At 36.9% G+C, this 57671-nt stretch carries 42 protein-coding genes; 26 read left to right on the top strand and 16 right to left on the bottom strand.

Annotation, left to right across the window (positions count from 1 at the left end; translation table 11 throughout):
- Positions 1 to 947: 947 nt before the first annotated feature.
- Positions 948 to 1256, bottom strand: coding sequence for a TMEM14 family protein (locus tag BC008_RS18120; RefSeq protein WP_027840961.1), 309 nt, complete (start codon positions 1254 to 1256; stop codon positions 948 to 950).
- Positions 1257 to 1344: 88 nt separating this feature from the next.
- Here BC008_RS18120 and BC008_RS18115 point away from each other — a divergent pair, with 88 nt between their 5' ends.
- The 3 genes from BC008_RS18115 to BC008_RS18105 all read left to right on the top strand — a co-directional run bounded on the left by BC008_RS18115 (position 1345) and on the right by BC008_RS18105 (position 5723).
- Positions 1345 to 2712, top strand: a complete 1368-nt coding sequence (locus BC008_RS18115) for an ATP-binding protein (RefSeq protein ID WP_036264502.1) — start codon at positions 1345 to 1347, stop codon at positions 2710 to 2712.
- Between the two features lie 177 nt (positions 2713 to 2889).
- Positions 2890 to 4212, top strand: coding sequence for a tellurite resistance TerB C-terminal domain-containing protein (locus BC008_RS18110; RefSeq protein WP_027840963.1), 1323 nt, complete (start codon positions 2890 to 2892; stop codon positions 4210 to 4212).
- Positions 4213 to 4391: 179 nt separating this feature from the next.
- Entirely contained in the window at positions 4392 to 5723 is a 1332-nt protein-coding gene (locus tag BC008_RS18105) for an ATP-binding protein (RefSeq protein ID WP_027840964.1), read from the top strand.
- A 245-nt stretch (positions 5724 to 5968) separates the two neighbouring features.
- Here BC008_RS18105 and BC008_RS49545 read toward each other — a convergent pair whose 3' ends face one another.
- Positions 5969 to 6106: a hypothetical protein gene (locus BC008_RS49545; RefSeq protein WP_161938131.1), complete on the bottom strand. Its 138-nt coding sequence runs from the start codon at positions 6104 to 6106 to the stop codon at positions 5969 to 5971.
- A 157-nt stretch (positions 6107 to 6263) separates the two neighbouring features.
- Between BC008_RS49545 and BC008_RS18100 the strand changes: the two genes are divergently transcribed.
- The gene (locus tag BC008_RS18100; RefSeq protein ID WP_027840965.1) at positions 6264 to 6569 is read left to right on the top strand and encodes a small RNA NsiR4-regulated ssr1528 family protein; all 306 of its coding nucleotides are present in this window, start codon (positions 6264 to 6266) and stop codon (positions 6567 to 6569) included.
- Positions 6570 to 6835: 266 nt separating this feature from the next.
- Here BC008_RS18100 and BC008_RS18095 read toward each other — a convergent pair whose 3' ends face one another.
- Together BC008_RS18095 and psbP are read right to left on the bottom strand one after the other, a co-directional pair.
- Entirely contained in the window at positions 6836 to 7429 is a 594-nt protein-coding gene (locus BC008_RS18095) for a Maf family protein (protein ID WP_027840966.1), read from the bottom strand.
- 59 nt (positions 7430 to 7488) lie between these two features.
- Positions 7489 to 8034: a photosystem II reaction center PsbP gene (psbP, locus tag BC008_RS18090; protein WP_027840967.1), complete on the bottom strand. Its 546-nt coding sequence runs from the start codon at positions 8032 to 8034 to the stop codon at positions 7489 to 7491.
- Between the two features lie 677 nt (positions 8035 to 8711).
- Here psbP and hpsJ-B point away from each other — a divergent pair.
- The 8 genes from hpsJ-B to ctpC all read left to right on the top strand — a co-directional run bounded on the left by hpsJ-B (position 8712) and on the right by ctpC (position 20993).
- Positions 8712 to 9557 (top strand): hormogonium polysaccharide biosynthesis protein HpsJ, encoded by an 846-nt coding sequence (hpsJ-B, locus tag BC008_RS18085; RefSeq protein WP_036264505.1) that lies wholly within the window; start codon positions 8712 to 8714, stop codon positions 9555 to 9557.
- A gap of 171 nt (positions 9558 to 9728) precedes the next feature.
- Positions 9729 to 10673, top strand: coding sequence for a glycosyltransferase family 2 protein (locus BC008_RS18080; protein WP_027840969.1), 945 nt, complete (start codon positions 9729 to 9731; stop codon positions 10671 to 10673).
- 597 nt (positions 10674 to 11270) lie between these two features.
- On the top strand, positions 11271 to 11993 hold the full coding sequence (locus tag BC008_RS18075) for a DUF502 domain-containing protein (protein WP_027840970.1): 723 nt from the start codon (positions 11271 to 11273) through the stop codon (positions 11991 to 11993).
- Between the two features lie 112 nt (positions 11994 to 12105).
- Positions 12106 to 12756, top strand: a complete 651-nt coding sequence (gene nusB / locus BC008_RS18070; RefSeq protein WP_027840971.1) for a transcription antitermination factor NusB — start codon at positions 12106 to 12108, stop codon at positions 12754 to 12756.
- Between the two features lie 298 nt (positions 12757 to 13054).
- Complete coding sequence (ftsY, locus tag BC008_RS18065; protein WP_027840972.1) at positions 13055 to 14980, top strand: signal recognition particle-docking protein FtsY; 1926 nt, start codon at positions 13055 to 13057, stop codon at positions 14978 to 14980.
- Positions 14981 to 15957: 977 nt separating this feature from the next.
- Positions 15958 to 17352: a PP2C family protein-serine/threonine phosphatase gene (locus BC008_RS18060; protein WP_027840973.1), complete on the top strand. Its 1395-nt coding sequence runs from the start codon at positions 15958 to 15960 to the stop codon at positions 17350 to 17352.
- A gap of 889 nt (positions 17353 to 18241) precedes the next feature.
- Positions 18242 to 19471, top strand: a complete 1230-nt coding sequence (gene ispG, locus BC008_RS18055; protein WP_027840974.1) for a (E)-4-hydroxy-3-methylbut-2-enyl-diphosphate synthase — start codon at positions 18242 to 18244, stop codon at positions 19469 to 19471.
- A 235-nt stretch (positions 19472 to 19706) separates the two neighbouring features.
- Complete coding sequence (gene ctpC / locus BC008_RS18050; RefSeq protein ID WP_027840975.1) at positions 19707 to 20993, top strand: carboxyl-terminal processing protease CtpC; 1287 nt, start codon at positions 19707 to 19709, stop codon at positions 20991 to 20993.
- A gap of 456 nt (positions 20994 to 21449) precedes the next feature.
- Here the strand turns inward: ctpC and BC008_RS18045 are convergent, their stop codons facing one another.
- Positions 21450 to 21641, bottom strand: coding sequence for a hypothetical protein (locus tag BC008_RS18045; protein WP_058183749.1), 192 nt, complete (start codon positions 21639 to 21641; stop codon positions 21450 to 21452).
- A gap of 653 nt (positions 21642 to 22294) precedes the next feature.
- On the bottom strand, positions 22295 to 23383 hold the full coding sequence (gene aroC / locus BC008_RS18040) for a chorismate synthase (protein WP_027840976.1): 1089 nt from the start codon (positions 23381 to 23383) through the stop codon (positions 22295 to 22297).
- Positions 23384 to 23617: 234 nt separating this feature from the next.
- Here aroC and BC008_RS51395 point away from each other — a divergent pair, with 234 nt between their 5' ends.
- On the top strand, positions 23618 to 24079 hold the full coding sequence (locus BC008_RS51395) for a GNAT family N-acetyltransferase (protein WP_027840977.1): 462 nt from the start codon (positions 23618 to 23620) through the stop codon (positions 24077 to 24079).
- A 1-nt stretch (position 24080) separates the two neighbouring features.
- On the opposite strand, the gene BC008_RS18030 is transcribed toward BC008_RS51395, so the two are convergent.
- The 3 genes from BC008_RS18030 to BC008_RS18020 form a co-directional block, all read right to left on the bottom strand.
- Positions 24081 to 24971, bottom strand: a complete 891-nt coding sequence (locus tag BC008_RS18030) for an NAD-dependent epimerase/dehydratase family protein (RefSeq protein WP_027840978.1) — start codon at positions 24969 to 24971, stop codon at positions 24081 to 24083.
- A 744-nt stretch (positions 24972 to 25715) separates the two neighbouring features.
- The gene (gene psbA, locus BC008_RS18025; RefSeq protein ID WP_058183748.1) at positions 25716 to 26798 is read right to left on the bottom strand and encodes a photosystem II q(b) protein; all 1083 of its coding nucleotides are present in this window, start codon (positions 26796 to 26798) and stop codon (positions 25716 to 25718) included.
- Between the two features lie 433 nt (positions 26799 to 27231).
- The gene (locus BC008_RS18020) at positions 27232 to 28257 is read right to left on the bottom strand and encodes a hypothetical protein (RefSeq protein WP_027841029.1); all 1026 of its coding nucleotides are present in this window, start codon (positions 28255 to 28257) and stop codon (positions 27232 to 27234) included.
- 463 nt (positions 28258 to 28720) lie between these two features.
- Between BC008_RS18020 and BC008_RS18015 the strand changes: the two genes are divergently transcribed.
- Complete coding sequence (locus BC008_RS18015; protein ID WP_058183747.1) at positions 28721 to 28912, top strand: hypothetical protein; 192 nt, start codon at positions 28721 to 28723, stop codon at positions 28910 to 28912.
- On the opposite strand, the gene BC008_RS52110 is transcribed toward BC008_RS18015, so the two are convergent.
- The gene (locus BC008_RS52110) at positions 28898 to 29023 is read right to left on the bottom strand and encodes a hypothetical protein (protein ID WP_268768228.1); all 126 of its coding nucleotides are present in this window, start codon (positions 29021 to 29023) and stop codon (positions 28898 to 28900) included. The genes BC008_RS18015 and BC008_RS52110 overlap by 15 nt on opposite strands.
- 23 nt (positions 29024 to 29046) lie before the next feature.
- On the opposite strand from BC008_RS52110, the gene cofG reads away from it, so the two are divergent.
- The 3 genes from cofG to BC008_RS18000 all read left to right on the top strand — a co-directional run bounded on the left by cofG (position 29047) and on the right by BC008_RS18000 (position 33656).
- On the top strand, positions 29047 to 30045 hold the full coding sequence (gene cofG / locus BC008_RS18010) for a 7,8-didemethyl-8-hydroxy-5-deazariboflavin synthase subunit CofG (RefSeq protein ID WP_036264574.1): 999 nt from the start codon (positions 29047 to 29049) through the stop codon (positions 30043 to 30045).
- Between the two features lie 93 nt (positions 30046 to 30138).
- Entirely contained in the window at positions 30139 to 31473 is a 1335-nt protein-coding gene (locus tag BC008_RS18005) for an AAA family ATPase (protein ID WP_027841030.1), read from the top strand.
- Positions 31470 to 33656, top strand: a complete 2187-nt coding sequence (locus BC008_RS18000; protein WP_027841031.1) for a tetratricopeptide repeat protein — start codon at positions 31470 to 31472, stop codon at positions 33654 to 33656. Before BC008_RS18005 ends, BC008_RS18000 begins: the two co-directional genes overlap by 4 nt.
- A gap of 59 nt (positions 33657 to 33715) precedes the next feature.
- Here BC008_RS18000 and BC008_RS17995 read toward each other — a convergent pair whose 3' ends face one another.
- Positions 33716 to 34183, bottom strand: coding sequence for a hypothetical protein (locus BC008_RS17995; RefSeq protein WP_027841032.1), 468 nt, complete (start codon positions 34181 to 34183; stop codon positions 33716 to 33718).
- Between the two features lie 588 nt (positions 34184 to 34771).
- Between BC008_RS17995 and hflX the strand changes: the two genes are divergently transcribed.
- The 3 genes from hflX (at position 34772) to gshB (ending at position 38304) form a co-directional block, all read left to right on the top strand.
- Positions 34772 to 36523, top strand: coding sequence for a GTPase HflX (gene hflX, locus BC008_RS17990; RefSeq protein ID WP_058183746.1), 1752 nt, complete (start codon positions 34772 to 34774; stop codon positions 36521 to 36523).
- Between the two features lie 411 nt (positions 36524 to 36934).
- The gene (gene grxC / locus BC008_RS17985) at positions 36935 to 37195 is read left to right on the top strand and encodes a glutaredoxin 3 (RefSeq protein ID WP_027841034.1); all 261 of its coding nucleotides are present in this window, start codon (positions 36935 to 36937) and stop codon (positions 37193 to 37195) included.
- Positions 37196 to 37332: 137 nt separating this feature from the next.
- Positions 37333 to 38304, top strand: coding sequence for a glutathione synthase (gene gshB, locus BC008_RS17980; RefSeq protein WP_027841035.1), 972 nt, complete (start codon positions 37333 to 37335; stop codon positions 38302 to 38304).
- A 616-nt stretch (positions 38305 to 38920) separates the two neighbouring features.
- Here the strand turns inward: gshB and ftsZ are convergent.
- Complete coding sequence (ftsZ, locus tag BC008_RS17975) at positions 38921 to 40201, bottom strand: cell division protein FtsZ (protein ID WP_027841036.1); 1281 nt, start codon at positions 40199 to 40201, stop codon at positions 38921 to 38923.
- A 1401-nt stretch (positions 40202 to 41602) separates the two neighbouring features.
- On the bottom strand, positions 41603 to 42418 hold the full coding sequence (locus tag BC008_RS17970; protein ID WP_027841037.1) for a cell division protein FtsQ/DivIB: 816 nt from the start codon (positions 42416 to 42418) through the stop codon (positions 41603 to 41605).
- Positions 42419 to 43835: 1417 nt separating this feature from the next.
- Between BC008_RS17970 and BC008_RS17965 the strand changes: the two genes are divergently transcribed.
- On the top strand, positions 43836 to 45185 hold the full coding sequence (locus BC008_RS17965; RefSeq protein WP_027841038.1) for an ATP-binding protein: 1350 nt from the start codon (positions 43836 to 43838) through the stop codon (positions 45183 to 45185).
- 214 nt (positions 45186 to 45399) lie between these two features.
- Complete coding sequence (locus BC008_RS17960; protein WP_027841039.1) at positions 45400 to 50544, top strand: WD40 domain-containing protein; 5145 nt, start codon at positions 45400 to 45402, stop codon at positions 50542 to 50544.
- A gap of 52 nt (positions 50545 to 50596) precedes the next feature.
- Here BC008_RS17960 and BC008_RS17955 read toward each other — a convergent pair whose 3' ends face one another.
- Positions 50597 to 50902, bottom strand: coding sequence for a hypothetical protein (locus BC008_RS17955; RefSeq protein WP_027841040.1), 306 nt, complete (start codon positions 50900 to 50902; stop codon positions 50597 to 50599).
- An 883-nt stretch (positions 50903 to 51785) separates the two neighbouring features.
- On the opposite strand from BC008_RS17955, the gene psbO reads away from it, so the two are divergent.
- Together psbO and pth are read left to right on the top strand one after the other, a co-directional pair.
- Entirely contained in the window at positions 51786 to 52619 is an 834-nt protein-coding gene (gene psbO / locus BC008_RS17950; RefSeq protein WP_027841041.1) for a photosystem II manganese-stabilizing polypeptide, read from the top strand.
- A 449-nt stretch (positions 52620 to 53068) separates the two neighbouring features.
- Complete coding sequence (pth, locus tag BC008_RS17945; protein ID WP_063800779.1) at positions 53069 to 53731, top strand: aminoacyl-tRNA hydrolase; 663 nt, start codon at positions 53069 to 53071, stop codon at positions 53729 to 53731.
- A gap of 151 nt (positions 53732 to 53882) precedes the next feature.
- Here the strand turns inward: pth and rpsU are convergent, their stop codons facing one another.
- The gene (rpsU, locus tag BC008_RS17935; RefSeq protein ID WP_027841043.1) at positions 53883 to 54062 is read right to left on the bottom strand and encodes a 30S ribosomal protein S21; all 180 of its coding nucleotides are present in this window, start codon (positions 54060 to 54062) and stop codon (positions 53883 to 53885) included.
- A gap of 348 nt (positions 54063 to 54410) precedes the next feature.
- Positions 54411 to 55265, bottom strand: a complete 855-nt coding sequence (rsmI, locus tag BC008_RS17930) for a 16S rRNA (cytidine(1402)-2'-O)-methyltransferase (protein WP_027841044.1) — start codon at positions 55263 to 55265, stop codon at positions 54411 to 54413.
- Between the two features lie 119 nt (positions 55266 to 55384).
- Here rsmI and BC008_RS17925 point away from each other — a divergent pair, with 119 nt between their 5' ends.
- Together BC008_RS17925 and BC008_RS17920 are read left to right on the top strand one after the other, a co-directional pair.
- Complete coding sequence (locus tag BC008_RS17925; protein ID WP_027841045.1) at positions 55385 to 56275, top strand: sugar kinase; 891 nt, start codon at positions 55385 to 55387, stop codon at positions 56273 to 56275.
- A 375-nt stretch (positions 56276 to 56650) separates the two neighbouring features.
- Positions 56651 to 57508 (top strand): 3'(2'),5'-bisphosphate nucleotidase CysQ family protein, encoded by an 858-nt coding sequence (locus BC008_RS17920; protein ID WP_027841046.1) that lies wholly within the window; start codon positions 56651 to 56653, stop codon positions 57506 to 57508.
- Positions 57509 to 57671: the final 163 nt, after the last annotated feature.

Here is a 57671-nt window from a genome sequence, read left to right as displayed (position 1 = left end):
GATTCAGAGTACTTGTGGAAACAAATATAAACAATAATCAAAATCGATACATGTATCGCAAGGAACATATTTTGTGCTACCACGCATCTAAAAAAAATATCTAATATTTTTTTATCGTTTCAGAGAATTATATTTATAGACTAAATATACAGTAAAAAAATAGAATATTAGCAATAAATATTTACTGCTAAGTACTCCCCAAACAAATCAATATAAATTTATGTTGTTCAAAATCACATTCTGATGATTGGGGAAATATTACTTGCGAATGATCTTAATTGATGGAAAGACATTCTAAATATTTAGTCAAATCTCATCAATTTATTACTTGGTTTATAGCTAAGTTATAAAGTCGATATTACACTTAGCAGTGGTTTGCAACTGAGGTCAGATTTCTCTCTGCGGAAGCAGTACAAATAGTGTACACCTACAAAGGTGACAAACTTGAGACGTCGCAAAAACAAAATTTAGTATTGTGTATTTTTAAGCTCTGGTATAAACATCAGGTTGTTTAGAATACGAACTTCAAAAGCATTGAGAACTCTATTTGTCAACAAGAATGTTTCTCAAGCGTAATTCTATCGATGGGCTTTAAAACTCGTGTTACATCATGATTTTGGTTTTAGGTCGCTGTCAGGCGTGTAAAGTGAATCCTTCATTCCCTTCAGGATTGGGTTGTACCATTTACAAGTAAAATTTGAACGTCATCAATACATTGACGATTTACCCAGATGACCTTACTGAGCTCATATAAATTCGGATTTTTCTAAAAACCTGTCGAAGGAGAAGATAAAATCAATTTTGTTTGTTACGAAAAATACAACTTGCTCTAGGCAGCATAGATGATTTAGTATTTTTTGTGCAGTACAAAAATACCATTAAGTAACCAGTAAAGAACTAAGTAGTGAAAAGTCTTAGTTTGATGAGCGATCGCACATCTTAAGACGTCAAAAATTCTTAAGGATTGAAAAGATTACCACCAAGCCTAATATACTCATTAAACCTGCAGGCATAAACTTACGTGTTTTTACGAATCTCACAGCAAATACAATTACTAGTATACCTGCTACTGCAATGCCCAAAATCAAACCCCATTTTTGACCTTGTAATGCCACTAAACCCGACACAATCAATAGAATCCCGCTAACGACACCACTTATAAGTGAGATCTTGCTGCCTGCTTTTTGATAACCAACAATACCTCCTATTATTCCTAGAATGCCATATAAAATTGTACTTACGACACTGATAGTCATTGTTAAAACCTATGTAGAAGATGAAGTGTAAGCCCGACTTAGACAGAAAATTTAGGATAGTGCAGTCACTTGAGTGCCAAGTCTACTGATGAATAATGAAACAATGTCTACTCCCACAGAAGGGAAATTAAAAATAGATAGAATAAAAAATTCAATCAATGGGAGAATTCAATTTATTCAACGCCAAGCTGCTTCTCTTTTAATTTACCAATCAGTCTTACAAGGTAAACTGGGTGAGGCTTTTCTTGACCTGTTACAGGCGATACGTTACACTGATGCGGATGCGCGAGTTTGTTTGCAAGCTTACGGCAATTTCTTTCAATTATTAGCTGCCAGGCATCAAAACTGGGAAGAGTATCTAATTACACAAATTCTCAGAAATGAAAATCCCTTTAGTCAATTAGCGCAACAAAAAGATATGGAGAGTTTAACTCCGGCTTTAATTGCGGCTGTGGGACGAGATTTACAAGCATTACAAAGTTTACATGAATGTAGTTGTGCCGTTTTAAGTGAATGGGTTCAAGTTGTAGCTCATCTCCCAGTTTCACTAACGGTATGGTACTCCTCTGAAGATGGGGTAGCAACAGCTAATGAATTGGCAACGATAGCAAAAATATCTTCCCTAGATAACTGGGAAAATGCTGTATCGATTTTAGCCAATTACTACCAAAGATTTGGTGTTGGTTTATTCGCTAAATATCAAGCATTACGATGGCAGAATGGTCAGTTTATTGGTGTCACATATCCGGATACGATTACACTCAAAGAATTGTTTGGTTATGAAACCCAAAGAGATGCTTTGCTCAAGAATACAGAATTTTTACTGTCAGGGCATTTCGCATTGAATGTCTTACTATATGGTAGTCGTGGCTCTGGGAAATCTTCCCTAGTGAAAGCTCTTTTAAACGAGTACGCTCATCGCAGTTTACGTTTATTAGAAGTTAGTAAATTAGATTTAAAAAACTTACCTGAGATTGTAGAAAAATTAAGAGGTTTATCTCAGAAGTTCATTATTTTTGTTGATGACCTTTCTTTTGAAGAAGATGACGATGCTTTTAAAGCTCTAAAAGTTGTTTTAGAGGGTAACATTACTGCTAAACCAAAAAATGTTGTAGTTTATGCTACTTCTAATCGTCGTCATTTAATTCGTGAATTTTTTGCTGATAGACCAGCTCCGAGAAATAATGATGAGATACATGCCTGGGATACTCTACAAGAAAAGCTTTCATTTAGCGATCGCTTTGGTTTAACCTTAACTTTTGAGCCTGCCGATCGCGATAGATATCTCGAAATTGTTCGCCAGTTAGCTTTGCAAGCTAGCATAAATCTTACTCAAGAAGACTTGGATGCTCGCGCTTTGCAATGGGCTACTCGCCATAATGGTCGTTCCGGACGCACAGCCAAACAATTCGTAAACTATCTAAGTGCTGATTTGACTGTATCTGTGAGTGAATAAAATTACTAGCACTTTGTTAGTGAATTTGTCATAACTGGGTATTGTGGTCTATTTAAATTAGTACAAGACCCAAAATTTACAGTTCTCAGTACCAATGATTTAGGAATAATAATGTAATATCGAGCTACATAAAAAATTATATAGTGACTGATTTAGTCATGCTCCTTCATTAGTATCATGCAAGTAGCAATGGTAAGTAATCGATTCATCATAAATATCGTTGCCTTCGGTATAAGTTTTGGTTTGAGTCTCGCATTAACTGGTAGTTTTAAACGTGCAGCTATCATTGCACTACTTTATATTCCAACCACTTATATAGCGGTATTATTCGCCCATCAACGCCGAAAACAACACGATACAATAATCTTAAAATCTTTGAAATCCCTAAACGGACAAATTAGGGAAATGGAAGATATAAAATCCCACATGGTTGTTGAAATTAATAGTTTAGAAAAACATCGTTCGCTCCTATACTCTGAATCCAAGCAATTACAAAATCAAGTAACGGAATATCGCCATCAACGAGATAGCATCGATCGCGAACTAAGTACCTATGCTGGGCAAAAAAAACAAGCAGAAACAGGAATACTGCAACTAAAAACAGAACTTGAGAACCTGGAAAGAACTAAAGACGAATTAGAAAAATATTTTTCAAAAATAACTACAGAAAGTCGTCGTTTGGAAATCAACTGTAATGTATCGCGTTCAGAATTTACTAAAATAAAAAATCAAATCGAGCAACTCGAACAGGACAAAAAAGAATTAGAGAATAATTTAACTTTGCTCAATCGAGTAAAGCCACAATTAGAAGAGAAGTTATACGATCTGCGTATCAATTTGCAGGAATTAGAAGTCGTAGAGTGCAAAAAAAACGAAACGATACGTGCAAAGGTTGCCGAACAGCAAAGTATTGAAGATAAACTGAGCACTTTAAGAGAACAGGTTGATACCAAGCAAGTAGAATTATCACAGTTGAAGGGACAGGTATCCCTTTTACAAGATGAGCATGATATTTTACAGGATCAAATTTACGACTTGTTGCAGCAAATGGAAAATCTCAACTCGAATCATTTGCTCGAGCAAGACTTAGAAGAACAAGACTTAAAAGAAGCAGAAGACTTAGAACCTTTTCCCTTTGCTGACCTGTTAGATCCATTAGAAACTACAGACGAAGAAAAAGAAACTGATATTTCCACTAAGCTTCCACAAGAATGGGAAATTCTGTTAGAACAACTTCCCGAGCATGAGGTTCAAGTATTACAAGCATTAGTAGAAGAAGAAAATCCAAATCCCGTTGTCAAAAATATTGCGCAGAGCAATATTACTATGCCAAATTTGCTGATTGATTCAATAAATGAGCGCGCAAGCGATACTCTTGGTGAGTTAATTATCGATCCAGGGAACGAATTTCCAGGAATATGTGAAGAACATTTGGCAAAAGTTCAAAAAATGATTGAAATTTACTCTCATAAGCTAGCCAAACAAGGATATTCTAATTGAGTAAAATCTATTTGCTTATTCTCACTAAATTATTCCCACTAAATTATTCCCACTAAATTATTCCCATTAAAAATAACCCTCCATAATATTGGCTATACTTATCAATATTTATAGTATGGGGCAATATTAGTATTATGGGCTGCGCGCCTCTGCATCTTTTCTTAACTGAGGTGAACTAAATGGCAAAGTTGAAACTCTCAAAGAAAGTATCTGCGAGTTTGATTAACTCTCTGGCTGCTGGAGTAGTACCCAGAGTAGGTATCGAAAAAATTGCAGTAGGAAGAGAACAAGAACTCAAAAGCCTTTTACAAAATCTCGATGATGTTGCAGAAGGTATTGCAGCATTCCGCTTTATTATTGGCAATTATGGTTCTGGTAAAAGCTTCATGCTCCAGTTGGTACGCAATAAAGCGATGGAGCAAGGATTTGTAGTAGCCGATGCTGACTTATCTTCAGAGCGTCGACTTGCTGGAACTAATAATCAGGGTTTAGCAACATATCGTGAATTAATGAGTCATCTAGCAACCAAAACTCGTCCTGACGGTGGTGCTTTAGTCTCGATTTTGGAAGGTTGGATTAATAAAATTCAACAAGAAGTAGTTAAAGAAACAGGAATGCAACCTAATGATGAAGATTTCGACCGTCAAATAGAAATTAAAATTAGAGAAGTAATCAGTTATATTGAAGACTTAGTTCACGGATTTGATTTCGGAAATGTTATTATCGCTTATTGGCGAGGATATTGTAATGATGACGAAGATCTAAAAAATGCTTCACTTCGCTGGTTAAGGGGTGAATTTTCTACAAAAATAGAAGCGAAAGCAGCTTTGGGGGTAAGAGTAATTATTGATGATAACAGTTGGTATGACTATATAAAATTATTAGCTAAGTTTGTTGCTGAAATTGGTTATAAAGGGCTTATTGTTTTGCTAGACGAGGCAGTCCATTTATCTCAAATATCCACAACGGTTACTAGAGAAAAGAATTATAATCGGTTGTTGGCAATGTTTAACGATACTGTGCAATGCAAAGCCGAAAACCTGGGTATCATGATCGGTGGTACTACCAAATTTTTAGAAGATCGCAACCGGGGACTATTTGCTGACTCTGCTTGGCGCAGGCGCACTAAAGAAAGTCGTTTTGCAACGCAAGCTGGTGTAGGTGAGTATTTTGGACCCGTTATTCGCCTCAATCCTCTCAAAGAGGAAGAAATACTAACGCTTCTACAAAGATTAACAGATATTCACTCTACTAATTTTAATTATCAGAGTCCTTTAAAAAATAAGGATTTACAAGAATTTATTCAAGAAATTATTAGTCGCCTGGGTGCCGATGCATTACTTACACCAGGTGAAATTGTCAGAGATTTTATCGCCATACTGCACATAATTTATCAAAATCCCCAAATTTCTTTTAACCAATTAATTCATGCTTCTGATTTTAAACCAACAGTGGCGCAGGGAAATATTATTTCAGACACAGAAGACGATGTAGCTGAGTTTAGTTTGTAAACAAAATTTATCTACAAACAAAATATGTATTGACGGTTGTAATTTTTGGTATTTATTCCATTCATGCAGCATCCTTTAAATACATTCAATACTGCATTAATCTTACTTAAAGATTTATGTTTGTAGGTAAATATGTAAAATATCCTCCAAAAATAAATAATTAAATTGAATATGAATAAATACCAACTTTACCTGCATCAAATCTGGATAATTTTTCACAGATATAGCGCTACGCGCAAGTCAATTTAGCTTCCTAGTTCCATCTGATTTATAAATTGGACTTCATTGACTACAGCCACACTAAGAATCATACCCATAAATACCGTATTAGCTATAACTGCAACTGCAACTAAACCATAGAGTCGGAATGTAGGATTTTTCATCCCTTCAACCTCCTAAGTGTTTCGTAGTTTTAACATAGAAGATAAATGTCAAGAACTTTGCAATTTGGCGAACAAGTAAAGCTAGTATATGTTTACTTGTTTATTCTGTGCTCCTTGGGCTGGTAAAATTTAGTTGAGAAAACTATTTTTGAGATCTATGACTGCGGAAACAGATCGGATAGATTCAAATACTCAGGGTGCGGATGCTGTAGATAATGCAATTGCCAAAGGAGTTGATTTAGACGGTTCTCCAATTCCTCCAGCTAAATTAGAATTGTATCACCAAGTTATGGGATTGGAGGCAAATAGGCAACGTAGCGGGGTATCCAATACTATGCGCTCGCGTATTGTAAGAATTGGCGCAAAGCATATTCCTCAAGCAGAACTAGATCGAATGTTACTCGAAGCTGGTTTTACAGCCCTCAAGGAAAAGGAAATAGCTTTTTTCTATGGTGGAAAGTAAGTTTTGAAGTAAGTTTTATTTCCCCGTAGGGGAATAGATATTGATACTCCCCGCAGGGGAATAGATATTGATACTCCCCGTAGGGGAATGGATATTGATACTTCCCGTATGAAAACAGATTTTAATCTTTCCGTAGGGGAATAAAGTTACATTCCTTCAAAAAAATTAAGTTTGTATGTCTTCTACAAAAAAATAAGTTTTGTATTGTTTCCATGGAGAAACAAATACTCATACTTCTATTTTAGGAAAATAGAGAAATCAAAAAATTAATGCCAAAAGTCTTTGACTTGGTATCCTAATTCGAGAATCATTTGCCGCAGTAAAGGTAAACTCAAACCAATCACATTACTGTGGCAACCTTCAATTTTTTCTACAAATAATCCCCCCTTACCTTCAAGGGCAAAACTTCCAGCACATTTGAGAGGCTCACCAGTAGTAACATATGCCTTAATGGCATCATTACTCATTGGCGCAAAGTAAACTTTTGTCACTTGACACTTTACCAAAGAGCAATTTTGAAGATTATCAATCAAAGCATGACCGGTAAATAAATCACCAACATTTCCTTGCATTTCTTGCCAACGATCGCATGCTTCTGCTTCGTCTTTTGGTTTTCCGTGAATATGACCATTAATTAGTAAAACAGAGTCACAACCCATAACTAAAGCAGATGGGAATTGATGACTTACTATTTTTGCTTTACTGAAAGCTAAAGTCTGCACTAATTCTGATGGGTCTTCAAGTTTGATTTGTGACTCATCAAAATCACTAGGTACCACCTTCGGTTCTATACCGACAGTTTGTAGCAATCGACGGCGTGCTGGGGAAGCTGAAGCCAATACAAATTTGGGAATTTCCATGAGACTTTGCTTGTGGCAGAAAAATCAAGTTAACAAAAGAACATTAACTTAAGTTTTGGTTAGTAAACAGAAAAAGATGAAACTGTATCTTCAATCAGTCTTTTGACTCTTGGCCAACGTCTTTGAGAAACTGACGCGTTTAGAGTAAACACCTTACCACGGCGAAGTGCCACACTGGCAAGATTATGTCTTTTTCTATTGTTTGGCAGCTTTACAACATATTCCAACATATAGTAAGTTTTATCTTCGACTTGCCGCTCGCGAGCATCAACTAATTCTGCCTTTCGTCCACTACCTTCAGGGGCTAAAGCATTTTTACCCAATTTATATCCTACTTCCGTAGGAGTACCTAATTCAGCAAGAGTCTTATTGGAAGGAGCAGGGCTAACAATAACTGAAACATTTTCCGTTGTTTCAATTATGTCGTGGAAAACAACATCTGGTCCACCGGACACTTTTACTTGTACCCAGCCATTAGGATATAAAAACTGATATCCTTTGTCGGTATTTACGTAACTTTTCAGACCAGCTGCTGCTGCAATATCAACATTTGTAATAAGAAAACTCAGTGTTATCAAAAATAAGAGTAATATTTTTTTCCACATTTCTATAACTTCCTTTGGGTCTGGAGCAAGCGTTCTACCAGAGTATTCACATTTCTTATTGTCCCATCAAGAAGTAATTTTCGGTGAATACAAACTGTATAAGACTGAATTTTAGTCATATTTGCTAATTTCAGGATCTATCTATTCCGTAAATTCGAGCAAACCCGTATTAAATCAACCAGAAATACAATTCTCATAAGCGTTTGGACACGATTCTAGAGATTCACAATTTTAGAGATTAAAAACATTTTCACGAACAGGACAAAAAACTGATTTATGTCGTTCAGAAAATATATAACGGCGTACTAATCTAAGATGGCAGATTTACTGAAATATTGGTTTCCAGAACAAAATGTGAGTGATATTACATACCTCATGCCATTACGAGTAAACTGTTTTGCTAGTATTAATTGATGATTTACCTAAATTAATTAGGTAAGCTAAAGTTCTAAGTGTTTTGGTTGTTGACTGAAACAGTGTTATGTGTGACGGGATATTTCTGAAGACATCAGTAGTGCTAGATGTTACCTTGAGCTAGGTCCTGACAAAAAGTTAAAAATTCACTGCCTGCTTTAAATTCCAATGAAGGAAAATAAATAAAAGTTAAGGTTGTGAAAATAATCTTCCAAAAAGTTGATATTGAGCAATCAATTTAATTACTAAAAAACAAACAAACTATGGTGAATACATCATTTGCTGCGATGAATGCAGGTCGCACACTCAAAGTAGTTGGAATAATTTTGATTTTGTCTTTTCTAATTGATTTTATTATTTTGCTACTTCCCTTTCAGCCAACGGATAGAACTTGGCAAATTAACTTAGCAACAGCACTGGTTGACCGAGGAATTGTACCTATGGTGGGATTAGGTATGTTATTCAGTGGCTACTGGGCTCATAGTTTTGCTAATGATAATTCTGGGAACGCTGGTATTGATTTAAGAATGCCAGCATTGATACTTTCCAGTATTTTGGGGCTAATGTTCTTGCTAATTTTCCCATTACACCTCAATAATGTTCGTCAAGCTAGTACTCAAAGGGTAGAACAAATCAATAAGCAAGCAGAGCAAGCCCAAACACAGTTAAGTCGTCAAGCTTCCCAGTTAGAAGCCCAATTGAACAGCGAACAGGGTAAAGCGGTACTGGACAATAGACGCAAGCAACTGAAAGCTCAAATTACTGAATTATTAAAGGACGAAAAGAAATATAATGAGGCGTTAGCAAATCCAGCCCTCAATTCAAATCTTAAAGAATTGCTGGGTAAAGCCAAAGCTAACCCCAAAGATATAGATAAATTGGTTACGCAACAAATCGACCCTCAGGCTTTAGCGAAGCAGCAATTAAGTCAAATTAATGAACGCAAAGAAGAAGCTGCAAAACGTGAGAGAGATGGAGCGTGGCGTTCTGGAGTGCGAATTGGTATTAGTAGTTTGTTGTTGGCAATTGGTTACATTGTTATCGGCTGGACTGGTCTAAGAAATATGGGTACTTTACGAGGTAATTCACGTAAAGCTACCACTGCTTAGTTTAATTAATTTTATTGGTGTGAGGCAGTAAGAGAAATTAGTTTCCAACTAATTCTCACGCTGTCCTCAAATTTTGGATTCCTCAAATTTTGAACTTCTCAAATTTTGAATTATTTTTTTTTCAATCCTTTTGAAATCAATTTATAAAAACAATTATCAACTTTACCGCTTATGATTTCAATTTATATACTGACATACAACGAAGAGCTAGATATTGCAGCTTGTATTGAGTCAGCAATGCTTTCAGACGACATTATTGTTGTTGACTCATGTAGTAGCGATCGCACGGTTGAAATTGCCAATTCTTATCCCGTAAGAGTTGTAAAACATCAGTTTGAAAGCCACGGACGCCAACGCACTTGGATGTTGAATTCTGTACCTCCGAAATATGAATGGGTTTACATTCTTGAAGCAGATGAACGCATGACGCCGGAGTTATTCGCTGAATGTAAACAGGTAATTCAAAATTCTGAGGTTCAAAATTCTGAGGTTCAAAATTCTGAAGTTCAAAATCCTGAGGTTCAAAATTTTCAATGTGTTGGCTATTATGTTGCTGAACGCGTAATGTTCATGGGTCGTTGGATTCGTCACTCTACCCAATATCCACGCTATCAATTACGCCTGTTAAAACATGGTAAAGTTTGGTTTGAAGACTATGGTCATACAGAACGGGAAGTCTGTGAAGGCGCTACAGGTTTTCTCAAAGAAACTTATCCTCACTATACCTGTGGTAAAGGTCTGAGTCGTTGGATTGATAAACATAATCGCTATTCCTCTGATGAAGCCCAAGAAACATTGCACCAATTACATAACGGTAGAATTAACTGGCAAGATTTATTTTTTGGGCATTCGGAAGTAGAACGTCGTCGAGCTTTAAAAGACTTATCTTTGCGTCTTCCAGCTAGACCTTTAATTCGCTTCTTTTACATGTATTTCATATTAGGTGGTTGCTGGGATGGGCGTCCAGGCTTAGCATGGTGCACCTTACAAGCATTTTATGAGTATCTAATCGTACTTAAAACTTGGGAATTAAAACATATGTCCCAACCATCTTTGAATTCAAGGTTGTCTCTGGATGGAATTAGTAAAATTGACCGCATTCTCAAAAATCCTTGAAAAAAGTAGAAATTACTACCAAGTATTAAATGTATTGTTAATATAACTTAACAAAATTCACATAATTTTTTTTTATCTGGTTTATCTCTGGATAAACGATACATTACGGCGTTTAAAGATATTTACTTTCTTCTGCTAGTTTGGGGAATTATGAGCAGCTTTTTGCTGAGCGCGGTAATATTAGTAATAATCTGAATGACTTGCAACAATCGTTTACAAGTCTTAAATATATAAAGTAAAAGCCCTACAAATCACTAGATCGGGATCCCGGTCGAATTTTGTATACCTATGAGTTAGTAAATATTTCTTACGTTCTTGTTAAGTAAATACGGATGAAGTTTTTTCCTTGCCTTCACTTTTCAATATTTTTTGGGGTCTTGTCGATTTTGCAATTGGTTGAGATATCCGAAAATATTCGATATGAGGAGAACAAGGGAAAAGAAAAAATTAAAAAAATTTTTGTTGCGATATCCGAAATCCAAGTGATTAAGCATCAAATATGGTGTCGATAAACTGCAACATCAATTTCGTGTCTTTTCTACAGAAAGCATCACCAAGACACAAGGTTCCACTAAGCAAAAAAAGGAGAGCAGGAGCTTGGTAACCGAACGCTGGAAACAAAGCTTAAAAAATGACTTAATAGCTGGTTTGTTGGTAATTATTCCCCTAGCAACAACTATTTGGCTAACAATTACAATCGCTAGTTGGACAATAGATTTTCTAACTAAAATTCCCAAACAACTAAATCCCTTTGATGGGATGAATCCAATCTTAGTAAACCTATTAAACTTGGTGGTGGGGCTAATGGTGCCATTACTGAGCATACTTTTGATTGGGTTAATGGCTAGGAATATAGTCGGGCGTTGGTTACTAGATGTTGGCGAACGTATATTACAAGCTATCCCATTAGCAGGGCAAGTATACAAAACACTTAAACAACTTTTAGAAACATTACTCAAAGATTCTAAGGGGAAATTTAGTCGGGTGATTTTAGTTGAATATCCCCGCCAAGGAATATGGGCAATAGGTTTTGTCACAGCAGCAATCAGCAGTGATATTCAAAGTCAAATGAAAAGACCGATGCTTAGTGTTTTTATTCCTACTACTCCTAACCCAACAACTGGTTGGTATGCAGTCGTTCCAGAAGATGAAGTAGTCAATCTGTCAATTTCCATAGAGGATGCCTTTAAGATTTTAGTTTCAGGTGGTATCGTAGCTCCTAACACCCCGTTGCCACCTCTCAAATTATCCAAAGATCGCAAACTCGAAGTTCCTCCTCCTGCATTCAAACGGCAAATAACGCCAATCGAAGAAACTTGAGGAGATTACAGTTTATACGATATCTACTTGGTATAGTTTAAACCAATAATTTTGAGCTAATAATTTGAGCCAATAAATCTAACTTCTTATTCTTCACACCTCTTTGACAGTTATGGAAGCCCAAAAATCTCCTCATAAAGGTTCTCGAAAACCTCGCCAAATTGCCCGCGAATTAGCTTTATTAAGTCTTAGTCAGTTGCCAACTAACCCCAATAAACTGACTGAGGTCCAACTACCTAAATTATTGTTAGCAGCAGTTAGAACACTAACTTCAGAGGTTCAAGATACCTTAGACAATGCTGCGGGACAATTGCAGCGCGGTAACGATCGACTTTTGAGTAGCCAAACTCGTGCTAGCGATCTCAATAATTCTCGGACTATGGTTAGGGAAGCAATCGAACATACCCAAACTGCAATTAACCAATTGGGTGCGGCGGTAGATTTCCCAGAATTAATTCAATTGGCGAACCAAGATCGAGAAGTTGCAAGATATGCGATTGAAATTGTCAAAACAGCAAATAATGAGCGAAAACATCTCGACCGAGTCATTTCTGAAGCATTAGTGGACTGGCAAGTAAATCGCCTTGCTCAAATAGATCGAGATATTTTACGAATTGCTGTGGCAGAAATGATGTTTTTAGAACTGGAAAATAGAATTGCAATAAATGAAGCAGTAGAACTCGCTAAACGTTACAGTGGCGAAGATGGTCACCGTTTTATTAATGGTGTACTCCGTCGAGTCACAGAACAACAAAAAAAATAAGAATAAGAATAAAAAATACTGGTATTTAAGTCTTGCTCGGGTAAATCTTAGCAATTGAAGAATTTTGCAGGGTAAAAATTTCTGATTCAAAGATGTTTTTAAGAATTTAATTCTTGCTTTGAGAAGGATAGAGTTCAAAAACGCTAAAGTAGTAGATGAGTTTAAGAAATAAAATTTTCGCAGATGAATGGGTGGGTCAATGAGGAGTCAAAAACAGAATTTAGGCTTTTGTGCTTGTTTTGAGCATGGTAACTCTCTTGTTAGTGTGGAGTTAAAATAACTAATATTACTAACAGCAATGGTTTTTAATTGGTTTCGCCGTCAATATAACGATTCATCTAAAACAACTTCTGACGAAAAACAAGAAGAAAAAATAGGCGCGAAAGAAGAAGATAACAGCACTTCATCCCCAGAAACATCATCTACTACAGAAACGGAAAATTCTTCAGACGAAGCAGTAAATTATTTGACGTGGGCGAAGGCTGCTTATAAAAATATTCAGGAACAACAGCAAACTCAGAAATTACCATCTCAAGAAACTCAAAAAGTAAGTGAAACTTCCCGAGAAGCAAAAACAGAAATAGAAGAATCGGTTACCGAGGGAGTCAGCGACAGCGATACAGCACTTTCAGAGAATACTCAAGATTCAGAAAATATTCAAAAATCTCCTGTTACAACAGAGAAAGAAACAGAAGAATTAGCCACTGAAGAAGCTAACGACAGCGACACAATAGTTTCAGAAAATACTCAAGATTTACCTAAGGCAACGGACACTGAAGGAGAAACATCAGTAATTGAGTTAGAAGAAACTAGAGAGACAATAGTTTCACAAAGTCCTCAAGAGATACCTAATACATCTGTTGAAAGTACTGTCCTTGAAAATAATACTACTGAAAGTAAGATTGCTGAAAGTGAGAGTAATTTTTCTGAAAGTGCTACAAAATTACAGACTGGTCAAGAAGGAGCAGTTGATTTAGATTCGACTAAGGAAACATCAGAGGAAGGAAAAATCTCTGTCACAGCAAACAGCAGCGATCAACCTCAAGCGAGTCTATCTTTTCTAGAGAGAGCAGCTGCAGAAAGGCAAGCGAAACAAGAAAGATTAATCGCCAATGCGATTGAAATTCCTGCAAGTGATTCGGAGACAGAGGAAGTCGCAAGTAAAACAAGTACTGAAGCGGTTCCAAATATTGATTCTTCAGAAATACCAGGAATGGATTTTGATGAGGGATTTTTATGGTCAGCGGAAATTTTAGCAGCCCAGGGTCGGCGTCCTGAAGATATTTCTGTTGAAGAAATTACATGGCTGAAAAAACTGCGTCAGGGTTTGGGAAAAACACGACGGGGAATCCTTAACCAACTTCGTTCAATTGTTGGTCAAGGACCTCTCAACCAAGCAGGAGTAGAAGAAATTGAAGCACTCCTTTTACAAGCAGATGTTGGTGTAGAAGCTACCGATTTCATTGTTAATTCTCTGCAAGAAAAACTTCGTCAAGAAACTCTTCCGCCAGAAAAGGCAATTGCTTATCTTAAAGAAATTCTTCGGGATATGCTTGACGCACCATTGGAAAAATCTGATCGGTCGGTTTTTGCACCTGATAAAAATTCTTTCAATATCTGGTTGGTAAATGGAGTTAACGGTGCGGGGAAAACCACCACTATTGGTAAAATTTCTCACCTTGCTCAAAAGTCAGGTTACAAATGCTTAATTGGCGCTGCAGACACATTCCGTGCAGCAGCAGTAGAGCAAGTAAAGGTTTGGGGAGAAAGAAGTGGAGTTGAAGTAATTGCTAATAAAGGCAAAAATACTGATCCTGCAGCAGTAGTTTTTGATGCTATTTCAGCCGCTCAAGCCCGAGGAACAGAACTACTTTTAATAGATACTGCGGGAAGATTACAAAATAAGAAAAATTTGATGGAAGAACTCAGCAAAATCCGGCGGATTATTGACAAGAAGGCTGCCGATGCTCGAGTAGAATCACTGTTAGTCCTTGATGCGACCTTGGGACAAAATGGTTTGCGTCAAGCCCAAGTATTTTCCCAGTCAGCCAAACTTAGTGGTGTTGTTCTAACCAAACTTGACGGTACAGCCAAAGGTGGAGTTGCTTTGGCTGTGGTTAAACAGTTAGGTTTACCAATTCGCTTTATTGGTGCAGGAGAAGGTATTGAGGATTTACGTCCTTTTTCTAGCTATGAGTTTGTTGAAGCATTATTGAGTAGTTGAGCGACTCTAGTTGCTAAAAAAAATTAGGGCTTGTACTGTATTTTGATCCAATATATTTTAATTATCTAGTTACGAAAAAATGTGTCAAATAGTACAAGTCCTAATGTAAATATTATTTGATATGAGCGGTCGTGATTTGTTCAAATTTGGCTTGTGTAAATCAATTCGCTCAAACAGTTTTTATCTCTTGTTTTTCCCTGTGCTCAGTAATTTTTAGAATTTGTAAAATCAAATATTATTCACAAAAACTTCAGCTGGTAATTCCCCCAGATTAATGCAAGTTGATGTGAGAATTTTCAGTAAATCCTACAGCGAAAAATTACTGAGTAGTTATGTGACATTTTAATGAGAGCGACAATATTTCTGTTGTGTTGTGAAAAGTTTTAGGTTATGCTTTGTTCAGATTTTTCAATTCTACCCAGTTGTACATATTTTCATCATTTTAATTTTGGTTATATGTGTGAATATCTGCTTGATTTGTAACCAATAGGTGGTAGAATTCCTAAATCTTTATAACTGAAATATTGTTTGGATAATGCCTAATTTTTACACAGTATCAATAGTTGAAAATTTGTAAAGTGTAGCAATATTACCCATGCATGTATTTTTGATAAGGTTTATTTAAGCAATATTCAGTATTCCCCAATCGATGGGAATTAGCAAAATAGAAAATGGTTTTTATATCTTCAGGTATATGATTTAGTAATTAAAATTATGAAAATATCACAGTTTGTATGGGTTCATCTTTGAAAAATTTGATTTTACTCAAGCTGATTAACAAGTGTAAACACTAGAATTTTAATGTCGGTGGAGATAGAATTCAGCAACAAACATGAAATACTTATAAAGTTTATCTATTATCTGTTTCAGAAGAAGCTAAACTAGCAGTTCCCACATCAATATAGTTTAGTTATCGATTTCTAAGATAATGTACAAGTAATTTCAGTTACAAATATCCCACTTTTGAAGTCATATTACTGCCCGTGTCTCAATCACCTTTTCCATCCAGTGAAAATAACGGTAGTGCTGCAACAGATGTCACTCCAGTCGTAGCGCTTAAAGAACTTGTGGCACGATTGCATCGGGAGCAAAACAAAATTCAAGATTTGTTAAGTTCGTTGGGTTTTGCTCTTAGAAGCTTCAATAATTTGAATCAATTCTTAGAATTAATTCCATTAATGGCAACAAGGGTAACTGATGCTGATGGTAGTGCCTTATTTCTCTATAAACCCAACGGTCAAGTAAGACTAGAACAATTGCACTGGCAAGATAGCCGCCAAAGAAAAAATATTCGTAAAGCATTAGAAAATGCCAGTAGTGAAATCACTTTAGCACCAAGTTCTGCTCCAATTGCAACCGCCACAGGCATTTTGGATGATCGCATGCATCGCTATTTAGGACCAGATATTCAGATTTTTGGTACCGCGATTTTGGTAAAGCACACTGAGCGAGGATGGTTATATGTGCTCAGTCGCGATCGAGAATATAGTTGGACAGAAACTAGGCAGAAATTAGTGCGTTTAGTTGCCGATCAAACTGCAGTTGCAATTGAAAATGATGAGTTGGGAGTAGAACTAAGAAAAAAAGAGCGTTTGGATCAAGAGTTAGAAATTGGCGCAGAAATTCAAAGGCGACTTTTACCGCGTCAGTTTCCGATGATCCCTGGAGTTACCCTAGCTGCTCGTTGTAAGCCTGCAAATCGTGTCGGTGGAGACTATTACGATTTTATTCCTACTAATCACAAGCAAATTCAACCCCACGCTCACAATCTCTCCGTTAATGGTCGTTGGGGCTTGGTAATTGGTGATGTGATGGGAAAAGGTGTTCCTGCAGGGTTAATCATGACTATGATGCGGGGAATGTTACGGGGAGAAGTTTTAAATGGTCACTCACCCGCGAGAATTTTGCAAAATTTAAATCGGGTAATGTACGCGGATTTAGAAACTTCTAACCGCTTTGTAACCATTTTTTACTCTGAGTATGACCCGAATACTCGAACTTTATCTTTTAGTAATGCTGCCCATAATCCACCTTATTGGTGGCATGCAGCAACTAAAACTATTACTCGGTTAGATACTATTGGTATGTTGATTGGCTTGGATGCTAACAGTGAGTATGAAGATGCTCAAGCGACATTAGAAGCAGGAGATACAATTATCTACTATACCGATGGTTTTACTGATGCTGCAGATAGTAGCGGCGAACGCTTTGATGAAGAAAATCTGATCTCATCTTTATCACTTGCTTGTAGAAAATTTAGCGACCCACAAGATATTTTGGATTACGTATTTGCCCAAGTATATGAATTTATGGGTACAGATAAACCCAACACAGATGATATGACTTTGGTCGTACTTAAACTTGAAGATTAGTAAATGGTGTAGTTAACTCTAGTGGAAGTTTGGTTGACGATCTAACAGGCAAATATAGTTTTCCAGAATAAAAAAAGTTCACATACGAGCCTATGAATCATATGTATATTTCGCTTTACAAATGATAGAATGCGAACGCTGAAATTTCTGAACATTAAAGTTACAGAAACTAAAGCTTAAAAATTTTTGCAAAAAACATATATCAATAATATAAATTTACTATCCTTGAACTGATAAAGGTATTTTAATTTATTTGATTTCCTGTTTAATTTATTTAATTTATTAGCACAGATAATAATTCAAATAACTTCTTACTAAATTTGAAATAAGACTTGATTTTTTATTTGTATAAAATCAGTAAGTTATTGGTATGAATTAGCAAGCCAACACAAAATTTTTATTTAATTATATTTACTTGTATAAAATTTAATCCATTTTTTATATTATCTATAATTCTGAATACAATTTGCTTTATGGTAGTTTTGATTTTAAGAAGATTATTTTTTTTCTTAAGGCAATGCATTCTTTATACATCAGGGAATATAATTCGTAAATTTGTAAAACCACATAAGCAACATTCGAGATACTTAAGATAGAAAGCAATAATTATTACAATTTATCGAATATTTAGATAGTATATTATTTATCAAGCACATAACCTAGTGTCATTGTATTTATACTAATAAGCACAATTAAATCATGTAATTAATAATACTTTTTGTGTATAACTCGTATTTTTAACTAAAGGGCAAATATTTCTCGAGATTTTTGTCTTTTTTTTTATTTTTTTTTGCCTAAGTGAAGCAAAATTTCCCTAAGTGTGGCACTCTGAAAAACAGAGAACTCTCAAATTTGATATTTTCGCTACAAAAATTCACCTACATAGGTTATGCAAACGCTGGCAACACCAACAACGACCTCTAATAACACGTTTAATCAACCCAACATCGACACTACTATTAAACGGAGGAAAACCCGTCCAGTTAAGGTAGGAGATGTGACCATTGGTGGCTCTAGCCCAGTGGTAGTACAGTCAATGATTAATGAAGATACCCTCGATATTGATGCCTCTGTTGCAGCAATTCGTCGCTTACATGAAATTGGCTGTGAGATTGTCCGCGTTACTGTACCTAGCATTGCTCATGCTAAAGCTTTAGCGGAAATTAAACAAAAATTAATTAAAACTTATAGGGATGTCCCCCTTGTGGCTGACATACACCACAACGGGATGAAAATTGCTTTGGAAGTTGCCAAACATATAGAGAAAGTACGGATTAATCCAGGTTTATATGTGTTTGAAAAACCAGACGCAAATAGAACTGAATACACTTCCGCAGAATTTGATGAAATTGGTGACAAAATTCGTGAAACCCTTGAACCTCTGGTTATTTCTCTCAGGGATCAAGGGAAAGCAATGCGAATAGGGGTCAATCATGGGTCTTTGGCTGAAAGAATGCTATTTACCTATGGCGATACTCCTGAAGGAATGGTGGAATCAGCTTTGGAATTTATTCGCATTTGCGAATCACTTGATTTCCGCAATATAGTAATTTCCATGAAAGCTTCTCGAGTGCCTGTTATGTTAGCGGCATATCGGCTAATGGCAAAGCGAATGGATGATTTGGGAATGGATTATCCCCTGCATCTTGGTGTAACCGAAGCGGGCGATGGTGAATATGGCAGGATCAAATCAACCGCAGGAATTGCTACACTTTTAGCTGAGGGTATTGGTGATACCATTCGTGTTTCTCTCACAGAGGCACCGGAAAAAGAAATTCCCGTTTGCTACAGTATTTTGCAAGCTTTAGGGATGCGGAAAACAATGGTTGAATATGTTGCTTGTCCTTCATGCGGACGGACATTATTCAATCTAGAAGAAGTTCTGCATAAAGTCCGAGAAGCAACCAAACACTTAACTGGTTTAGATATCGCAGTTATGGGCTGTATTGTAAATGGACCAGGAGAAATGGCTGATGCTGACTATGGTTACGTCGGCAAAAATCCTGGATATATTTCTTTATATCGTGGCCGAGAAGAAATCAAAAAAGTTCCAGAAGATCGAGGCGTTAAGGAGTTAATTAACTTGATTAAAGCTGATGGGCGTTGGGTAGACCCCTAAGCTTGATTTCAAAATCAATAAGCCCGTTTTCTGACTACTTATAGATAGAAATCGGGCTAGTTGTATATGTAGAATGAAATGCAATTCGGATTTGGTTGATACATAGAGGATCGCCAAAGTAGCCGGATTCTTTGATATTTTTTTGAAATAACAAATTATGCTGGGTCTTTACAGTGTTACCCTATGTTAGATTTAGCATACTGAGATCAAATATTCCTCTGGCACAGCTGTCATTATGATCAATACAAAAAACGGACTTGTTTTAGGTGCTACTGCACTGATGGTGTCCACTGTAGCTGTTTTTAGCATCGGAATGCACTCACAAGGACAAGCTTTATTCAAGGAAAGTCCGAAGGAACTAGTAGATGAAGTTTGGCAAATTGTATACCGACAATACGTAGATGGAACTTTTAATAAAGTAGATTGGCAATCAGTTCGAAAAGAGTATTTAAATAAGTCTTACAATAATCAACAAGAAGCTTATAAATCCATCCGAGAGATGTTAGAAAAGCTCAAGGATCCCTACACTCGCTTCATGGACCCTCAAGAATTTAAAAATATGCAGGTTGACACCTCTGGAGAACTGACAGGGGTAGGTATTCAAATTACTCAAGAAGAAAAAACTAAACAGCTAGTTGTTGTTTCGCCTATTGAAGGTACTCCCGCATCAAATGCTGGAATTATGTCGAAGGACTTAATTGTCAAAATTGATGGTAAGAGTACTAAAGGAATGGATACTAACCAAGCTGTATCTTTAATTCGTGGTGAGCCTGGAACTAGCGTCACACTAACAATCAAACGTAATGGTAATCTCAAGGACTTTAGAATCAAACGGGCAAAAATAGAAATACATCCTGTTAAATTTAGTCAAAATCAGAGTCCTGCAGGCAATATAGGATATATCAGATTAAACCAATTTAGTGCCAATGCAGCTAAAGAAATGCGTGATGCGATCAAAGATTTAGAAACTAAAAAGGTCGCTGGTTATATCATGGACTTGCGCTCCAACCCCGGTGGTTTACTTTATGCTAGTACCGATATTGCTTCTATGTGGATGGACAAGGGTACTATTGTTTCTACGGTTGCTCGTAGCGGTCCGAGAAAAAAAGAAGTAGCAAGCCCTGGTATCCTAACCAAAAAACCTTTGGTAATTTTAGTTGATGGTGGTAGTGCCAGCGCCAGTGAAATTCTTTCTGGGGCTTTGCAAGACAGTGGAAGAGCAACTTTAGTCGGAACCAAAACTTTCGGAAAAGGATTAGTACAGTCAGTTCGTCCTTTAGATGATGGCTCCGGTTTAGCGGTTACCATTGCCAAATATCTTACTCCCAGTGGAAGAGACATTAACAAGAAAGGTATCGAACCTGATATCGAAGTCAAATTAAGCGACAGCAAACGTCAAGAGTTAAGTAAAGAGCGTAACAAAATTGGTACTAAAGCCGATCCACAATATGTTAAAGCCCTAGATATATTAACGAAAAAGATAACAAATAAACCAATTACTAATACAAGTGCAAAAAAATAAATGACTAATTAGTTTATAAATTAATTAGTCAATTGTTTATTGATATTCAAAAATTACTTAGTTAGGGGGCAGAAATTTGAGAGATTTTCACTGCTCCAAGAACTCCTGATAATTTTTGGTTTTGCAAACAACACAAATTCACAGCTAGTGATTATTACAAATAATTGATAACCATTAAAAACTTCCGGCTTTAACTTTAGTTTTATATAGCAGCAAACATATTGGTTAGGACATAATTCTTTGCTTCAAATTGGGTAGGAAAAATCCCATAATATGAGGGCTTTTTCAGATTTCTGCAGTGTACTTACTCAGTAAGGTTAAATGTGAACACAAGGCAAAAAATATGAGAAAGAAGATGTCCTAACCAGAAAATGTAGCACTCTGAATAACATCATAAGTAGAACAGGGATTCTATCACTTTTTATAATTGAACATAAATAAATGCAGAAAAAAAAACTAAATGGGTTTGCATTTACCCGTTCTTATTAAACCTACCCTACGTACAATAGCTTCCTCTTGGGAAATAAAAGGTCCCCATTGTTGGCTGATTCCGCTTTCATTTTCCTGTAGAACCTGATTACTAGGAACTATTTTGCAATTCCCAGACAAATTTTTAACAATATACCAAGATGACGTGTTGTTAATCATTATAGATTTGTCCACAATCTGTATAGAATTTTGCTTGCAAATTGGGCTGTTGGGTTTTTTGCTTATAGCACTATGTAATAAGTTCAGGAAGTTGGTAAATCCTGTTCATCGTAGATGCGCTAAAAGCTATGATTTGTAAGCTTTTGTTAGTGCCTAGTGGATTCAGAGCCTGCGGCGTCGGTGGATCCGCAAGGTGATGTTGTTAGTTAGAGCCTGCGGCGTCGCATAGCCTCTAGCTGCGCTACCTACGGTTCGAATCCGCTAATGAATTGCGCATAGCGCTATATTTGATGCTTTAAATGATTGCAAGTTTTTGAACTTTAGTAATTTTTAAGTTATTACTAACCTTTCATTTTAAAAACCAAACTTGGATTGAGGCTCAAAATTAATTTCGAGCATATGAGACTAATAAAGTTATTACCTTAATAATTAGCAATACACAGAATATCCTCTAGACGAATATCCTAAGTTCTGCTCAATTATGCTTTTAATAACCATCATTAGCTTTTATGCGATGTAGTGTTGAAACTAAAATAACTGTAAGTCCGTATATTACTCAATTTTCATTCAATTAATTTTGAATGATTTTTAAAAAGTTATAAACTACAGAGAGTTAGATTCTACTTAACTTACAATACTTAAATTTATTCACACTATAAAATTTTACATTGGCCGTAATGTCTTAAGAGATGGTCACACAATACTAAAGCTACCATTGCCTCCACCATCGGTACAGCACGAGGTAACACACAGGGGTCATGTCTTCCTTTGGCTGCTAGCAGAGTTTCTTCACCTTCTTTAGTAACTGTTTTTTGTTCTTTGCGAATCGTAGCTGTCGGTTTAAATGCTACACGCAAAATAATATTTTCACCATTAGAAATTCCACCTTGAATACCCCCAGAACGGTTAGTTACAGTGCGGATATTTCCACTCTCATCAATGTAAAATTCATCATTATGTTCAATACCAGTAAGTAAAGTACCAGCAAAACCAGACCCAATTTCAAAACCTTTACTTGCTGGTAAAGACATCACACCCTTAGCAATATCAGCTTCCAATTTATCAAATACTGGTTCGCCCAAACCTTTGGGTACATTCCGAGCTACACACTCTACAATACCGCCAAGAGAATTACCATCTCTTCCAGTTTTTTCAATTAATTCAATCATCCGTTTGGCACATTCTGGATCGGGACAACGGACAATGTTACTTTCTACTTGCTCTAGAGTAATGCTATTGGAGTCAACAACTCCTTCTAAATCTTTGATGCGTTTGACATAACCAATAACTTCGATGTTTGCTACTTGACGGAGAATTTTTTTAGCGATCGCACCTGCTGCAACTCTACCAATTGTCTCTCGTGCGGAGGATCTACCACCACCTTGCCAATTTCTAATCCCATATTTGGCGTCATAGGTTGCATCTGCATGGGAAGGACGATACTTTTGTGCCATCTCACTGTAATCTTGAGGGCGAGTATCTTTATTACGTACCAGAATAGAGATTGGCGTACCTAAAGTTTTACCTTGAAATACTCCTGATAAAATTTCACAGGTATCTGATTCTTTACGCGGCGTGGTAATCTTACTCTGTCCGGGACGTCGGCGGTCTAATTCTACCTGAATTTCTTCTGCTGAAATTTCTAGTTGTGGCGGACAACCATCAACTGTCACTCCTACTCCACCACCGTGAGACTCACCAAAAGTAGTGACACGAAATAGATGCCCAAAAGTATTACCCATGATTGATATTGAGGGAAAAGTCTAAGCTTATGTGTTTTATGTTTTAACTTATGTATTTTAACTGATGTCTTGTCCTGATAATTAAGACATGAAATTAAACGATCAGGACTTACATAAGATTTATAATCATACTAAGAACATTTAGGAGAAGTAAAATCTTTAGTTTTTTACTATCTCCGTCATATTTTATTAGTTGTAATATTTCAGAACTTATACGCTCAAGTCGATAAAAGATTGTTAACCAAAGTTACTGATAATTATCAACCCATTATTCGACCTGCTCGTTTGCAAGATACTGAGCGGATTTCTAATCTGTCCAAACAACTAGGATATTCTATTGGTCATGGAGATATAAGAGATCGCCTTCGCTCCTTAAAACAAGATGATCTTCATATTATTTATGTCGCAAGTTGGAGAAATGATTTTGTAGTAGGTTGGATTCACGCTCATAAGTCTGACTTCATTATTGTTTCACCACAAGTGTTGATATTTGGATTGATTGTGGATATCAATTACCGTCGACGCGGTATTGCTCGTCTACTAGTGCAAAAAGTTGAGGAGTGGGCACTAATTAAGAATTGCCAGACGGTTCGTTTACGTTCTAATATTACTCGCAAGGATGCCCACAATTTCTACGAAAATATAGGTTACAAAAATACCAAACATTCTTTAGAATTCTCCAAAAATTTGATCTAATTTAATCTAAAACTGAAAATCGATTGTGAATAAACCTGTAACCTACCGATTTCAGCTTTTGATTTGAGACGCGAACATTAGGAAGATTTGTATTAATCGAGGAATCCCATTCCACATTAGCAAAACCTTGAGATTTACATACTTGCCGGAAACATTCACCACTTTCGATTGGTAAATCATTTACTAGGTTATAGATTCCTGGCAATTTATGTTGAAGAATAAATCCTGTAACTGACTTAACATCATCAATATGAGTCCAATTGAGAAATTCTTCACCTGTTCCGGAAATAGTTCGACCGCAAAGACTGGAATAATTCTCTAGTTGCCGTTCTAGGACATAATTTTGTCTATGGTTTAACCCATATATTCTTCCCAAACGCAGTACAGAAACTGTTAAATACTGATTAGATACCTGTAATAAGGCTTTTTCTATTTGGAAAATTATTTCAATATGTTTTTTAATGGGTGCGATCGCATAATCTTCATTTACCCATGCGCCATTGGTGTTGCCATAGACATCACAACTACTGAGAAATATTAATTGCTTCACAGTTGATTTCTGGTTCAATGTCAAAGCTTTAATTAAATTTTTAGTTATGTGTAGGTAAGTTTCTTCATTACCAAAACCGCGATTGCTAGAAGTGTCAAGTCTTTTTTCGTTATTAATCCCAGGAAAACTTAAAACAACAGCATCTTGATTACTTAAAACTGAGAAAAGTGAAGGTTCATCTCCGTTTACTATTACTGCTTCTTGTTGCCATGATGGGATTTTTATTTGGGGAACTTCTTCTTTACTTAGTGCAATCGCTTTGACTTTACAACTAAACGCGTAACTCAAATGTCGAGCAATTTCACTACCAACATAACCGCAACCGATAATGGCAACATTCATAATTATTAGTTGAGAATATTCTGTAAATCTAAATCTTGAAGTGAAATCAACACTCCAACTAAATTATTTACAGGATTTATTCTCAATTGGCAGGTAAAGGCGATTGCAATTACAAAGATAAATTAATTTATTTTTCTGTTACATCCGATTAGCTGGAACGGCGTAAGCCCCACATCTTACCCGTAAGGGAAGTGTGGGATAAACCCCCTCCTAGCCTCCCCAAGGGGAGGAAGCCGAATAAAAATGGTGCGTCTTCTATATGGGTGTTGGCATGTTTGTTAACGCAGTATAGAAGACAGCGCCATTTTTATTTATCTCTTACTGGAGTGATGAGTTATTATATGTTTGTTGGCAAAGCCGTAAATGCTGGTCAACATATTGTACCTTGACAACTCGGAGTAGAGGGTTCTATCCAGTATATCTGTGGGTAGGTAAAACTCTGACAGTACAAAGGGTAGAGCATTTTTGTATTGTTCTGCTGTGCGGAGGGGCATCTCGTGCAGTCTAAATATAGCTTCTCCTGCGGAGACGCTGCGCTAACAGTCAATGTCTACGGGGTACCGGGAGTCGCTGTTCAGCTTGCTGCGTGCAAGAAGCCCACACTGTAAACTTGTTTCAGTGTGGGAGTATGTCACACTGTACAAAACAGAAATACTACATATGTTGCCACCCAAAAACAAAAAACCTCCCATGGAGGGAGGTTAGTGGTGATATGCAAGCTAAATTAAAAAGCCTGTTTGCTTATTAACCGTTGATAGCAGGAGCGCTTACAGCAACGGGAGCTACTTCGCCTGCAGCCAAGTCTAAGGGGAAGTTGTGAGCGTTGCGCTCGTGCATTACTTCCATACCCAAGTTGGCACGGTTGATGATGTCTGCCCAGGTGTTGATTACACGACCGCTAGAGTCGATTACAGACTGGTTGAAGTTGAAACCATTGAGGTTAAACGCCATGGTGCTGATACCTAAAGCGGTAAACCAGATTCCTACTACAGGCCATGCTGCTAAGAAGAAGTGTAAAGAACGGCTGTTGTTGAAGGACGCATATTGGAAGATTAAACGACCAAAGTAACCGTGTGCAGCTACGATGTTGTAGGTTTCTTCTTCTTGTCCAAACTTGTAACCGTAGTTCTGAGATTCGGTTTCGGTTGTTTCACGAACCAAGGAGGAGGTTACCAAAGAACCGTGCATTGCACTGAACAAGGAACCACCGAATACTGCTGCTACACCCAACTGATGGAAAGGATGCATTAGGATGTTGTGCTCAGCCTGGAATACCAACATGAAGTTGAAGGTACCACTGATACCCAAAGGCATACCATCAGAGAAGGAACCTTGTCCTAAGGGGTAGATCAAGAATACTGCGGTTGCTGCAGATACTGGTGCAGAGTATGCAACACAGATCCAAGGACGCATACCTAAGCGGTAAGAAAGCTCCCACTGACGACCTAAGTAAGAGAATACTCCGATCAAGAAGTGGAAGATTACCAACTGGTAAGGACCACCGTTGTACAACCACTCATCTAAGGAAGCTGCTTCCCAGATGGGGTAGAAGTGCAAACCGATAGCGTTAGAAGAAGGTACAACAGCACCAGAGATGATGTTGTTTCCGTAGATCAAGGAACCTGCGACTGGCTCGCGGATACCGTCGATGTCTACGGGGGGAGCTGCTACAAATGCGATGATGAAGCAGGTGGTTGCTGCCAATAATGTAGGAATCATCAATACGCCGAACCAGCCAATATAAAGGCGGTTGTCGGTGCTGGTGATCCACTGACAGAACCGTTCCCACAAAGAAGCGCTCTCGCGTCTCTGTAATGTAGTTGTCATGGTTCAATAATTGCTTTGATTTGGTATGTATTAGGCTAGTAATTTATGCCTATGAATAATACATTAGAGTATATATTGCTATTTGTAAAGTTTTTTTCAGTTTTTTTAGTGTAATTTTTTCAGGTACTAATTTTAAACTGCGGTTTTTTTGGTCAGATATCTTTGATATATAAGGCTTACAGCTATTCTATAAAATATTTTATTGAATTTTATCGATATTCATACAAAAATATTCTCTCAGAATATATTTGCATTTTTATTACGGTTTATAAAATAGCTGAATCAAAATGAACAAATAATTAAAAAATAATCCCCCAAACCTAAAGTGACGGCTAAGTCGATATCTACCTTAAGGCTGGGGTAGATCAAAGTAAGTTAAGTTTTGTTAGAGTGCAAACGCACTATCCTGAGAATATTTGAGACCAATTAAAGATCAATTGAACTTTAGAACTGACAAAACTTTTGTTAATTCTAATTTCAGATAATTATCTACAGCGATGTACATCCAAGATACTGATGAATGGGGGTCAGATTCTATTTTGTGAAAACCTAATGCTGTTGCAAGCTGTTCATAGATTGGTTGTAAGGGAATTGTGTACATGTCACAAAGCTCAGGAAAATCAGCCTGCATCTTAGTCAAACTTTGCTTCCCGTCTTCTAAGAATTTACAGATATTATTAAAATTCAGGTAATCGGGTTCTATGTACCAACCGCGAATATGAATGCAGGTACAATTTGTATCTCCCGGTACAGCCATTTTAATTGGATCGGAGTCGGAATTAACGCTGAAATAAAGACTATGACGGGGTGAAGTAAAGTAATTCTCCTCAGATTCTTTTGCTACGGGATAGAGGACATAAAATCCTACTGGATAATTATTGTCGCAACGACGCAATACCCTCATAATCGCAGAGCTTTGCTTCGACCAATTACGTAGGATTCTAGCTATACGATGGGACGCTGCAGTATTATTTCCAAAGTTAAAATGATGTCTCAAATAACTACTGACAGGAATAGTGTCTATTCGTGGTTCAAAGACATCTGCAAAAACTTCTACTGATTTTTTTGGTTGAACTGTATCGTTTAGGTTGGTTAATGGTGATATGACTCGAACGCAAGTTGTATTACCATCAAATTCTTTTTCAATTAATCCTATAGTAGCAAGCTTATCCATCATCATACCTGCAGCTCTTTCACTTCCACGTTCTTGGGTAGAGTAAAAAAGCTCGTGTGCTTCTTTATGAGTACAAGGTATGAAACCTTTTGGTGCCAATAGTTTTGTCAAGGGTAACTCTAAGTTATTCCCTGATTCATCATATTGTTTAACCAGTAAGTAAGCCCACAACTTTACAAAACATTCAGCCCGACGACGGGTTAAATTGGTTTGTCCTCTCAATAAAGAAATATATTTGCGTTGCTGCTCTGTAGGGAACCATTCATCAATGCTTGCTGGGTTCATGTGATATTAAATTATTTACCTTCTGAAGTTCGCGAGCGGTTTGGCTGATTTATTAATCGAGAGTAAGGCTTGTTAAAAAGATTTGGACTTAATACAAACATGTAAATGAAACTAACAAATTTAGGGAACTAATAAATTTAGGAATAAAAATTTTTATTCCTCAAGAAGCTTCCTTAAAATCGGAACTTGTGCAGTTTCTGCTCTAGTTTGCAAACAGTCACAATTTTCAGCCCGGAAAAAATGTGTTTGATGGTGGGAAACTATTAACCTTTCCACGCCTAGGTTTTACTTGAACTTATTATTTCCTAATTAGTTGATTCTCCAGCTTTGTTTTATAAAAACTTCACCCTACTTCAGGTTAGTTCTATCCTCTTCTTATATATACGATAAAATTCCTGTGCATACATAGTTCTAATTATGAGAATTTCATTGAATATTTAGTTGATGCTTAATCGGAGCAACAATGAATGGAGGATTTTATCCGCAAACATACTCATCCAAAACATCCATCATAAGTAATAATTTGGAGCATGAAGACTTAAAAAATCAAAAATTAAATTCAATTTCAGAGGTTTACTTGCTGCAAACTGTAATTGAAAGTTTTGTTGGTGGGATATTAATTCTGACTGCTCAAGGTGAATTAGTTCACTCGTAACATCTGTTGTAGCTTGGAGCGAGGTGTAGCATTCAGTTTTTTTGGTGCATGAGTCGGAAGCATGTTTTGGGAAACTGCTGATAACCAATTGCGTGCGTTAACATAACTCATAACATTTCCGATTCAATGGTTTCATGTCAGTTTCCTCCCCAAAAACTGTTACTTACAGCCCTGCTTACACTATCGTTCCGACATATGAATGCTTTAACCGTTGCAGTTATTGCAATTTTCGCACCGACCCTGGTAAAAGTCCTTGGATGACTTTGAGTTCTGCACGGGAGATATTTACAAAACTGCAAAACCAGAAAGTCTGTGAAATTCTAATTCTCAGTGGTGAAGTACACCCAAACTCACCACGACGCCAAGAATGGTTCGAGCGGATTTATGATTTGTGTGAATTAGCTTTATCAATGGGTTTTCTTCCTCACACCAATGCTGGACCATTAAGTTTTAAGGAGATGGAACAACTAAAGAATGTCAATGTATCCATGGGATTAATGTTGGAACAATTAACCCCAAAGTTATTGGATACGGTACATCGCCATGCTCCAAGCAAGCTACCAGAGTTACGGTTACAACAGTTAGAATGGGCGGGAAAATTAAAAATACCTTTTACTACAGGTTTATTATTGGGGATTGGGGAAACCGAAGATGATTGCTGGGAAACTCTGGAAGCGATCGCAAAATTACATCGAAATTATCACCACATTCAAGAAGTGATTTTGCAACCCCATAGTCCTGGTACTCAACAAAGTTTTGATGCACCACCTTTCGACCCCCATAAATTACCAGAAGTAATTGCTACAGCACGTCAAATTCTTCCCGAGGATATAACTATTCAAATTCCACCAAATTTAATTCCAGATTCCCAATGGTTAATTACTTGTATTGAAGCGGGAGCAAGGGATTTGGGGGGAATTGGACCTAAAGATGAAGTTAATCCCGATTATCCCCATCATCAGGAAAAAGATTTGAGGGAAACTTTACAACCCTATGGGTGGGAATTAGTTGAGAGGTTACCAGTTTATCCTCAGTTTGATGGGTGGTTGTCGTTGAAGTTACGGGATGCAGTGAAGAGTTGGCGTAGTGGAGAAAGGGTAAAATTCGCAACGGATAAGATAAGTAAAGGATAAGGTAAATAACCGATGAGACGGGTAACGCATGGGCTTAATTTACAATAAAAATACACTCAGTTAAACAGCAAATGTCTGTTATATATAGTGTTTATGCCTGAACAAAATATTGAATTACTTACAAATATTTATAATGCTTTTGACCCATTTCGACCTTTACCTGCGGGCGATCCAACTTATGTAGATTGTCGAGAAGTTAGAGGTGATGGGGATATCCTGCTAGATCTGGGTAATCGAATTAAACTCTCTAAGGAAAATACTTGTCAGTTATATTCAGGTCATCGGGGTGCGGGAAAATCAACAGAATTACTGCGCTTGAAACAATTTTTGGAAGAAAAGAATTTCTACGTAGTTTATTTTGCAGCAGATGAGGAAGATATAGATTCTGAAGATGCTCGGTATACTGATATTCTTCTTGCTTGCACCCGTCACATTCTGGAAGGATTAAAAAATATTGGTAATGCTAACCCAGTATTGCAGTGGTTAGAAGGTCGCTGGGAAGATATCAAAGATTTAGCACAAACAGAAGTGTCTTTCCAGGGAATGAGTATGGAAGCACAAATATCCCAGTTTGCAAAACTAACAGCGAATTTGAGAGCAGAACCTTCTTTACGGGAAAAAATTAGAAAAAAAGTAGATCCTTACACCGTTACTTTAATTCAGGTTTTAAATCAGTTTCTCAAAGAAGCAAAAAAGAAACTTCCTGATGGTCGTAGCGAATTAGCAGTTATTGTCGATAACTTAGATCGAATCGCCCCAATTATTACTGATAGTGGGAAAATTAACCACGAAGAAATCTTTCTTGATCGCAGCGAACAACTAAAAGCTCTTGATTGTCATCTAATTTATACTGTTCCCATATCATTGGTTTACTCCAAAAGAAGTACTGACGTCAGAGAAAGCTACAGCGATACGGAAGTTTTACCTATGATTATGGTACGGACTCCCGACGGTGAAATATGCGAACCAGGACTCAGTAAAATCAAAGAAATTATTTCTAAGCGAATTAGTCAGTGTACAACTTACTTATCCTTAGATACAGAAATCTTTGACAGTCCAGAAACCTTCCAGCAGCTTTGTTTGATGAGTGGAGGTCACGTCCGAAATTTGCTACTCTTAACTCAAGATGCGATCGCACTTACAGAAGAGTTACCAATTTCTCAGAGAGCCGTACGACGTGCAATTACTAAAGCACGCAATACTTATCGTCAAACTGTAGAACACAACCAATGGGATTTATTAGCAAAAGTTTTTCATTCAAAACGGGTAATTAACGACAATGAGCATCGTAGTTTGTTATTCAACCGATGTTTTTTAGAATATCGTTATCTGGACAAAGAATATGAAATTCAACGTTGGTGCGATGTTCATCCTTTAATTAGAGGGATAGCGGAATTTAAGGAAGCTGTAGCGAAAATGCAGCCATGACTTCAGAATCAATTGACTGGGACGAAGATTTACCAGCCGAACCAGAAGAAGAATATCAAGCTTTTATCCGTACTTTAAAACGGACACATGGTTTTCGTTTATTATTTGTTCGGTCTTCTCCTGTTGAAAGTGAGGACTTAATCACCAGGGTGAAGGAAGACTTACCTGAAAAAAGGATCGAAGTTTTACGATTTGATAAGCCGATTGACAACTTATATGAGATAGTTAAAGACTTACCAAATCGAGAACAAATCAATATTTTATTTCTCCAAGGGTTGGAGTATTCCTTATATGAATATGAAAAACTTAAGTTTGGCGAGAACAGCGAGCGTTTCAGTTACAGTTGGAAAGGTGTTCCGCCAATATTAAATCATTTAAATTTACATAGAGAAAGATTTCGAGATACTTTTAGCATCTGCTTTGTGTTTCTCTTACGCTCCTTTTCTCTTAAATACTTTATCCACCGCGCTCCAGATTTTTTTGATTGGCGTTCTAGCATCTTTGAATTTCCCACCAAACCAGGAATTTTAGAGCAAGAATCATCCCGTATTCTTGAAGAAGGAGATTATGACGAATATTGTGCTTTAACCTCAGAAAAACAGATTCAAAAATTTCTAGAAATTCAAGAATTATTACAAGAAAAATATCAGACTCTTGATAATAAGGCTGAATTATTAAGAGAACAGGGAAGGCTACTTACTGCGACAAAAGAACATGAGGTAGCTTTGAGAGCATTTGAAAAAGCAATAGAATTAAAACCCGAATACCACCAAGCTTGGAATAACCGGGGTATTACGCTGTATCATTCGAAAAGATTAGAAGAAGCAATTGCATCCTACAACCAAGTCATAAAAATTAAACCTGACTACTACCAAGCTTGGTTTAATCGAGGTCTAGCACTTCGTCAGTTGGAAAGATTAAACGAAGCTATTACATCTTATGACAAAGCACTAGAAATAAGACCCGAATACCACCAAGCCTGGCACAACCGGGGTATTGCCCTGTATGGATTGGGAAGCTTAGAACAAGCCATTACATCCTATGATAAAGCAATTGAAATAAAATCTGATTACTACAAAGCTTGGTTTAACCGTGGTTTAGTACTGCTTCAGTTGGGAAGTTTAGATAAAGCAATTGCATCTTTTGACAAAGCATTAGAAATTAAACTTGACTACTACCAAGCTTGGTACAACCGGGGTAACGCACTATATCATTTGAAAAAGTTAGAAAAAGCGATTACATCCTATAACCAAGCATTAGAAATTAAACCTGAATACCATAAAGCTTATTACAACAGAGGTTACGCGCTGCATCAGTTGGGAAGGTTAAATGAAGCGATTGTATCCTATGACAAAGCACTAGAAATTAAGCCTAACAAGCTCCAATCTTGGAACAACAGGGGTCACGCACTATATCAGTTGGGAAGATTAGATGAAGCGATTGAATCCTACGATAAAGCACTGGAAATTAATCCTAATTACTACACAGCTTGGTATAATAAGGGCAATACACTGGATCAATTAAAGAAACTAGATAAAGCAATTGCATCCTACGACAAAGCATTAGAAATTAAACCTAATAATTACCAAGCTTGGTATAGTCGGGGAAATGTGCTTTACCAATTAGGAAATTTAGAGCAAGCTATTTTATCCTACGATAAAGCACTGATAATAAAACCTGATAAACATGAAGTTTGGAACAACCGAGGTTACGTGCTGCGTCAGTTGGGAAGGTTAGAAGAAGCAATCGCATCCTATAATAAAGCACTTCATATTAAATCTGAATCTCATCAAGCTTGGAACAACCGGGGTTATGCGCTGCGTAAGTTGGGAAGGTTAAAAGAAGCGATTGCATCCTACGACAAAGCATTAGAAATTAAACCTGACGACTACATACCTTGGAAAAACCGGGGTATAGCACTGCATGAGTTGGGAAAATTAGAAGAAGCGATCGCATCTTTTGACAAAGCATTAGAAATCAAACCTGATGATTACGACGCTTGGTACAACAAAGCTTGTTGTTACGCTTTACAAAAAAATATCGATTTAGCAATTGAAAATCTACAACAAGCCATCAATCTAAATCCTGAATACCAAGAAATAGCAAAAACAGATGATGATTTTGATCCAATTCGAGATAGTGAAGAGTTTCAGGCGTTGATTCAATCCCATAAGTTGAGTTAAACACACAACTATAATTGTTTGAGTTCACCTTTCCAAAAACGTCGCAACTTAAAATAATTCTAAGAATTGCTCTGAGCAAAATACTCAGCTAATCTCTCTGGAGCTAAAGCATTAGTGTATTGTTTTGCTAATTCCGGAGTTGCTAGTTCGAGTAATACCGCATTTTCAACCCAAAACTCAATCACATCAAACTCACCCCGACTACAACGTAAGCACCGCCATTCTTCGCGAGCAGCAATAGACTCAATTTGCGACTGACTTAGCGGTATAGAAATCGCAGCGTGACTAGCAATAAACTGGTTTGAGGTATTTTGGTGTTGAAATTGGATTGATTTATCACCCTCTCCGGGAATCATCTCAGTACCAAGAGGATAAACTTCAATTAAAGTACCATACTCGTCTCCTGCAAGTGCAACATGGCTACCTGGGTTGGATGGGAAAGGTGCAGAATAGCCATTGAAAAGTTCAGCTAACACCTCAGCAACATGTTTTGGATTACTTGCAGGTATAGAAATGTGATGAATCATTGGCTGGAGGATTCCTATGAATTGAGTTTTAATGCGATCGCGTAGGCTGCGTTAGGCGCATGGCTTATTAAATTTATTCTGGTCACCTTCTCAAAAGTGCCGTAACGCACCATCAAACATTTGTAGCCCGAAGTCCAAATATACGTAACACTATTCTTTGGCGGTGCGTTACACTAAACCGACATACTTAGTTAACATAAAGATAGAAATGTACCGCAACACACTACTTAATATGAAGTCTGTACTTTCTCAAAAACATTCAAAATACTAACTTCAAAATATTAATTAATTATAAATAAGTATATTCAAAAACAATTTTATAAAAATAAAATAAAGCATTAATTTATTAAATTCAACTCATTCAATCTCTTAAAAATATATAAATTTTTGTAAAAATAAATATTGAATCACAGGTATTTATAACCTGCAAGCTCAAAGCATATCAATTAAAGTAAAGTTTTTTATAAGCATTACAAAATACTAAGTATAAATGCATCTTCCTAAAGTAATAGTTAAGAAAAAAAGCAAATGATAAAATAAATAAGAAATCAAACAAAAATAAAGGGGGGGTCAGGAAACTGGCCTTTAATGCCTATAGAGACTATCTTCGGTAATCTCCAAGGTTTAAAGCCTAGCCAACTAAAACAACTCCGGCGGCTTTACCACCAGCGCATACCGGGCGATCGGATTACAACTCCAGAATTTGCCCAGCGACTGGCAGCAGTGAGTACAGAAATCAATAAACCAGTATGTGCCTATCTCAATCGTCGCGGACAAGTGATTCGGGTTGGGGTAGGCACACCGCGTCAGACCCAAATTCCACTAATGGAATTACCACGTTACGGCGCGGAACGACTTAGTGGTATTCGTTGTATTGCTACCCAGTTGAAACCAGAAGCAAGCTCTGATGCTGCCTTAACATCAATGGCTTTACAACGTCTTGATGCTTTAGTAGTAATGAATGTTACAGCTTCTGGATTTAAAAAGCGAGGTGGTGCAGCTTCTGGTTATGTTAAGGAAGCTTACTTAGCACATCTCACACCCCAGGATTCTCGTATCTTAACAGCGACTCAAGGGGGTGGAAATATCAGCACCAGCGATTATTCTCCTCCAAGTTGGAGTATATCCCCACCTATGAGCTTGGATATGCTCGGCAAACAAGACTTCATGGACTTGGTAGAAGGTCTAGAAGAAGAGTTTCGCCGAGAATATACAGCCCTAGATGTGGACTCTGACCATGAGCGAGTCCTGATTGTTGGTATCATGACAGGCGATCTGTCATCTCAAGAATTCCAAGATACTCTAGCAGAAATTGCCCGATTAGTCGATACTGCTGGTGGTGATGTTGTGCAAATGTTACAACAAAAGCGAAATCGCGTTCATCCCCAAACCGTTGTTGGTGAGGGTAAAGTACAAGAAATTGCCTTAGCTGCCCAAACATTAGGGGCTAATTTGGTAGTTTTTGATCGCGATCTTTCACCAGCACAAGTCCGTAATTTAGAAGCTCAAATTGGTGTTCGGGTTGTCGACCGCACCGAAGTAATTTTAGATATTTTTGCCCAACGGGCTCAGTCTGGTGCTGGTAAATTACAGGTAGAACTAGCACAGTTGGAATATATGCTTCCCAGGCTGACAGGTAGGGGTCAAGCAATGTCTCGGCTTGGGGGTGGTATCGGAACCAGAGGTCCTGGTGAAACTAAATTAGAAACAGAACGACGTGCCATCCAACGACGCATTACCCGACTGCAAAAAGAAGTTAATCAATTGCAGGCGCACCGGGAACGCTTACGTCAACGACGACAAAACCAAGGTGTTCCCACTGTGTCAATAGTCGGTTATACCAATGCCGGTAAATCTACTTTACTTAATGCCCTAACCAATGCTGAAGTTTATACTGCGGATCAGCTATTTGCGACCTTAGACCCGACTACACGTCGCTTAACTGTTCCCCATGCAGTAAGTGGAGACCGGCAAGAAATTCTGCTGACAGATACGGTAGGGTTTATCCACGAATTACCAGCATCATTGGTGGATGCTTTTCGTGCCACATTGGAAGAAGTTACTGAAGCTGACGCTTTAGTACACTTAGTAGATTTGTCCCATGCGGCTTGGTTAAATCAAGTTCGTTCGGTAAGAGAAATTCTCAAACAAATGCCGGTTACTCCCGGACCTGCAATTGTTGTATTTAACAAAATTGACCAAGCTAACAGCGAAACGTTAGCCCTTGCAAGAGAAGAGTTCCCTATGGCAGTGTTTATTTCAGCAGATAAGCGTTTGGGCTTAGAAAATCTACGCCAGCGTCTTGGTCAGTTGATTAACTACGCTGTTTCTTCTCAGTAATCTCAAAACCCTCATAAGCCGGACTTGCGCAAATTAACATAAGGTCGAGATTTAAAGACTACAGATTTCGATCTTGCAAAAATATCCTTTGCATAAGGAATCCTTGCGTGAGTCCGATTTAAAACTAAAAACAGTAAGTCTTATTTGTACAAATTTTTATCTGCTCTGTGGAGACGCAATTTTAGCTATTATTTTTCTTAGCATTTACTGCATTTCAGAAAATAATATGTTGCGTCTCCATTAATATATAAAAAATTTAATATATAAAAAATTTGCAGTTATTATGCTTTGAATAGACATAACAATTAGCGCGTACCGCCTGAAGCTGTAGTAATAACACGCTCTTTGCCTAGTGGAGAAATTAAGGCATAATTATTAAAATTAAGAATTATGAACTAAATAGAGGACATAATGAGTGCAAAAGTAGAAATTTACACTTGGAGTACTTGTCCATTTTGTATTCGTGCTAAAAATCTCTTAAAAAAGAAAGGGATTGATTACATCGAATATTGTATTGATGGTGATGAAATTGCTCGGGACAAGATGATAACTAGAGCAAATGGACGGAGTTCTTTACCACAAATATTTATTGATGAGGTTCACGTTGGCGGATGTGATGATATCTATGGATTGGAATCTCAAGGAAAATTAGATCCATTACTGGCATCTTAAAACAGCTTAACGGTTAACATTTCGGCGTTAACTGTTAACCGTTACAGTTGATAATTTAAATTAGATAGTTCAAATAATTTGGACAATTCCAATATTTAGACAGTTCAAAGAAACTCCCGGCAATTGAGGTTCCAAGCGTGAAACTTGCTTTTATTATCGATCCCATCAGTCAACTCGATCCATGTCATGATACCAGCGTTGCTTTAATGGAAGCAGCACACATCCTCGGACATGAGATCTGGGTAACTCAAGCTAATCAACTCAGCGTAATAAATAGTAAAGCTTGGGCAGTTTTAGAGCAAGTTGAACTTAAACCTATAAAATTATTAGATGGAAAGTATGTGGCGGAAAATCCTTGGTATATATCGAGAGAGCCTCAGCTTATTCCTTTAGAAAACATGGATGCTGTCTTTATGCGGACAGATCCACCAGTTGATGCGACTTATCTTTATGCGACCTATACTTTGGACTATATCGATCCACGCAAAACATTAGTCGTTAATAGTCCAAATGGAATCAGAGCAGCAAATGAAAAAATGTATGCTCTCCAATTTACACAAGCAATTCCAGAAACTATTGTTACTGCTGATAAAGAAATAATTCGCCAGTTTGTTGAAACTAAAGGAGCAGCAATTCTTAAACCTCTAGGAAATAAAGCTGGGGAAGGTATTTTATTTTTGCAAGCAGGCGATCGCAATTTTAATTCCATTATCGAACTCAGTACTTCCCAAGGGAAAGTACCGGTAATGGTACAGGTCTATCTATCCGAAGCAAAGGATGGAGATAAACGAATAATATTACTTGACGGTGAGCCAATTGGAGCCCTTAATCGCTTGAGTGGGCCAGGAGAATTTCGTAATAATATGTCAACGGGCGGTAGTGTTGCTGCAATTGAAATTACTCCCAGAGAACAAGAAATTTGCCATCAACTAGCAGATACTTTACGTCGTGATGGTTTAATTTTTGTTGGTATTGATGTCATCGGAGGCTATTTGACTGAAGTTAATGTTACTAGCCCGACAGGTATTCGTGAAATTGACAGATTAAATAATATCAGTCTTGGCAAACAGGTAATTCAATGGGTTGAGCAAAGAGCAGAGCAAAATTGAATGTTGAAGACTTTTTTACTTTTTTAGGTCACAATCTGAATTAAATCTCTGCTAAAAAGCACTCAAGCCCTAACTAACGCTAAACAGTGTAAATATATTTTGTAACAAGCATTTTGTAATAAATATTTTGTAATAAATACTTTGTAATAAATACATTTTTACAAACCAATGCGGGTTTCGACCAGAAGCAGGCTGAGCTGCTGGTCGATTGGATAGTGCATATCGAGTAAACATGTGAACGCTCGCCTTCAGAGCATAGCAGTTCAAATTCGACAAGTATTTACTTTATTTATAAGGAGAAGTGATAAATGCTAACTTTGCAGCAAGTATTAGAACTTAACAAAAATTCACACTCCTAGCTGATGTCAGACACATTCAGGATTCATTCTGAGGTGGCTGACCCCCAACCAAATAAATTGGATTTGTAGGTAGCATGGAATAATGCAAGCCATGCAAGATAATTTGTTTTTAAACCTCCCAATAATTTGAGCAACATATAAGTTTTTTCTACAGACTATCTGAGTACGTTCTGGCAGATCTCCAGCAATCGTAAACAGTCAACCACAAATCTTAAATTCTCTTATAGTTAGTCATATCGAAAACCTACAATCGTAATTTAATTGCGTGGGCTTCTGCGTCGCAAAAAGTCAGGAATATCAAGTACAGATTTTTCTTTGGGCTCCGGAGTTGGATTTGGAGAATTCAACGGTTGAGTAGAAGGTGACTGCCGCTTTTGTGGCTGTGGAGCCATACGTACATTTGTAACGTTTTGCGGTTGCTGTGGAGGTAGATCTCCTGTGAAGCCAGTTGCGATAACCGTAATTCTCACTTCTCCTTGGAGGCGATCGTCAATCACAGCACCAAAAATAATATTGGCATTAGGATCGACCACTTCATAAATAGCTTCTGCTGCTGCATTCACTTCATGTAAGGTGAGGTCGCTACCACCAGTAATATTTAATACAACACCCCTCGCACCTTCAATGGAAGACTCGAGTAATGGTGAAGAAATTGCTGCGATCGCAGCTTCTCTGGAGCGAGACTTACCAGAACCAATGCCAATTCCCATCAATGCAGAACCAGCATCTGCCATAACAGCCCGCACATCAGCAAAGTCAACATTAACTAAACCAGGGATGGTAATGATGTCGGATATCCCCTGAACACCTTGACGCAATACATCATCTGCATAACGAAAAGCTTCTTGCATGGAAGTTTGCTCGGGGATGACTTCCAGCAGTTTGTTATTGGGAATAATAATTAAGGTATCTACCCTACTTTTTAAACCTTCAATACCTTGTTCTGCTTGAGTACTGCGACGACGTCCTTCAAATATAAATGGACGCGTTACCACCCCAACAGTCAAAGCACCCATTTCTTTTGCAACTTCAGCTACTATCGGAGCAGCCCCAGTACCGGTACCACCTCCCATACCAGCAGTGATAAATACTAAGTCAGCACCTTCTAAAGCTGTAGCAATTTCATCCCGAGACTCTTCTGCGGCTTTTTGACCAATTGCAGGATTTCCACCAGCCCCCAAACCTCGGGTGAGCTTTTGCCCAATTTGTAATCGGCTCGGAGCTGATGCCATAGTTAAAGCTTGCGCATCAGTATTAATCGTCCAAAATTCAACCCCACTCACATCAGAGGCAATCATGCGATTAACAGCATTTCCGCCGCCACCACCGACACCAATTACCTTGATGTTAGCAACGCGACCCGGCACAATATCGCCAATCCGATTGTCCTCAAGAGGGGTTTTGCTATCGTTATTTTGTCCAAAAGTTAATCCGGAGTGACTAAAAGGATTAGTAGAGTTAACCGCTAAGGATAACTCTGGCTGTCCCGGAGATTGAGAGTTTCTGTAGGTAAGCCCTTGGTTGTTATCAAGTGTCATCAGATTTGTGTGCAAGTAGATAAACGACTTTTAAGGTGCTTTTCACCCGCATAGTCAACTATAGTTTGACGCGGTCAAGATATAATGTCCTGGTTTTTCTCTTGTTCTTTTCTCTTCCAACCCTAACAGGATTTGAGAAGTGAAACCTTGTCGTGGTTTTAAGCCACTACGATACGCGATTGGTTCTTGAAGCACCACATCAAAAACAACTGCATCGCCAATTCTAGAGAAGTATACCTATAATTACCGATAATTGAAATGTATAACTTAACTCTCAACTTGTTTACCTTTTCTTTCTTTCGCTTAGTCGGTGACATGTATTTTTTGTTTCTCCGTTGGCTGGTACAAAGTACTATTTTTCATCCCAAAAGTCATTATTTTTATAAGTATATGTGGTGAGTGTTCTTTTTTATCTCAATATAAATACCTTTTTAGCTCGAGTATAAATTGCCATCACTTGGAAAAATACTACTACAACATCAATTATCTTTTACCTCCTTTTTAGTTAATTTATACAGTATATAGTCTTATAAAATACATGCATTACTTGCGTATATGTTTGTAACAGCAAAAATGTCGGCCAATTCAGATTAATTCTAAAGAAACTACAATACTGCTATTATCTGTTTTTATGATTTGATTTGCGGAATTTGACATTTGGGGTAACTGCAATTTAAAACACGTTTATTTGTTTTCGATTAAATGTGATTTTAAGCTAAGATATTTGCTCATTTGCTTTTTAGGTGATTTGAAGACTTTCACACTAATGAAAGTTTTGTAGTAGCCATTTCTCTGGTTGGGTTATTTTCAGTGAAATCATCAGAGCGTGACATTATAACCTACCTGTGGGCTGATTAATTGTATTTTCTACATGTTATAAAGATAAACTCAATCTAAAGATAAAATCATAATAGAAGTTTGTCTGTAATGAATATTAGTCAACAATATAAATCATCCCTTATTGTAGTTAGCTAAACTCTTCTTTAAATTCATCTGTTGACGAACATAGATGATGTTTGTGCAAGAACTAACCATTGATAGCAAAACATGCTTCTATGGGTTAGTGCAATACCTTAAAATCAGCGTAAGCTGCATTCAAAACATATAAGATTTACAGCTTAGATTACATCATTAAATTGTCTAACATCTAGCACGCAATATATAAATGTCAAGTTCGCAACTAAGTAACAACTAAAAATAATTGTATTTGCAGAAAGTATCCTTGAGGGTAAATGGTGCTATCTTGACGATGGTTTAAAACAGAATGATTTGTAAATTATCTGTGAAAAGTTGAAAATTTACACATCACAAATATATGTTGTAAGAGAAAATCTCTGAACCTATTCAAATTTTCAATTGAATAAATACATCTTATAGTTTTATTTTTGAAAGAATTTACAATTAATTTTTGCGCTTTTTATGATTCATCTGTACTAAGGGCTTTTTAGGGTTTCTGAGGTCGATGTAATTTATTTGATCGAGGTTTAGTTGTGTTTTAATTTGGCGCATTTGTGCCAGGGTTCTAATTTGTTCTGGCAAAATATCACTAGGAGAGCCTAATAAAACCTTTCCTAATTCTGTATTCAAAACTAGGTTTGCAGGATTTTGAAATTCGATAGCTGTAACTTTGATAGAAGTCTGATGTAAAGTCTCATAAAGCAAAATCCACGAGGAACGATATTTTTCGCTATAGCCTACGACTGAGAGACTAGGTAAGCCAAAATCGGGGTTCAATGATGTACTTTTCCCCACCGGTATCCAATTTCCATTTGCATCAATCAGCCCAGAAATTGATTCTTTATCTCCTGAAGATAAGGATTTTTTTGCGATTGCAACAGGTACTCTTTCTTTTATTTGAACTACTATTCCTGGTGGAAATAAACGACGACTTACCACTGCTCGTGCAATCCCTGGTTGTTTGGTTAAGGATTTACTAATCTTTGAAGGTTGAATGCGCCATAAAGACTGGGGATAAGATAGTGTCATCGCAGAATGAATAACTTTCTCATCTAAAAGCCGGTTACCAGAAACAACTATTTGCTTTGGAGCTTTTAATACCCAAATAGGCTGAAAAACTACCCATATCAAGCCTGCAGTCATGCTACTTACAGCAAAAGTTTGCCATATTGTTTGCACAATTTTTACTTGTTTCTGACGGCGTAATTTATTACGGCGCTTTTGGAGGTCGCGATGGGAGACTGATGCGATTTGTGTCATTCAAACCCCTTTCTATTTGCAGTCAAATTAATCTTTAATCGCACTTGAATTATCTAAAAATTAAATTTGATACTTCGATGCTAATTCAAATTTCTAGCCGGAATTATTGTTCAATTCAGCAATAACCTAAAGCGATCGCGATAAGATTACCGCACTGATATAAAGATTTCCTTAATTCTTTGACTTCAAAATGCAATTAAATATAACTCCTTATAAGGAGAATGATGATTTTTGTCTGTCTGAAAGACTACAAAGGTAGTTATTGCTATTTAAATCTTTTAATATCTCTTCTTTTTGCTATTCGAGAGACTTTTTACAGGGAACTTGCTTGACTATGGAGGTGATTCTTAATAAGTAAATTGGATATTATTGTATCAATATTTAGTCTTCAAGGAAAGAAAGATTCGAATTAAATTTGTTGTCGGTTCCATCATTCATAAATTGATTTTTCTACTGAACTCTTTACACACAAAGCCTCCTAAAAATTTCTGTCCAACAAAAATTATATGAGATGTCAACCAAAAATCGTAGTTTAGAGAACTTATATAAAGTTAAATTTTGCACATCTCAAGTAATTTCCCATCAAGTTTAATGATTTTCAAATCTGTGGGTTACAAAAGTTTGATTACCGGGAAACAGATATGCCTAAATCATTAGAATGATGTTGGATAGCTATTATGTTGTGCTCATTTTGGTGTATCCCATCTCAATTATGCAAAGAAAATTTCTCTTCTGAAGTTCAATACTCCCAATTGTGCATCCCTGAAATAATTTATTTGTACTATAAAATTTATTTGTACTATAAAGCAGTTGGAGTAAAGCTTGAGTAATATTTAGTTTGCTAGGTTTGATGTGAAAATTATAAATACTCTACCGCATATAATGCCAAAACTTACGCGTAAATAATTTTTGTTTCGCACGCATCAAAGCACAAAGTTATTTAAGATACTTTTAATAGCTCGACAGTAATAGTATCAACATCAATTAGACTTATTTAAGACTGAGACTAAATTTACACAATTAGCTTACCAAATTAGCGCTTAGCGACAGCATCGCGTATGTGCAAAGTTTCTATCATGAATATATCCTGATATGAGCCTATAGCTAAGGCTAACGATAAAAAAAATGGGATTCGATCTATATTTATTTTCTCTCCAGTAAATATTTAAATTCAGTAATTTAACTGATGTTGACTCACGACTTGTATTTGTTAAAAACTCCTTAGGTGTTGGCAAAACAATAAATGCAGGTGTAAAAAGGACAAATGACTCAGTATATTCAGGGTTATATTAATCCTTTTTGTCTTAACTAAAATCGCTTTGGCACAGGGTTGAAGCTGTTAGGGGGTCGAACGCTCATAGTCGAACGCTTATAGTCGAACACTTATAAATTAGTTACAAGTGATGATTGCATCTACATGAGACATACACTTAATTTGCTACGTTTTTTTAAAGCCTGTAATCCTAGCAAAACGCTAGCTATGGGCGATGTTGCCGACCGACAATACTATATAGATTTTTCCGATGTTCGAGGTTGCAAAATAGTCGAGGAACTACAACGGACGATCGCACGTATATCTCCCGATGAGCCGACCTGTCAGTTATTTACGGGGCACATTGGTTGTGGTAAATCTACAGAGCTACAAAGGCTCAAAGCTGAATTAGAAAGTGCGGGTTTTCACGTAGTTTACTTTGAGTCTAGCCAAGATTTGGACATGGCAGATATTGATATCAGCGATATTTTGTTGAGTGTGGCACGTCAAGTCAGCCTTAGCTTAGAAGCTGTTGGGATCAAGATTACAGCAGGTTATTTCAGTAACTTGTTTAAGGAAATTGGAGATTTTTTTCATAATTCTATAGAGCTTTCGGAAGCTGAGCTTTCTATAGGAATTGCCAAGATTACTGCAAAAACCAAGGATAGTCCACATTTACGCACCCACTTGCGACAATATTTGGAGCCTCGTACCAACAGCATTTTGCAAGCCATTAACGAAGAAGTATTAGAGAAAGCCATTAAGCAACTTAAATTTAGGGGACAAAAAGGATTAGTTGTAATTGTTGATAACTTAGATCGGGTAGACATGCGCCCAATGCCGTCAGGGCGATCGCAACCAGAGTATTTATTTATTGATCGGGGCGAACAATTACGCAGGCTCAATTGTCATGTTGTTTATACTATCCCTTTAGGATTGATTTTTTCTAATGAGTATCAGACTTTAAAAAATCGCCTCGGAGGAGGAATAGCTCCAAAAGTATTACCAATGGTAAGGGTGCGTCAACGTTCTGGTGGTGACTACGAACCAGGAATGTCTCTTTTACGCCAGTTGGTATTAGCTAGGGCTTTTCCGGATATTACTTGGAATGCAAGATTTGCTCTGATTACCGAATTATTCGATAATTTGGAGACATTAGATCGTCTGTGTCGGGTAAGTGGCGGTCACATTCGTAATCTATTGGGTCTACTTTACAGCTGCTTACAAAGGCAAGATCCACCTTTCTCTCAAGCATGTTTGGAAGCTGTAATTAAAGATTATCGAGATGATTTGCTATTAGCAATTGACGATCAAGAGTGGGAATTATTATTTCAAGTTGTAGAACAACAAACAGTCCGAGGCGAAACTGAATATCAAAGATTACTCAGAAGTATGTTTGTATTTGAATATCGCGATCCCCAAGGGAGATGGTTTGGAATTAGTCCAGCCCTTGCAGAATCAGAAAAAGTACTTTCTTGGCAACAAGAACGTATGCTAAGTGTCCCCCAATCTTAAAATCTCTTCAACCTGATTTTAAACTTTTTGATTATTAATCGTTGATTGTTGATGAATAATTCTGCTTTCTGACTAAAGAATGCTATATTTTCATTTTTGTAAATTCAAATTTTTTAAATCTAAATTTTTTAAACATAAATTTTTTAAACATAAATTTTTGTAAGTTTTAATTGATAACTTCTAAGTTTATTTTATTAAAGCTCTATTTTAAATTATGAGAGAGTGGGAAATTACAGAAACAAGTGTGGCTCCAAATAAGCATTCCCTACAAAGGCTTATCCGAGCGATTGAACTTTCTCGAAGTCAATTCTCACTAATTTTAGTGCGCTGTAACTATCAACAATTACGCGAACAAGTTGTAGAGAATATTCGCAATTTAACTAAGGATATATATTTAAGAGAAATTCTCCTTCCATCCTCTGCCACAACTTTACATAAGGCAATAATTTCAGAATTGTTTTTAGATAATCCTGCTGTGGCTTCAGATTCTTTACCAACTTCAGTAATAGTCTTTGGTTTAGAATCTAATCTTGCATTGGAAGATTTATTAACTAGTATTAATCAAGCTAGAGATGTCTATGCTGACAAGTTTCCTTTCCCAGTTATATTGTGGTTACAAAATGATGTTGCAACTTTATTATCGCGATTAGCTCCTGATTTTAAAAGTTGGGCTGCAACTACAATAAAATTTGAAATGTCCCAAGAGGACTTAATCACTCTAATTCGACAAGAAACAGAATGTTTGTTAGACACTATATTAGCTGCAGGTACAGAACAATTTTTATCAAATGCAGCTTTAGATTTAGATCCTAGTTCTCCACATCGTCGAGAAATTGAGTCTGCTCGGAATGATTTACTGCGACTATATGGAGTTAACTTAGAACCAGAATTATCAGCAAATTTAGAGTTTGTTTTGGGGCGGGATAAATATGTTAATGATCAAATTGATGATGCTTTAACTCATTATCAACATAGCTTAGAGTTTTGGCAGTCAAAAGTTAATGAGGAAACAATCTTATTAACTGAAAAAAAAGAAGAATCATTGAGTTTAAATTCTTGTTTTTCTTCCGGTCGTCTAGCTGTTGTTCTATTTCATTTGGGATTATGCTATCGCCGAATGGCCGATCTGCGTCCCTCACTTAATAGAATTTATGGAGAAAAAGCACTTAATTGGTTTCGCCAATGTTTGGAAGTTTTAGAAAAAGCTGATAAACCACAATTAATTGCTAAGTTTATTATCCCTGTTTGTGAAACATTACAACGCTTAAAAGCCTGGGAAGAATTAAGAATTCTGGCTCAAAAAGCCTTAGAATTACACAAAAATTACGGCGATCAAGCACAATTAGCTCAAGATTATGGTTTCCTTGCTGCAACAGCAATTTCTGATTCTAACTGGATTCAAGCTTATGAATTAGTAAATACAGCAATTTCCCATGCAACATTTGCTCCTAAAGCATCGCGTCAACAAGAAAGCTGGTATCTATTGTTATTAGGACGCATTCAAAGAAATTTAGACCGATGGGACGAAGCAGTAAATAATCTAGAATGGGCAAAAGTAGTTTGCGAGTTACAATACCAACCAGCACTTTATTTAGAAATTATTGAAGAACTGCGATCGCTTTACTTTTGCCAATTTCATAATTATCTTCAAGCTTTTAAACTCAAACAAGAAAAAATTCAAATAGAACATCAGTATGGCTTTCGCGCCTTTATTGGTGCAAGTCAATTACAACCACAACGCTATCGGGTGAATCCAGTTTTACCATTTCAAAATATAGATTCCCCTTTAGAAGAAGTTGCACCGGAAATTACCGCATCCGGTAGGTCCCAGGACATTAATCGATTGATTGAGAGAATTAGCCGCGCTGACTGCAAGTTAAGTATTATCCACGGTCCCAGTGGAGTTGGGAAAAGTTCAATTTTGAAAGCTGGATTAGTACCTGCACTCAAGCAAAAAATTATTGGCGACCGTCAAGCTTTACCAATTGTTATATCAGTTTACACTGATTGGTTAGAAGCTATTTCCAAAAATTTAGATAGAGCTATAGCCCAGACAGATATTACAGTTGGTTTTAGTTTAAAAGTTTCCCCTAGCAATGTTATTCGGAAAATCCAGTTACTATCTGAGAAGAATTACATTATCATTCTGATTTTTGACCAGTTTGAAGAATTTTTCTTTGTTTGTAAAACTAGTCAGAAAAGATATGACTTTTATAAATTATTTGGGGAATGTTTAAATATCCCATTTGTGAAAATTTTACTTTCTCTAAGAGAAGATTATTTACATTACCTCTTGGAATTTGAGCGTTACAGTAATTACCAAGGTGAAAAAGTTTACGATCTAGGAGTAATTAATCGAAATATTCTCGATAAAGATATTCGCTATTACATTGGTAAATTTTCTCCTGGCGATGCAATCGAAATTATTCATAGCTTAACTCAACGCTCCCATTATGAAATTAGCGATGAATTGATTGCAGAATTAGTCGCAGAGCTAGCTGCTGATGACTCACAAGTCCACCCCATCGAACTACAAATAGTAGGGGCTCAAATTCAAGCCGACAATATTACAACAATTGAAGCATATAGACAGCGTGGTGGTTCGGCAAAACTAGTAGAATGCTGGTTGGAAGAAGTGATTAAGGATTGCGGTCAAGAATACGAACGGTTAAGTTGGCAATTACTTTTTGAATTAACCGATGAGAAAGGTACGCGACCTCTAAAAACAAAAACAGAATTGATCGGTGCTCTACTACAGGAATTTGCAAGCGAACTGGATCTTGGCGGAGAATGGGAAAGTGTAGATTCTTCTGGTGAAATAGAATTTAGCGACCAAAGCGATCAAGATTATGTTAATACAGAGATATTAATGGTATCTCCCACCAGTTTGGGATTAATTCTAGAAATACTGGTCGGCAGTGGATTAGTTCTACAAGTACCTACTGAATTAGGCGATAAGCGTAAGCCCTATGCATGCAATCGCTATCAATTAGTCCATGATTATTTAGTAGCTCCAATTCGGCGAAAAAATAATAGTGGGGTGAGTGCAGAACTAGAGAAAGTTAAGTTTGAGAAAACCAAAGCTGAATTAGCACATAAACGTTCTCAAGACCGATTAAATTTAATATTACGCACCAGACTGCGCGAAGCACGTGTAGTTGGAATGGTATTAGCAGCAATGGTGGGAAGTATTGGTGGGCTATGGTGGCAAGCTGATTTTCAAAAAAGAGCAGCATTTCGTCAAACTTTACGCGCCGAACGTAGCGAGACAAATCTCAAAATTACCAGCTTAACCATTGCAAGCGAAGTTTTATTTACCAATAATAAAGAATTTGATGCTCTTTTAGAAAGTTTGCGGGCTTGGCGAGAACTAAAACAATCTTCAGGGGTACAAGCAGATACTAGGATGCGGGTAGCGGTAGCTTTGCAACAAGCAATCTACGGCGTAAAAGAACTTAACCGTCTAGAAGCACACAAAGACGCTGTTTGGGATCTCAGCTTTAGTCCTAATGGAGAATTATTGGCGTCAGGAAGTCGGGATAAAAGTATTAAAATTTGGCATCCTAATGGTTTCCTCAGCCAAACTCTTCAAGGTCATACCGGTCGTGTTACTAGTGTTAGTTTTAGCTCGGACGGAAAAACTCTTGCTTCTGCTAGTTTTGATAGAACAGTTAGACTTTGGCGATTAAATCCAAACAGTAGGAAATTTGACTCCAAACCCCACAAAATCCTCAAGGGGCATAAAGATTGGATTTATGCTGTAGATTTTAGTCCAGATGGCAAAATGTTGGCTTCTGGAAGTAAAGATGGCACCATTAAACTTTGGCAAAGTAACGGCAAGCTAATTAAAACTCTTAAGGGACACCAAGGATGGGTTAACTGGGTGACTTTTAGCCCCGATGCTAAATTAATTGCTTCAGCAAGCCAAGATGGAACGGTAAAGATTTGGCAACGTAATGGTAATTTGCTCAAAACTTTACCGAAACGTCCAAAAGGAACAACATTTGTCACTTTTAGTCCTAACGGTAAATATTTGGCGGTTGCAGGTCGAGATCGAAAAGTTAGAATTTGGCGGACAGAGAATGAGCAGTTCAATAACAGCCAAATAAATAGTCGATTTATTCCCCATCGAACCTTAAACGAAGTTGATATAGTTTTTAGCCTGCAATTTAGCTCCGATAGCCAAACTTTAATTTCCGGTGGTGAGGAGAATGCAATTAAGTTTTGGAATATTGCCAATGGTAAATTAATCGAAACTTTTAAAGGTCATGGTGATACTGTGACTAGTTTATCTTTAAGTCCCAATGGTAAAGTACTGGCTTCTGCAAGTGTAGATAAAAGCTTAAAACTTTGGGATTTAACAAGTTTGACCTCATCAAAACTACCCATTCTTGAAGGACACAAACAAGGGGTTATAAATCTTTCCTGGAGCCCAAATGGCAAAATGCTAGCATCTGCAAGTGAAGATAGAACGGTCAAACTTTGGCAAATAGCACGGAAAGACTGGCATTTAAAAAGTAAGCTTTATCAGACTTTAAAAGGACATAAAGACCTAGTAAAAAGCGTTAGTTTCCATCCAAAGGAGAAAATAGTTGCATCTGGGAGCAATGACAATACAGTTAAACTGTGGCAATACGATGGTTCTTTGCTCAACACACTTGTAGGACATAGTGATAATGTTAATAGCGTCAGCTTTAGCCCGGACGGGGAGTTAATTGCATCAGCAAGTCAAGATAAAACTATCAAAATCTGGGATATAAAAGGTAAGCTAATTACAACTCTCAAAGGTCATAAAGATCGGGTAAATGAGGTAATTTTTAGCCCGGATGGAAAAGTTTTAGCTTCTGCTAGCGACGACCAAACAGTGAAGATTTGGCAGCGTAATGGTAAATTATTGAAAACTTTTCCCCATCAAAGTTGGGTATTGAGTGCAAGTTTTAGTCCTACCGATAATTTATTAGTTTCTGCCAGTTGGGACAATACTATCGCCCTGTGGCGAAGAGATGGAACCCTATTAAAAAAATTACTTAAAGGTTATAGCGAAAGCGTAAATGCTGTTAACTTTAGCCCTAATGGCAAGATTATAGCTGCTGCCAGCTTTGATAATACAGTTAAACTATGGAATCGCGATGGTAAGCTAATTAAAACTCTTAATGGTCACCAAAGTCGGGTTCTCAACGTAAAATTCAGCCCCGATGGAAACACGTTAGCATCCGCAAGCGATGATAATAAGATTATTCTCTGGAATTTGGATTTAGATAACCTATTAGTACGCGGTTGCGGATGGGTAAACAACTACCTGAACCACAACCACAATGTTCTCCCTAGCGATCGTTATCTTTGCCAAGGTATAAAATAATCTGCTTACTTCCTTACATGGCAAAGTATTTGATTTTGTTTTAGGAGGCTTTTCACTCGAAAGACTCTGCTTCTAAATTTGACAACAAATCTTTCAGCCTCATCCTCTCAATATAAGGCCATCCTCCCTCTGATTCAATTTCACGCAATAATGCATAAAGTCCATGACGATTATCGGGTAAACTCCGTTGAAATTCCTCATCGCAGATCTCACGATGTAACATTTCTAACTTTCTTAGCAAACTTAAAAGTGCAATAGTATCTCCTTGGCAAAATTCAACTGCATCACCAATGGCAGAAGTTATTTCTTGCAGTTTTTGAGATAAATTTTCACGTTCAAAACTTTTATCTACATACATACTTGTATCCCTGTCAATTCAATTAATAAAAATTTACTAATCTCGATTATTCTGTTAGGGCTTGCATGAGCTTTTCCAGCAATAGAAAACCAGAGAAATATATAAAATCCCAATTGCGCTATCAAATAAAAAATTAAATTTTAACCTTTGATTTAAAAACTCAGAATATTTTGTAATCCAAAATACTCAAATTTGCGAAGAACAAAGCATGATTATAAATCAAAAGAATACAGGTATTGCCAATATTTGACTTATATTTACCCTTTAAAGACTTTTAATAGCCCAAATTACTGATTATATAGATAAAAAAACTATTTTCTGCTTATAACTCTCATTATCTCTTAATAAAGACTTTTAACTCACTCTTTCTAGATAATTAAGAAAATTTTAGAGAGTGAAACGGAACTAATTTGTAACCAGCAGCTTTCTCTAAGAATCAATCTCACTAATCGCTTGGCTCTCATTTAGATGAAACAGACTCGGAGAACAAAGTAGCTTATGATACTTTATTGAGGCAGCAGGAGATTTAACGGATTTTATTGAACAATAGATTTTAGCCTTAAGTTTTAAAACTTAACAATTAACTGTGAAAAAATGCTGGTCCAAAATTTCCATAAAATCATAAATTCCTATTATTTCAGCACCCTTTGAGTATTAAGCTAAAAATTAGTACGTCTACGATCGTTCAACTAAAAACCATATTACTTTGTCCAAGTGGTGGCATGATGTTTTGATTTTGAGTTAAAAAAAATCGTATGATCTGGCTTAAATAGCCATAAAAATTGGGTATTACACCCTGCTAAGGACAAACATGATACGTTTAAGTATGTTTAGCAGAGTAATTTGACAACTTAGATATTAAATTTTGACATTGAGGTTGACCATGAGGTTTCGCACTTTACTTGTTGCTGTCTTAGCTTTATGTCTGGGGTTTCTCACCGCTTGTAGCGAGGGTCCAACAGCTGGAAGCAATGATGTACTAAGCTATGACCAAATTAGAAATACAGGCTTAGCAAACATATGTCCCAAATTATCAGAAACCAGTCGGGGTTCAATTCCTATTGACTCGAGCAAATCTTATAAAATTAAAGAACTTTGTTTACAGCCAACAAATTACTTTGTCAAAGAAGAACCCGCAAACAAACGCCAAGAGGCTGAATTTGTAGCCGGAAAATTATTGACTCGTAAGACTTCTAGTTTGGATCAGATTCAAGGCGATTTAATCATTAATTCTGATGGTAGTCTAACTTTTAAAGAAAGAGAAGGTTTTGACTTTCAAGCAACTACCGTAAAACTTCCTGGTGGTGAGAGTATACCTTTCCTCTTTACTGTTAAAGGTTTTACAGGTGAAACACAACCTGGATTAACCAGTATTAATACTTCAACTGATTTTAAAGGTGCTTTCCGAGTTCCTTCATATCGTGGTGCAACTTTCCTTGACCCCAAAGGTCGTGGTGTTGCTACTGGTTATGATAATGCAGTGGCTCTTCCTGCCCAAGCAGATGATGAAGAATTACTTCGTGCAAATGTTAAGCGCACTGAAGTTCTAGATGGAAAAATGTCTTTGTCTATCTCTAAAGTCAACAGCGACACTGGCGAAATTGCTGGTACCTTTATCAGCGAACAGCCTTCTGATACAGATTTAGGTGCTGGTGATCCTAAGGAAGTCAAAATTCAAGGTATATTTTACGGTCTTGTAGAATCTGCTGATGCTTAATTAATTTATGGGAACAGCGAATCCCTAGCATATTAACGAGTAGTGATTTACTCTTTGGATCTTCTTTTAAGAAAACTAGCCGAAATTCTCCAACTTCATTAGAACTTGGTTGTGTAATGGAGGGAACCTAAAAAATTTTGCCTAAAATTTTTGATTGTGTGGTTCCCTCTTACTCTGTTAAAAATAAGTATAAAATTTACGCTAGTTTGAATTTATAATCAATGCATTTGAAGTGTGCGAACCTCCCATACAAATAATTAATAATACTGATAATTAATATCAACTCGACTCATAATAATGATAAAGAAATTAAAGATTAATTTTCTTCCATTGTGTCCTCGTGAGAATTAATTCACGATTATTTAAAGAAAGCTTTATTTAAATATTTAAACCTTCTCCCCAAACAATTAACATTAATTAAATACAGTTATTGCGAAGAAAATCGATCTATGACCAATGAAAGCATAAAAGTGAGTGAAACAACTAAGAAAGAATTAGTAATTCCCAAAATAATCGTCGGATTAGGAAATCCAGAACCAAAATACGATAAAACACGCCATAACATTGGTTTTGCTGCGATTGATGCTTTATCGAAATACTGGCAAATTTCGTTGGCGCAAAATCGTAAATTTAAATCGGAATATGGGGAAGGTATTTGTTTCGGAAGTGAAAAAATCCGTTTACTTAAACCACTGACTTATATGAATCGTTCGGGAGAAGCAATTAGCGCAGCCACAAACTGGTTTAAAATTTCTCCAGAATCTGTTTTGGTGATTTACGATGAACTCGATTTACCCATAGGTAAAACTCGTTTGCGTTTATCTGGTTCTGCAGGGGGACACAATGGGATAAAAAGTACAATATCTCACCTTGGTACTCAGAATTTTCCCCGCTTGCGAATTGGTATTGGCAAACCAAATAAACCTAATGTTCCCAATAGCAACAAGCATACAGTTTCCCATGTTTTAGGGCGTTTTTCGGCAGTTGAGAACCAAATTCTGCCAGAAATATTAGAATTTGTTGTCGAATGTGTTGAATTGTCTCTCAAGCAAGGCGTGGAAAAAGCGATGAATCGTTGCAATGCAAAATTTATTCAAATCCCCCAAGATTAACTCCCCAAGAATCAATCATCTTAAAAAGCAAACACCCAGCACCCCTAACAGGGGTGAGGTGGATTTATCTTAATATCTATAATTATAAAAAAGAAACTGCTTGGACTTGGTTAAAAATTAGTCAGCATGTTCGAATTGGTCGAACTTAGGTTTACTTATAACGACGCTTACGTCTAGCAGCTACAGCTTTCCGTTTACGTTTCTCTTGGGGGGTTTCATAATGACGATGATACTTTACATCGGCAAGAATCCCCGCCTTGGAAACCTGACGCTTAAAGCGGCGCAATGCTGAATCTATTCCTTCGTTTTCTCCTAAAACCACTTGGGTCATTCTCGAACTTTCCTCTTTTTCTTGTTTTTGACAATTGTAATATTAACCGCTTCTAAATATCTCGACAAACATACCCAAAAATAGATAAATCTGTAGAAGCACAATTCAATGTATAAGTTTACTCAGTTTTTCTGAATTGTGCTTGCTTCCCTCGTGTTGGGAAAAGGTTTATTGAGCATAACATCCTAATTGCAAATCGCTGTTCTCAAAGTTAGGAAGGAGACAAAAGCAAGTTAGGTAAAAATATAATTAATACCCCAAAAATTCAAAAATTAGAAGGTTTGCTCCCCAACTTTACAAAATATTAGAACATGCCCCTCTTTATAGGTTATTCTTCCCTAAATACTTTTAGTTCTCTTCTGTTATTTTAATATCTAAAGCCAACTGATAAAGTTGACGTCGAGGTATAGAAGTCAGTTTTGCTAATTCGCGGCTAGCTTGCGACCGCGATACTCCCCGAGTAATTAGCGATCGTAATTCTATTTTAAGTTGCGCTTCGGAAAGTTGTGTTCGATCAGGTGAAGTTCCTTCAAGAATAAGAGTATATTCACCCTGAGGTTGTTTTTCTTGATAGAGAGAAATCGCTTCCTTCAAAGAACCTCGCCAAAAGTCTTCATACAGTTTAGTTAGTTCTCGTGCTAGCACACAATGACGAGTTTCTCCAAAAGCAGCAACTAAATCTTCTAGCGTTTCTCGCAAGCGGTGTGGCGATTCATAAAAAATTAAAGTCCGAGTTTCTGCTTGTAAAGATTCTAAGATTTGTTGTCGCTGTTTTCTTTTTGTTGGCAAAAAACCCTCAAACATAAATCTATTTGTAGGTAAGCCAGATGCACACAATGCAGTAATCGCTGCACAAGCACCAGGAAGAGGGACCACAGAAATTCCTTTAGTGATACAAGCCGAAATTAATTCATAGCCAGGATCGGAAATTCCTGGAATCCCGGCGTCGCTAACCAAAGCTAAGGATTTATCGTCATTTAAGTGTCGTAACAGTTCTGGAATGCGACTACTACGATTGTGTTCGTGGTAACTTATCTGGGGAGTTTTGATTTGAAAATGTTGCAGTAACTTTCCCGTATGACGGGTGTCTTCAGCTGCAATCAAATCTACATCTTGCAGAACCTGTACGCCCCGAAATGTCATATCCGCTAAATTGCCGATTGGGGTACCGACAACATAAAGCGTTCCTGGTTTAATTTCCATTAAAAAATCATCATTCAAAAATTTTTTCGCTGGGTAGTAATTCCAATTATTTATCACTAATTAATTAGCCACTACCAATTTTTATTTCATTACCGATTACTGATTACAAGTGAAGAAAGATGAAAAAGCATGGGTTATTTGTTGGTTTAGTTACCTTAGATTTGATTTATCTTGCCGAATCACCTCCCAAGCACAACCAAAAAATTGTTGCTGCTGACTGTACAGTTGCAGCTGGAGGTCCAGCAACCAATGCAGCAGTAACTTTTAATCATTTGGGGGAGCAAGGCAGAGTTTTAGGAGTTATTGGTTCTCATCCAATGACTCAAATAGTTCGTACCGATCTAGAAGATTACAAAGTTGCTGTTACCGATCTAGCTCCTCATAACAATAATTCACTACCAGTGTCTTCAATTATTGTTACTGAAGCCACCGGAGAACGTGCTGTCATATCGATTAATGCTGTTAAAACTCAAGTAAACGCACAAAATATTCCAGATAATATTTTAGACGATGTGGATATAGTCCTAATTGATGGGCACCAAATGATAGTAGGGCTTCATATTGCCGAGATGGCAAAAGCTAGAAGTATACCTGTAGTCATTGATGGTGGTAGTTGGAAAGCTGGTTTTGAGCAAATTTTACCTAAAGTGGATTACGCTATTTGCTCCGGGAATTTTTATCCACCCAATTGTCCCGATATACCCCAAGAGGATACAAAAAGTCGTTGTCAGGCTGTTTCTACTTATCTTCAAGAATTAAACGTACCTCACATTGCCATAACCCAAGGGGAAAAACCAATTTATTACTTTTACCAAGGCGAAGCTGGAATAATTGATGTACCAAAAATCAAAACTGTCGACACCCTAGGAGCAGGTGATATTTTCCATGGTGCATTTTGCCATTTCATCTTGAGAGAAAAATTTACAGACGCACTCATCTCAGCAGCAAATATTGCTTCCCATTCCTGTGAGTTCTTTGGTACCCGTCTTTGGATGAAATCTTCAAAATAATTTATCCCAACCTTTAACGACTTCCACTGATGTTAGCCCAATCAATTATATGTAACTTTATTTACAATTACCCGACATTACTTTTGAGTCATAAAGAAAAAAGCAGCATATAGCGGATTGCAAGTAAGTGAGGTATAGGCAAAAAGCTAGAAGTTATATGTAAAGTAGGTTTCACTCCTGACTACTGCCTCCTGTCTCCTGACTTCTGCTATAAGTTAAGTTTGTGCTTGTGATGATGAAAAAGCTGAGAATAAATCATCTGTAAGAATTTAGATTCCAAATATGTATTCGTAACCATTAATTATTCGCACCTACTGAACACTCGTGATAAAGTTACTAGCTAGGTTCTTAATCTTTTGCTCAAAAGGAAAATTAATGAAAACTTTAGAGGAAATTTTAACTGTTACCCGTAGTATTGCTTGGGGGGCAACAGATATACTCCGTAGCTATTATCGTGGGGATAATAAACAAAATCTAGAGGTTAACTATAAACAAAATGAACCCGTAACTGTTGCTGATACAGCAACAAATAACTATATTGTGGAGCAATTACAAACAGCTTTTGGCAGTGAAGATTTCGGTTATATAAGTGAAGAAACCTATCAAAAACAAGCTGCGAATAGTAAAGAATTGGTTTGGATTATAGATCCCTTGGATGGAACTCGAGATTTTATTAATAAAACTGGTGAATATGCGATTCATATCGCCTTAGTAAAAGATAAACGCCCAATATTAGCAGTAGTAGCTCAACCAGAAACCGAAAAGTTATTTTACGCCATCAAAGGTAAAGGTTCATTTGTCGAAGTACGTAGTGTGACAGGAGATAATTCTACTGAAGCTTTAAACGTCTCAACACGGGATAGTTTAGATGATTTAACTTTAGTAGTTAGCCGTAGCCACCGCAATGAAAAATTAAATCATCTCTTAAAAAACTTACCTTGTAAAAATCAGAAAGTAGTTGGTAGTATTGGTGGAAAAATTGCAGCAATAGTGGAACAAAAAGCTGATATTTATATTTCAATTTCTGGAAAATCAGCGCCCAAAGATTGGGACCTAGCAGCCCCTGAACTAATCTTGAGCGAAGCTGGTGGAAGTTTTACACACTTTGATGGTACTAACTTGTCTTATAACACTGGTGATATTAATCAGTGGGGTGGACTAATTGCTTCTAATGGTAAGTGCCATCAAATGCTGTGCGAAGAAGCAGAAAAAATCTTAGGACAGCTTAGCTGATTATCAACCTCTATATAGCAACGAAATTCAAGTCAAATAAAAGATTATCTTTTCTATGGGAATAATAAGATTTTCTATTAATTAAAGTTCTTGATTCTCAATGAATTTAGGGATTTATTGTAATTTTTCCCAATTAATTATAATTCTCTGAAATAAGGTATAT

The sequence above is a fragment of the Mastigocoleus testarum BC008 genome (assembly GCF_001456025.1).
In the GTDB taxonomy this organism is placed as follows: Bacteria; Cyanobacteriota; Cyanobacteriia; order Cyanobacteriales; family Nostocaceae; genus Mastigocoleus; species Mastigocoleus testarum.
Note: the sequence above shows the minus strand (reverse complement) of the source record. Positions and strands in the feature narration are given on the sequence as shown.

What these genes read in the sequence shown, in the direction of transcription:
- BC008_RS18120 (WP_027840961.1), bottom strand. Translation starts at nt 1,256, where the DNA reads ATGACTATCAGTGTCGTAAGTACAATTTTATATGGCATTCTAGGAATA.
- BC008_RS18115 (WP_036264502.1), top strand. Translation starts at nt 1,345, where the DNA reads ATGAATAATGAAACAATGTCTACTCCCACAGAAGGGAAATTAAAAATA.
- BC008_RS18110 (WP_027840963.1), top strand. Translation starts at nt 2,890, where the DNA reads ATGCAAGTAGCAATGGTAAGTAATCGATTCATCATAAATATCGTTGCC.
- BC008_RS18105 (WP_027840964.1), top strand. Translation starts at nt 4,392, where the DNA reads ATGGCAAAGTTGAAACTCTCAAAGAAAGTATCTGCGAGTTTGATTAAC.
- BC008_RS49545 (WP_161938131.1), bottom strand. Translation starts at nt 6,106, where the DNA reads ATGAAAAATCCTACATTCCGACTCTATGGTTTAGTTGCAGTTGCAGTT.
- BC008_RS18100 (WP_027840965.1), top strand. Translation starts at nt 6,264, where the DNA reads ATGACTGCGGAAACAGATCGGATAGATTCAAATACTCAGGGTGCGGAT.
- BC008_RS18095 (WP_027840966.1), bottom strand. Translation starts at nt 7,429, where the DNA reads ATGGAAATTCCCAAATTTGTATTGGCTTCAGCTTCCCCAGCACGCCGT.
- psbP (WP_027840967.1), bottom strand. Translation starts at nt 8,034, where the DNA reads ATGTGGAAAAAAATATTACTCTTATTTTTGATAACACTGAGTTTTCTT.
- hpsJ-B (WP_036264505.1), top strand. Translation starts at nt 8,712, where the DNA reads ATGGTGAATACATCATTTGCTGCGATGAATGCAGGTCGCACACTCAAA.
- BC008_RS18080 (WP_027840969.1), top strand. Translation starts at nt 9,729, where the DNA reads ATGATTTCAATTTATATACTGACATACAACGAAGAGCTAGATATTGCA.
- nusB (WP_027840971.1), top strand. Translation starts at nt 12,106, where the DNA reads ATGGAAGCCCAAAAATCTCCTCATAAAGGTTCTCGAAAACCTCGCCAA.
- ftsY (WP_027840972.1), top strand. Translation starts at nt 13,055, where the DNA reads ATGGTTTTTAATTGGTTTCGCCGTCAATATAACGATTCATCTAAAACA.
- ispG (WP_027840974.1), top strand. Translation starts at nt 18,242, where the DNA reads ATGCAAACGCTGGCAACACCAACAACGACCTCTAATAACACGTTTAAT.
- ctpC (WP_027840975.1), top strand. Translation starts at nt 19,707, where the DNA reads ATGATCAATACAAAAAACGGACTTGTTTTAGGTGCTACTGCACTGATG.
- BC008_RS18045 (WP_058183749.1), bottom strand. Translation starts at nt 21,641, where the DNA reads ATGATTAACAACACGTCATCTTGGTATATTGTTAAAAATTTGTCTGGG.
- aroC (WP_027840976.1), bottom strand. Translation starts at nt 23,383, where the DNA reads ATGGGTAATACTTTTGGGCATCTATTTCGTGTCACTACTTTTGGTGAG.
- BC008_RS18030 (WP_027840978.1), bottom strand. Translation starts at nt 24,971, where the DNA reads ATGAATGTTGCCATTATCGGTTGCGGTTATGTTGGTAGTGAAATTGCT.
- psbA (WP_058183748.1), bottom strand. Translation starts at nt 26,798, where the DNA reads ATGACAACTACATTACAGAGACGCGAGAGCGCTTCTTTGTGGGAACGG.
- BC008_RS18020 (WP_027841029.1), bottom strand. Translation starts at nt 28,257, where the DNA reads ATGAACCCAGCAAGCATTGATGAATGGTTCCCTACAGAGCAGCAACGC.
- BC008_RS18015 (WP_058183747.1), top strand. Translation starts at nt 28,721, where the DNA reads ATGAATGGAGGATTTTATCCGCAAACATACTCATCCAAAACATCCATC.
- BC008_RS52110 (WP_268768228.1), bottom strand. Translation starts at nt 29,023, where the DNA reads ATGAGTTATGTTAACGCACGCAATTGGTTATCAGCAGTTTCCCAAAAC.
- cofG (WP_036264574.1), top strand. Translation starts at nt 29,047, where the DNA reads ATGTCAGTTTCCTCCCCAAAAACTGTTACTTACAGCCCTGCTTACACT.
- BC008_RS18005 (WP_027841030.1), top strand. Translation starts at nt 30,139, where the DNA reads ATGCCTGAACAAAATATTGAATTACTTACAAATATTTATAATGCTTTT.
- BC008_RS18000 (WP_027841031.1), top strand. Translation starts at nt 31,470, where the DNA reads ATGACTTCAGAATCAATTGACTGGGACGAAGATTTACCAGCCGAACCA.
- BC008_RS17995 (WP_027841032.1), bottom strand. Translation starts at nt 34,183, where the DNA reads ATGATTCATCACATTTCTATACCTGCAAGTAATCCAAAACATGTTGCT.
- hflX (WP_058183746.1), top strand. Translation starts at nt 34,772, where the DNA reads ATGCCTATAGAGACTATCTTCGGTAATCTCCAAGGTTTAAAGCCTAGC.
- grxC (WP_027841034.1), top strand. Translation starts at nt 36,935, where the DNA reads ATGAGTGCAAAAGTAGAAATTTACACTTGGAGTACTTGTCCATTTTGT.
- ftsZ (WP_027841036.1), bottom strand. Translation starts at nt 40,201, where the DNA reads ATGACACTTGATAACAACCAAGGGCTTACCTACAGAAACTCTCAATCT.
- BC008_RS17970 (WP_027841037.1), bottom strand. Translation starts at nt 42,418, where the DNA reads ATGACACAAATCGCATCAGTCTCCCATCGCGACCTCCAAAAGCGCCGT.
- BC008_RS17965 (WP_027841038.1), top strand. Translation starts at nt 43,836, where the DNA reads ATGAGACATACACTTAATTTGCTACGTTTTTTTAAAGCCTGTAATCCT.
- BC008_RS17960 (WP_027841039.1), top strand. Translation starts at nt 45,400, where the DNA reads ATGAGAGAGTGGGAAATTACAGAAACAAGTGTGGCTCCAAATAAGCAT.
- BC008_RS17955 (WP_027841040.1), bottom strand. Translation starts at nt 50,902, where the DNA reads ATGTATGTAGATAAAAGTTTTGAACGTGAAAATTTATCTCAAAAACTG.
- psbO (WP_027841041.1), top strand. Translation starts at nt 51,786, where the DNA reads ATGAGGTTTCGCACTTTACTTGTTGCTGTCTTAGCTTTATGTCTGGGG.
- pth (WP_063800779.1), top strand. Translation starts at nt 53,069, where the DNA reads ATGACCAATGAAAGCATAAAAGTGAGTGAAACAACTAAGAAAGAATTA.
- rpsU (WP_027841043.1), bottom strand. Translation starts at nt 54,062, where the DNA reads ATGACCCAAGTGGTTTTAGGAGAAAACGAAGGAATAGATTCAGCATTG.
- rsmI (WP_027841044.1), bottom strand. Translation starts at nt 55,265, where the DNA reads ATGGAAATTAAACCAGGAACGCTTTATGTTGTCGGTACCCCAATCGGC.
- BC008_RS17925 (WP_027841045.1), top strand. Translation starts at nt 55,385, where the DNA reads ATGAAAAAGCATGGGTTATTTGTTGGTTTAGTTACCTTAGATTTGATT.
- BC008_RS17920 (WP_027841046.1), top strand. Translation starts at nt 56,651, where the DNA reads ATGAAAACTTTAGAGGAAATTTTAACTGTTACCCGTAGTATTGCTTGG.